Source organism: Halomonas eurihalina (assembly GCF_008274785.1).
In the GTDB taxonomy this organism is placed as follows: domain Bacteria; phylum Pseudomonadota; class Gammaproteobacteria; order Pseudomonadales; family Halomonadaceae; genus Halomonas; species Halomonas eurihalina.
Genome location: NZ_VTPU01000020.1, coordinates 1 through 50,289, shown reverse-complemented (window position 1 = coordinate 50,289; position 50,289 = coordinate 1). Strand labels below are relative to the sequence as shown.

46 protein-coding genes are annotated in these 50,289 nt (G+C 64.9%); 18 read left to right on the top strand and 28 right to left on the bottom strand.

Going from position 1 to position 50,289, the window contains the following annotated elements:
- Nucleotides 1-115: 115 nt before the first annotated feature.
- The 3 genes from trxB to FZZ93_RS16240 all read right to left on the bottom strand — a co-directional run bounded on the left by trxB (nucleotide 116) and on the right by FZZ93_RS16240 (nucleotide 2,174).
- A complete protein-coding gene (gene trxB, locus FZZ93_RS16250; RefSeq protein WP_149323347.1) occupies nucleotides 116-1,066 on the bottom strand; it encodes a thioredoxin-disulfide reductase in 951 nt (316 codons plus the stop codon).
- Between the two features lie 139 nt (nucleotides 1,067-1,205).
- Complete coding sequence (locus FZZ93_RS16245) at nucleotides 1,206-1,808, bottom strand: peroxiredoxin (RefSeq protein ID WP_149323346.1); 603 nt, start codon at nucleotides 1,806-1,808, stop codon at nucleotides 1,206-1,208.
- Nucleotides 1,809-1,964: 156 nt separating this feature from the next.
- The gene (locus tag FZZ93_RS16240; RefSeq protein ID WP_149323350.1) at nucleotides 1,965-2,174 is read right to left on the bottom strand and encodes a zinc ribbon domain-containing protein; all 210 of its coding nucleotides are present in this window, start codon (nucleotides 2,172-2,174) and stop codon (nucleotides 1,965-1,967) included.
- A gap of 159 nt (nucleotides 2,175-2,333) precedes the next feature.
- Here FZZ93_RS16240 and acnA point away from each other — a divergent pair, with 159 nt between their 5' ends.
- Complete coding sequence (gene acnA, locus FZZ93_RS16235; RefSeq protein ID WP_149323345.1) at nucleotides 2,334-5,078, top strand: aconitate hydratase AcnA; 2,745 nt, start codon at nucleotides 2,334-2,336, stop codon at nucleotides 5,076-5,078.
- Nucleotides 5,079-5,328: 250 nt separating this feature from the next.
- Here acnA and FZZ93_RS16230 read toward each other — a convergent pair whose 3' ends face one another.
- The 10 genes from FZZ93_RS16230 to radC form a co-directional block, all read right to left on the bottom strand.
- On the bottom strand, nucleotides 5,329-7,008 hold the full coding sequence (locus tag FZZ93_RS16230; RefSeq protein WP_149323344.1) for an NAD-dependent malic enzyme: 1,680 nt from the start codon (nucleotides 7,006-7,008) through the stop codon (nucleotides 5,329-5,331).
- 123 nt (nucleotides 7,009-7,131) lie between these two features.
- Nucleotides 7,132-8,157: a tryptophan--tRNA ligase gene (locus tag FZZ93_RS16225; protein WP_149323343.1), complete on the bottom strand. Its 1,026-nt coding sequence runs from the start codon at nucleotides 8,155-8,157 to the stop codon at nucleotides 7,132-7,134.
- Nucleotides 8,158-8,418: 261 nt separating this feature from the next.
- On the bottom strand, nucleotides 8,419-9,534 hold the full coding sequence (gene ald / locus FZZ93_RS16220) for an alanine dehydrogenase (RefSeq protein WP_149323342.1): 1,116 nt from the start codon (nucleotides 9,532-9,534) through the stop codon (nucleotides 8,419-8,421).
- A gap of 175 nt (nucleotides 9,535-9,709) precedes the next feature.
- The gene (locus tag FZZ93_RS16215; protein WP_149323341.1) at nucleotides 9,710-10,144 is read right to left on the bottom strand and encodes an acyl-CoA thioesterase; all 435 of its coding nucleotides are present in this window, start codon (nucleotides 10,142-10,144) and stop codon (nucleotides 9,710-9,712) included.
- Nucleotides 10,145-10,197: 53 nt separating this feature from the next.
- On the bottom strand, nucleotides 10,198-10,515 hold the full coding sequence (locus FZZ93_RS16210) for a putative signal transducing protein (RefSeq protein ID WP_149323340.1): 318 nt from the start codon (nucleotides 10,513-10,515) through the stop codon (nucleotides 10,198-10,200).
- A gap of 115 nt (nucleotides 10,516-10,630) precedes the next feature.
- The gene (locus FZZ93_RS16205) at nucleotides 10,631-11,827 is read right to left on the bottom strand and encodes a class I SAM-dependent rRNA methyltransferase (protein WP_149323339.1); all 1,197 of its coding nucleotides are present in this window, start codon (nucleotides 11,825-11,827) and stop codon (nucleotides 10,631-10,633) included.
- A gap of 52 nt (nucleotides 11,828-11,879) precedes the next feature.
- Nucleotides 11,880-12,704, bottom strand: coding sequence for a bifunctional DNA-formamidopyrimidine glycosylase/DNA-(apurinic or apyrimidinic site) lyase (gene mutM / locus FZZ93_RS16200; RefSeq protein WP_149323338.1), 825 nt, complete (start codon nucleotides 12,702-12,704; stop codon nucleotides 11,880-11,882).
- Nucleotides 12,705-12,872: 168 nt separating this feature from the next.
- Nucleotides 12,873-13,028 (bottom strand): 50S ribosomal protein L33, encoded by a 156-nt coding sequence (gene rpmG, locus FZZ93_RS16195; RefSeq protein WP_013333580.1) that lies wholly within the window; start codon nucleotides 13,026-13,028, stop codon nucleotides 12,873-12,875.
- Nucleotides 13,029-13,064: 36 nt separating this feature from the next.
- Entirely contained in the window at nucleotides 13,065-13,301 is a 237-nt protein-coding gene (gene rpmB / locus FZZ93_RS16190) for a 50S ribosomal protein L28 (RefSeq protein ID WP_013333581.1), read from the bottom strand.
- 149 nt (nucleotides 13,302-13,450) lie between these two features.
- Entirely contained in the window at nucleotides 13,451-14,125 is a 675-nt protein-coding gene (gene radC, locus FZZ93_RS16185; protein ID WP_149323337.1) for a RadC family protein, read from the bottom strand.
- 170 nt (nucleotides 14,126-14,295) lie between these two features.
- On the opposite strand from radC, the gene coaBC reads away from it, so the two are divergent.
- The 5 genes from coaBC to slmA all read left to right on the top strand — a co-directional run bounded on the left by coaBC (nucleotide 14,296) and on the right by slmA (nucleotide 19,075).
- Nucleotides 14,296-15,531 (top strand): bifunctional phosphopantothenoylcysteine decarboxylase/phosphopantothenate--cysteine ligase CoaBC, encoded by a 1,236-nt coding sequence (gene coaBC / locus FZZ93_RS16180; protein WP_149323336.1) that lies wholly within the window; start codon nucleotides 14,296-14,298, stop codon nucleotides 15,529-15,531.
- 24 nt (nucleotides 15,532-15,555) lie between these two features.
- A complete protein-coding gene (dut, locus tag FZZ93_RS16175; RefSeq protein ID WP_149323335.1) occupies nucleotides 15,556-16,023 on the top strand; it encodes a dUTP diphosphatase in 468 nt (155 codons plus the stop codon).
- A gap of 62 nt (nucleotides 16,024-16,085) precedes the next feature.
- On the top strand, nucleotides 16,086-17,483 hold the full coding sequence (locus FZZ93_RS16170) for a phosphomannomutase/phosphoglucomutase (protein WP_149323334.1): 1,398 nt from the start codon (nucleotides 16,086-16,088) through the stop codon (nucleotides 17,481-17,483).
- A gap of 28 nt (nucleotides 17,484-17,511) precedes the next feature.
- Entirely contained in the window at nucleotides 17,512-18,429 is a 918-nt protein-coding gene (gene argB / locus FZZ93_RS16165; RefSeq protein ID WP_149323333.1) for an acetylglutamate kinase, read from the top strand.
- A gap of 34 nt (nucleotides 18,430-18,463) precedes the next feature.
- Nucleotides 18,464-19,075: a nucleoid occlusion factor SlmA gene (slmA, locus tag FZZ93_RS16160; protein WP_149323332.1), complete on the top strand. Its 612-nt coding sequence runs from the start codon at nucleotides 18,464-18,466 to the stop codon at nucleotides 19,073-19,075.
- 104 nt (nucleotides 19,076-19,179) lie between these two features.
- Here slmA and rpoH read toward each other — a convergent pair whose 3' ends face one another.
- From rpoH to ftsY, 4 genes are all read right to left on the bottom strand, one after another.
- Nucleotides 19,180-20,046 (bottom strand): RNA polymerase sigma factor RpoH, encoded by an 867-nt coding sequence (gene rpoH, locus FZZ93_RS16155; protein ID WP_149323331.1) that lies wholly within the window; start codon nucleotides 20,044-20,046, stop codon nucleotides 19,180-19,182.
- 145 nt (nucleotides 20,047-20,191) lie between these two features.
- A complete protein-coding gene (ftsX, locus tag FZZ93_RS16150; protein ID WP_149323330.1) occupies nucleotides 20,192-21,169 on the bottom strand; it encodes a permease-like cell division protein FtsX in 978 nt (325 codons plus the stop codon).
- The gene (gene ftsE / locus FZZ93_RS16145) at nucleotides 21,166-21,834 is read right to left on the bottom strand and encodes a cell division ATP-binding protein FtsE (protein ID WP_149323329.1); all 669 of its coding nucleotides are present in this window, start codon (nucleotides 21,832-21,834) and stop codon (nucleotides 21,166-21,168) included. Before ftsE ends, ftsX begins: the two co-directional genes overlap by 4 nt.
- Nucleotides 21,831-23,189 carry a signal recognition particle-docking protein FtsY gene (gene ftsY, locus FZZ93_RS16140; protein WP_149323328.1) on the bottom strand — a complete coding sequence of 453 codons (1,359 nt, stop codon included), beginning with the start codon at nucleotides 23,187-23,189 and terminating at the stop codon, nucleotides 21,831-21,833. The genes ftsE and ftsY overlap by 4 nt, the downstream gene beginning before the upstream one ends.
- A 91-nt stretch (nucleotides 23,190-23,280) precedes the next feature.
- Between ftsY and rsmD the strand changes: the two genes are divergently transcribed.
- Complete coding sequence (gene rsmD / locus FZZ93_RS16135; protein ID WP_149323327.1) at nucleotides 23,281-23,937, top strand: 16S rRNA (guanine(966)-N(2))-methyltransferase RsmD; 657 nt, start codon at nucleotides 23,281-23,283, stop codon at nucleotides 23,935-23,937.
- Between the two features lie 86 nt (nucleotides 23,938-24,023).
- On the top strand, nucleotides 24,024-24,254 hold the full coding sequence (locus FZZ93_RS16130) for a cell division protein ZapB (protein ID WP_149323326.1): 231 nt from the start codon (nucleotides 24,024-24,026) through the stop codon (nucleotides 24,252-24,254).
- An 8-nt stretch (nucleotides 24,255-24,262) separates the two neighbouring features.
- Here the strand turns inward: FZZ93_RS16130 and rimI are convergent, their stop codons facing one another.
- The 7 genes from rimI to prfB all read right to left on the bottom strand — a co-directional run bounded on the left by rimI (nucleotide 24,263) and on the right by prfB (nucleotide 31,036).
- Entirely contained in the window at nucleotides 24,263-24,727 is a 465-nt protein-coding gene (rimI, locus tag FZZ93_RS16125; RefSeq protein WP_149323325.1) for a ribosomal protein S18-alanine N-acetyltransferase, read from the bottom strand.
- Nucleotides 24,720-25,559: a hypothetical protein gene (locus tag FZZ93_RS16120; RefSeq protein WP_149323324.1), complete on the bottom strand. Its 840-nt coding sequence runs from the start codon at nucleotides 25,557-25,559 to the stop codon at nucleotides 24,720-24,722. Before FZZ93_RS16120 ends, rimI begins: the two co-directional genes overlap by 8 nt.
- Complete coding sequence (locus FZZ93_RS16115) at nucleotides 25,556-25,867, bottom strand: BolA family protein (RefSeq protein WP_149323323.1); 312 nt, start codon at nucleotides 25,865-25,867, stop codon at nucleotides 25,556-25,558. Before FZZ93_RS16115 ends, FZZ93_RS16120 begins: the two co-directional genes overlap by 4 nt.
- Nucleotides 25,868-25,895: 28 nt before the next feature.
- Nucleotides 25,896-27,308 (bottom strand): MFS transporter, encoded by a 1,413-nt coding sequence (locus FZZ93_RS16110; protein ID WP_149323322.1) that lies wholly within the window; start codon nucleotides 27,306-27,308, stop codon nucleotides 25,896-25,898.
- 402 nt (nucleotides 27,309-27,710) lie between these two features.
- Nucleotides 27,711-28,097, bottom strand: a complete 387-nt coding sequence (locus FZZ93_RS16105; protein WP_149323321.1) for a hypothetical protein — start codon at nucleotides 28,095-28,097, stop codon at nucleotides 27,711-27,713.
- Between the two features lie 156 nt (nucleotides 28,098-28,253).
- Nucleotides 28,254-29,807, bottom strand: a complete 1,554-nt coding sequence (gene lysS / locus FZZ93_RS16100; protein ID WP_149323320.1) for a lysine--tRNA ligase — start codon at nucleotides 29,805-29,807, stop codon at nucleotides 28,254-28,256.
- 130 nt (nucleotides 29,808-29,937) lie between these two features.
- Nucleotides 29,938-31,036, bottom strand: a protein-coding gene (gene prfB / locus FZZ93_RS16095) for a peptide chain release factor 2 (RefSeq protein WP_149323319.1) whose coding sequence is annotated in 2 segments (ribosomal slippage) — nucleotides 29,938-30,960 and nucleotides 30,962-31,036 — 1,098 coding nt in all. Because the reading frame shifts where the segments join, the coding sequence is not laid out codon by codon here.
- Between the two features lie 267 nt (nucleotides 31,037-31,303).
- On the opposite strand from prfB, the gene FZZ93_RS16090 reads away from it, so the two are divergent.
- The 6 genes from FZZ93_RS16090 to FZZ93_RS16065 all read left to right on the top strand — a co-directional run bounded on the left by FZZ93_RS16090 (nucleotide 31,304) and on the right by FZZ93_RS16065 (nucleotide 39,470).
- A complete protein-coding gene (locus FZZ93_RS16090; RefSeq protein ID WP_149323318.1) occupies nucleotides 31,304-32,887 on the top strand; it encodes a peptide ABC transporter substrate-binding protein in 1,584 nt (527 codons plus the stop codon).
- Nucleotides 32,888-32,966: 79 nt separating this feature from the next.
- Nucleotides 32,967-34,550, top strand: a complete 1,584-nt coding sequence (locus tag FZZ93_RS16085; RefSeq protein WP_149323317.1) for a peptide ABC transporter substrate-binding protein — start codon at nucleotides 32,967-32,969, stop codon at nucleotides 34,548-34,550.
- A gap of 54 nt (nucleotides 34,551-34,604) precedes the next feature.
- Nucleotides 34,605-35,531 carry an oligopeptide ABC transporter permease OppB gene (gene oppB, locus FZZ93_RS16080; protein ID WP_149323316.1) on the top strand — a complete coding sequence of 309 codons (927 nt, stop codon included), beginning with the start codon at nucleotides 34,605-34,607 and terminating at the stop codon, nucleotides 35,529-35,531.
- A gap of 20 nt (nucleotides 35,532-35,551) precedes the next feature.
- Nucleotides 35,552-36,478: an ABC transporter permease gene (locus tag FZZ93_RS16075; protein WP_149323315.1), complete on the top strand. Its 927-nt coding sequence runs from the start codon at nucleotides 35,552-35,554 to the stop codon at nucleotides 36,476-36,478.
- A 9-nt stretch (nucleotides 36,479-36,487) separates the two neighbouring features.
- Nucleotides 36,488-38,086, top strand: coding sequence for an ABC transporter ATP-binding protein (locus FZZ93_RS16070; RefSeq protein WP_149323314.1), 1,599 nt, complete (start codon nucleotides 36,488-36,490; stop codon nucleotides 38,084-38,086).
- 259 nt (nucleotides 38,087-38,345) lie between these two features.
- Nucleotides 38,346-39,470, top strand: coding sequence for a porin (locus tag FZZ93_RS16065; protein ID WP_149323313.1), 1,125 nt, complete (start codon nucleotides 38,346-38,348; stop codon nucleotides 39,468-39,470).
- Between the two features lie 144 nt (nucleotides 39,471-39,614).
- Here the strand turns inward: FZZ93_RS16065 and FZZ93_RS16060 are convergent, their stop codons facing one another.
- Entirely contained in the window at nucleotides 39,615-40,952 is a 1,338-nt protein-coding gene (locus tag FZZ93_RS16060) for an OmpP1/FadL family transporter (RefSeq protein ID WP_149323312.1), read from the bottom strand.
- Between the two features lie 285 nt (nucleotides 40,953-41,237).
- Between FZZ93_RS16060 and FZZ93_RS16055 the strand changes: the two genes are divergently transcribed.
- The 3 genes from FZZ93_RS16055 to FZZ93_RS16045 all read left to right on the top strand — a co-directional run bounded on the left by FZZ93_RS16055 (nucleotide 41,238) and on the right by FZZ93_RS16045 (nucleotide 44,749).
- Nucleotides 41,238-41,693, top strand: coding sequence for a MerR family transcriptional regulator (locus tag FZZ93_RS16055; RefSeq protein ID WP_149323311.1), 456 nt, complete (start codon nucleotides 41,238-41,240; stop codon nucleotides 41,691-41,693).
- The gene (locus tag FZZ93_RS16050) at nucleotides 41,690-44,209 is read left to right on the top strand and encodes a heavy metal translocating P-type ATPase (RefSeq protein WP_149323310.1); all 2,520 of its coding nucleotides are present in this window, start codon (nucleotides 41,690-41,692) and stop codon (nucleotides 44,207-44,209) included. The genes FZZ93_RS16055 and FZZ93_RS16050 overlap by 4 nt, the downstream gene beginning before the upstream one ends.
- 120 nt (nucleotides 44,210-44,329) lie before the next feature.
- Entirely contained in the window at nucleotides 44,330-44,749 is a 420-nt protein-coding gene (locus FZZ93_RS16045; protein WP_013333610.1) for a VOC family protein, read from the top strand.
- A 428-nt stretch (nucleotides 44,750-45,177) separates the two neighbouring features.
- Here FZZ93_RS16045 and FZZ93_RS16040 read toward each other — a convergent pair whose 3' ends face one another.
- Nucleotides 45,178-45,594, bottom strand: coding sequence for a tautomerase family protein (locus FZZ93_RS16040; RefSeq protein ID WP_149323309.1), 417 nt, complete (start codon nucleotides 45,592-45,594; stop codon nucleotides 45,178-45,180).
- 106 nt (nucleotides 45,595-45,700) lie between these two features.
- Between FZZ93_RS16040 and FZZ93_RS16035 the strand changes: the two genes are divergently transcribed.
- The gene (locus tag FZZ93_RS16035) at nucleotides 45,701-46,561 is read left to right on the top strand and encodes a LysR family transcriptional regulator (protein WP_149323308.1); all 861 of its coding nucleotides are present in this window, start codon (nucleotides 45,701-45,703) and stop codon (nucleotides 46,559-46,561) included.
- A 154-nt stretch (nucleotides 46,562-46,715) separates the two neighbouring features.
- On the opposite strand, the gene FZZ93_RS16030 is transcribed toward FZZ93_RS16035, so the two are convergent.
- Together FZZ93_RS16030 and thrC are read right to left on the bottom strand one after the other, a co-directional pair.
- Nucleotides 46,716-48,515 carry a single-stranded-DNA-specific exonuclease RecJ gene (locus FZZ93_RS16030; RefSeq protein WP_149323307.1) on the bottom strand — a complete coding sequence of 600 codons (1,800 nt, stop codon included), beginning with the start codon at nucleotides 48,513-48,515 and terminating at the stop codon, nucleotides 46,716-46,718.
- A gap of 222 nt (nucleotides 48,516-48,737) precedes the next feature.
- Nucleotides 48,738-50,126: a threonine synthase gene (gene thrC / locus FZZ93_RS16025; RefSeq protein ID WP_149323349.1), complete on the bottom strand. Its 1,389-nt coding sequence runs from the start codon at nucleotides 50,124-50,126 to the stop codon at nucleotides 48,738-48,740.
- Nucleotides 50,127-50,289: the final 163 nt, after the last annotated feature.

The window sequence follows — 50,289 nt, the reverse complement described above, 5'->3', positions numbered from 1 at the left end:
TACGAGCTACGAGCTACGAGCTACGAGCTACGAGCTACGAGCTACGAGCTACGAGCTACGAGCTACGAGCTACGAGCCAGCAGTATAAGTCGGGGTTCGCATCTCGCATCTCGAGTCAAAGCTCGTCTAGATACCGCTCGGCATCCAAGGCCGCCATGCAGCCGCTGCCCGCGGAGGTCACGGCCTGGCGATAGACGTGGTCCATGACGTCACCGGCGGCAAAGACACCGGGCACGCTGGTGGCGGTGGCGTTGCCCTCGAGCCCCGACTGAACCTTGATATAGCCGCCGGCCATGTCCAGCTGGCCTTCGAAGATGCCGGTGTTGGGGCTATGACCGATGGCGATGAACACGCCCGGTGCATCGAGCTCGCGGGTACTGCCATCCTCGGTGGACTTGAGCCGGGCCCCGGTCACGCCGGTATTGTCGCCCAGCACCTCATCGAGAGTGTGATTCCAGATCACTTCGATGTTGCCGTTCTCGACCTTGTCGAACAGCTTGTCCTGGAGAATCTTCTCGGCGCGCAGGCTGTCACGGCGATGCACCAGCGTCACCTTGGACGCGATGTTGGAAAGGTACAGCGCTTCCTCGACGGCGGTATTGCCGCCACCAACCACCACGACATCCTGGTTGCGATAGAAGAAACCATCGCAGGTAGCGCAGGCCGAAACGCCCTGCCCCATGAAGCGGGTCTCGGATTCCAGGCCCAGATAGCGGGCACTGGCACCCGTGGCAATGATCAGCGCATCGCAGGTGTAGGTGCCGTTGTCGCCCTTGAGCGTGAAGGGACGCTCACGCAACTCGACCTCCTGGACATGATCGAACAGTACCTCGGTCTCGAAGCGCTCGGCATGCCGCTTCATGCGCTCCATCAACTCCGGGCCCTGGACCCCGATGTCGTCGCCGGGCCAGTTGTCCACATCGGTGGTGGTGGTCAACTGACCGCCGGCCTGGATGCCGGTGATCAACAACGGCTTGAGATTGGCCCGGGCCGCATAGACGGCCGCCGTGTAACCGGCCGGCCCGGAACCAAGGATAATCAGGCGTTCGTGGCGCGCTTCGCTCATGGGATACCTCGCAACTCTGGCAATGGGTAACGCAACGGACTAGGCGATGCCGATGCCCCATCGGCATGACGCAGGCCACTGCGGGGCGGGCCGGTACAGGGGTGGCCCTCAGGCCACCCCCGGACTCGCCCGGAAGCGCTTAGAGCGCTTCGGCGTGGGTGCCCAGATACTTGGCGACACCCTCGGCGGTGTCCTTCATGCCTTCCTGGCCTTCATCCCAGCCAGCCGGGCAGACGTCGCCATGCTGCTGGTGGAACTTGAGAGCCTTGACCATGCGCAGCATCTCGTCGACGTTGCGGCCCAGCGGCAGGTTGTTGACGACCTGGTGCTGGACGATGCCGTCTTCGTCGATCAGGAAAGAGGCGCGCATGGCCACGCCGGCATCCGGATGCTCGATGCCGAAGGCGTTGGTGACCTCATGCTTGACGTCAGCCACGATCGGGAAGCCGACCTCGCCAATGCCGCCCTTCTCCGGGGACGTCTTGCGCCAGGCATGGTGGGTGAACTGGGAGTCGATGGATACGCCGATCACCTCGACGCCGAGCTCCTTGAACTGCGCCAGACGGTTGTCGTGGGCGATGATCTCGGAGGGGCAGACGAAGGTGAAGTCCAGCGGCCAGAAGAACAGCACGCGCAACTTGCCGTTGCTGTCGGAAAGCTTGAAGTTCTCGACGATCTCGCCATTGCCGAGGACGGCAGCGGCTTCGAATTCAGGCGCTTGACGTCCAACCAGTACGCTCATGGTGTCTCCTTGCAGTCGTTGAAATGTCATCGATGATGAAAAAATGGGATACCACACTAGGCCAGCCACCACCGTCGAACCATTCGCTCGACACTATGGCGCAAATAGCCGCGACCTATTGTGCCGTGCACAACAGGGTTGCACCAGATGGCCACCCTACAATACGTCGTCATCCCGCCCCAGGGTCACCGACTCCAGTTCACCACTGATCGGGGATACCTCGATGCGTAGCTGGATGGGGGCGCAGCAGCGCGGGCAATCCTCCCAGGTCGCGTGACTTCCCTGGGAGGCATCGACCTGTAGCGCGAAGGGCGTGTCGCAATAGGGACAACGGACCGATCGACTCTCCAATGCGTCCTCGTGCACGGCTTCTCCAGGCATGATGTCGCCTACTGCATGTGGGGACGACACGCCTCGTTATCAAGCCCAATCCCAGAGCGCAGTGGTTGAAAAGCGCTTCTATCATGACCATGTAAGAACATGAACCCAGGATGGTTCGACACTCCCCGTGACAGGAGGATAGCAATGAGCACCGAGTCCACACCGGATACCTTGCAGACCTTCGAGGCCGCCGGCACCACCTACCACTATTACAGCCTGCCGAAAGCCGCCGAAGCCCTTGGCGACATCGACCGCCTGCCGATGACGCTCAAGATCCTGCTCGAGAACCAATTGCGCTTCGCCGACAACCCCAGCGTCGCCCGCGAGGACATGCAATCACTGGTCGACTGGCAGCAGGATGCCTCGTCCGATCACGAAATCGGCTACCGCCCGGCCAGGGTCCTGATGCAAGACTTCACCGGTGTGCCCGGTGTGGTCGACCTCGCCTCCATGCGTGCCGCCGTCGAGAGTCTCGGCGAGGATCCCTCGCGCATCAATCCGCTATCGCCCGTCGACCTGGTCATCGACCACTCGGTGATGGTCGACAAGTTCGGCAACCCCACCGCGTTCCGCGACAACGTGGCCATCGAGATGGAACGCAACCGCGAGCGCTACGAGTTCCTGCGCTGGGGTCAGCAGGCCTTCGACAACTTCCGGGTGGTACCGCCGGGCACCGGCATCTGTCACCAGGTCAATCTCGAATACCTAGGCAAGACGGTGTGGACCAAGGAGGAAGACGGCAAGACCTTCGCCTACCCCGACACCCTGGTCGGCACCGACTCCCACACCACCATGATCAACGGCCTGGGCGTGCTCGGCTGGGGCGTAGGCGGCATCGAGGCCGAGGCTGCCATGCTCGGCCAGCCGGTGTCGATGCTGATTCCCGAGGTCGTCGGCTTCAAGCTCACCGGCAAGCTCCGCGAGGGCATCACCGCCACCGACCTGGTGCTGACGGTGACCCAGATGCTGCGCGAGCGCGGCGTGGTCGGCAAGTTCGTCGAGTTCTACGGCGATGGCCTCGCCGACCTGCCACTGGCCGACCGCGCCACCATCGCCAACATGGCCCCCGAGTATGGTGCCACCTGCGGTTTCTTCCCGGTCGATGACGAGACGCTCAACTATCTCCGGCTAACCGGCCGCGAAGACGCCCAGGTCGAGCTGGTCGAAGCCTACTGCAAGGCCCAGGGCCTGTGGCGCGAACCCGGCCACGAGCCGATCTTCAGCGACACCCTGCACCTCGACATGGACGAAGTGGAGTCCAGCCTGGCTGGCCCCAAGCGTCCCCAGGACCGCGTCGCCCTCAAGGACATGCCAACGGCCTTCGCCAAGGTGATGGAAGACGACGGCAAACCATTGTCGGCCACCGAGAAAGGCCGCCTGTTCTCCGAAGGTGGCCAGACCGCCGTGGGCGTCGAGGAAAGCTACGAGCATCACGACAGCCAGGAGGTCGACATGGAAGGCGAGGCCTTCCGGCTCGATCCCGGCGCCGTGGTGATCGCTGCCATCACCTCCTGCACCAACACCTCCAACCCCAGCGTGATGATGGCTGCCGGCCTGCTGGCGCGTAACGCCCTGGCCCGCGGCCTCAAGACCAAGCCCTGGGTCAAGACCTCGCTGGCTCCCGGCTCCAAGGTGGTGACCGACTACCTCGCCGCCGGCGGCGTACAGAATGACCTGAACGAGCTGGGCTTCAACCTGGTGGGTTACGGTTGCACCACCTGCATCGGCAACTCCGGGCCACTCCCTGAAGCCATCGAGAAGGCCGTCGAAGAGGGTGACCTGACCGTGGCCTCGGTGCTCTCGGGCAACCGCAACTTCGAGGGCCGGGTACATCCGCTGGTCAAGACCAACTGGCTGGCCTCTCCTCCCCTGGTAGTGGCCTATGCCCTGGCTGGCAACGTGCGCAAGGACATCGCCAACGATCCGCTTGGCACCGGCGACGATGGCCAACCGGTGTATCTCAAGGACATCTGGCCCAGCCAGGCGGAGATCGCCGAGGCGGTGGAGAAGGTCAAGACCGAGATGTTCCGCAAGGAATACGCCGAGGTCTTCGACGGCGACGACGTCTGGAAAGCCATCGATGTGCCCGAGAGTCAGGTCTACCAGTGGTCCGATGACTCGACCTACATCCAGCATCCGCCCTTCTTCGAGGGCATGGGGCGCGAACCCGCCGCCACTGAGGATGTCGAGGGTGCCCACATCCTGGCCCTGCTCGGCGACTCGGTGACCACCGACCACATCTCGCCGGCCGGCGCCATCAAGCCCGACAGCCCCGCCGGTCGTTACCTCCAGGAACGCGGCGTCAAGCCGGTGGACTTCAACTCCTACGGCTCACGCCGCGGTAACCACGAGATCATGATGCGCGGCACCTTCGCCAACGTGCGCATCAGAAACGAGATGCTCGACGGCGTGGTCGGCGGCGAGACCCGCCACGTGCCATCCGGCGAACAGATGTCCATCTACGACGCGGCCATGAAGTACCAGCAGGAAGGCACCCCGCTGGTGGTGATCGCCGGCAAGGAGTACGGTACCGGCTCCTCGCGCGACTGGGCCGCCAAAGGCACCCGATTGCTCGGCGTGCGCGCCGTGCTGGCCGAGTCCTTCGAGCGCATCCACCGCTCCAACCTGATCGGCATGGGCGTGGTACCGCTGCAGTTCACCGAAGGCGACACCCGCGAGACCCTGGGGCTGATCGGCGATGAACGGATCTCGATCTCCGGACTCTCGGAGCTGACCCCGGGTGGCAAGGTCGAGGTGACCATTGCCAGTCCCAAGGGCGAGAAGCGCATTGAAGCTCTGTGCCGCATCGATACCGCCAACGAGCTGGAGTACTACCTCCACGGCGGCATCCTGCACTACGTACTGCGCAAGATGATCGGCGCGGCCTGATCGCCGTCACTCGCCCCGCATGACGCAAAAGCCCCCGCCGGTGAGGAACCGGCGGGGGCTTCTTGTCGGCGGGCTACGAGTTACGAGCTACGAGCTACGAGCTACGAGCTACGAGCTACGAGCTACGAGCTACGAGCTACGAGATACGAGATACGAGATACGAGATACGAGATACGAGATACGAGCGAAAGCCTATTCCCGGCCCTGGCACTTTCAAGCTCGCTGCTCGCATCTCGAAACTCGTGGCTCGTCAGAACGAACGGCGCCGATAATCCCGATACTCCGGATACCAGAAATGACGCTCGATGGAGTCACGGATCGCCTGCTCGTCACTCTTCAGCGCGACGTCCTCACGCTGCGCCTCCAGCGCCACTTCGAAAGCGATCGCCTTGGACAGCTCACGGATATCCGACAGCGCGGGCAACACCGCACCTTCACCGGTCTTGGCCACCGGCGCCTCGACTGCTAGCGCGCGGGAAGCCGCCATCAGCATGCCGTCAGTGACCCGGCTAGCACCCGCCGCCACCACGCCGAGTCCGATACCCGGGAAGATGTAGGCATTGTTGCACTGCGCGATGGGATACTGGCGACCCTGATGCTCCACCGGCGCGAAGGGGCTACCGGTAGCCACCATGGCCTCGCCGTCGGTCCAGCGGATCACATCCTCCGGCAGCGCTTCGGCGCGTGAGGTCGGATTGGAGAGCGGCATCACCAGAGGCGAGGCGCAGCCGGCGTGCATGGTGCGGATCACCTCCTCGGTGAACAGGCCCTTCTGGCCACACACACCGAGCAACACCGTAGGGCGCACCTGCTTGACCACCTCGAGCAGCGACTGACCATCCCAGTCGTCGACCAGCGAGGGCTCCTGGGCCAGTCGACGCTGGAAGTCGCGCAGCCATCCCTGGTCAGCGGTGACAAGACCTTCACGGTCGACCATGAAGATACGCTCCCGAGCCTGTTGCTCCGAAAGCCCCTCTTCTTGCATGGCGACCACGACCTGCTCGGCGATGCCGCAACCGGCGGAGCCCGCGCCGACAAACACCACGCGCTGATCGGCCACGCCCTCGCCTCTGGCCTTGCAGGCCGCCAGCAAGGTGCCCACGCAAACCGCAGCGGTACCCTGAACATCGTCGTTGAAGCAGCAAAGCTCATTGCGGTAGCGCTCGAGCAGCGGCATGGCATTGGCCTGGGCGAAGTCCTCGAACTGTAGCAGCACCTGAGGCCAACGGCGCTTCACCGCGGCAATGAACTCCGCCATGAAGGCATCGTACTCTTCCTGGGAGACACGCGGATGCCGCCAGCCCATGTACATCGGGTCATCGAGCAGCGCCTGGTTGTTGGTCCCCACGTCGAGCGTGATCGGCAGCGTATTCGCCGGACTGATACCACCGCAGGCGGTGTACAGGGACAACTTGCCGATGGGAATACCCATACCGCCGATGCCCTGGTCACCCAGCCCCAGGATACGCTCGCCGTCGGTGACCACGATCACCTTGACCCGGTCCTTGGTGGCGCTGCGCAGGATGTCGTCCATGCGATCCCGATCGGGATAGGAAATGAACAGGCCGCGGTGGTTGCGATAGATATTCGAGAACTCTTCGCAGGCCTGCCCCACCGTAGGGGTGTAGATGATCGGCAGCATCTCCTCGAGATGTTCGGAAACCAGGCGGAAGTAGAGCGTCTCGTTGTCATCCTGGATGGCACGCAGATAGATGTGCCGGTCCAGGTCGTTCTGGCACTGGCGATACTGACGATAGGCCCGCTCCACCTGCTCTTCGATGGTCTCGACGTTCTGTGGCAACAGGCCGATCAGGTTGAACTCGAGGCGTTCCTCGCGGGTAAAGGCACTCCCCTTGTTGAGCAACGGCATTTCGAGCAAGGGGGGCCCGGCGTAGGGGATATAGAGGGGGCGCTTGGCTTCTCTGGTCATCGGTTCGTCTCTGCTGTCTCTGGAATCCGGGCCGTGACGCTCTGTGGCGACTTGGGCGCTACTCTACCACGTCGACGCGCCGACCATGGAGGCCGGCACATCATGCAGGGTGCACGTGACGAATCAGACGAAGCGCCCCAGCCCCACCGCCTGACGCAATTGATCCATGAAAGGCGCGGCCTCGGCACGGGCGCGATCGGCCCCTTGGCGCAGCACCTCCTCGATGTGGGCGGGATCTTCCAGCAATGCCTGATAACGCTCCCTCGGCTCGCTCAACTGCGCGTTGAGGTATTCGAAGACCCGGTTCTTGGCCTCGCCCCAGCCGATCCCGTTCTCATACTCGGTGCGCATCTCGGCCGTCTCTTCCTGAGTGGCGAAGGCCGAGTAGATCTGGAACAGCGTGCAGCTATCCGGGTCCTTGGGCTCGCCGGGCTCCAGCGAGTTGGTCTTGATCTTGCGCACCAGCTTGAGCAGTTTCTTCTCGGAGACGAACAGCGGGATGGTGTTGTCGTAGCTCTTGGACATCTTGCGTCCATCAAGCCCGCCCAGGACCTCGACCCGCTCGTCGACCACCGCATCGGGCAAGGTAAAGTACTGGCCCTTGAAGAGGTGATTGAAGCGGCCGGCCATGTCGCGCGCCATCTCGATGTGCTGGATCTGGTCGCGCCCCACCGGCACGCGTTGGGCGTTGAACATCAGGATGTCGGCGGCCATCAGCACCGGGTAGCCGAACAGTCCCATGGTCACGCCCTTGTCCGGGTCCGGATGGCCGGCCGTCTCGTTATCGGCCACGGCCGCCTTGTAGGCATGGGCACGATTCATCAGGCCCTTGGCGCAGACGCAGGACAGCATCCAGGTCAGTTCGGGAATCTCGGGAATGTCCGACTGCCGGTAGAAGATGGCGTTGTCGGTATCCAGCCCCAGGGCCAGCCAGGTGGCGGCGATCTCCAGGCGCGACTGCTGGACCCGCTTGGGATCATGGCTCTTGATCAGGGCATGCAGATCGGCGAGGAAATAGTAGGACTGGACACTCGGGTCCTGGCTCGCCGCGATGGCCGGCTTGATGGCGCCGACATAGTTGCCCAGGTGGGGAGTACCGGTGGTGGTGATGCCCGTGAGCACACGGGTCTTGTCGGATGCTGCAGTCATGAAAGCGGGACTCTGCTGACTCTGGAATGCCCGCCATGGTAACGCGAGGCCCCGGTCAAGGCGACCTGCCGGGAACAAGTCGCAGGGCTAGCGCAGAGAGTAGTATCTACCCGGGGCTGATCCGTCGACAAGCCGGCGCCCCTCGTCAGGATCACCCTGACGAGGCATCGCAGTCATCGCCAGAGAGAGACCAACCTCAGATCGAGAAAAGGCCAGGACTCCACGCGGTAGCCCTGGCCTTTCGTCGACGAGTCGGCCCCCTCAGCCAATCAGGGTAGCGGCTTCCACATACTCCAGCCCGAAGGCTTCGGCCACGGCACGGTAGGTGAGCTTGCCGTCGTGGACATTGAGCCCCGCGGCGAAGTGGTCGTCGTCGGCCAGCGCCTTCTGCCAGCCCTTGTCGGCAAGCGACAGCACGAACGGCAGAGTGGCGTTGGTCAGTGCCTGGGTGGAGGTCCGGGCCACCGCGCCGGGCATGTTGGCCACGCAGTAGTGCACCACGCCATCCACCACATAGGTCGGTTCGGCATGGGTGGTGGGCCTGCTGGTCTCGAAGCAGCCGCCCTGGTCGATGGCCACGTCCACCAGCACGCTGCCGGGCTTCATGTCGGACAGCATCTCCCGCGTGATCAGCTTGGGCGCGGCGGCTCCCGGCACCAGCACGGCGCCGATGATCAGGTCCGACTCGCGGACCGCCTCTTCGAGCGCATCGGCCGTGGAGAAAACCGTCTTCATGCGGCCCTGATAACGATCATCCAGGGTCTCGAGGCGCGGAATGGACTTGTCCAGCACCGTCACCTCGGCGCCCAGCCCCAGGGCCATGCGGGCGGCATTCTCGCCAACCACGCCACCGCCGATGACCGTGACTCTGGCCGGCGCCACGCCCGGCACCCCCGGCAGCAGGATACCCGCACCGCCCTGGGCCTTCTCGAGGCTGTGTGCGCCGGCCTGGACGGCCATGCGACCCGCCACGGTGCTCATCGGCGCCAGTAGTGGCAGGCCACCCTCGGCGGCGGTGATAGTCTCGTAGGCGATACAGGTGGCACCGCTATCGAGCAGCCCCTTGGTCAGCGTTTGCTCGGCCGCCAGGTGCAGATAGGTGAACAGCGTCTGCCCGGCAGACAGCCTGGCAACTTCCTCGGCCTGGGGCTCCTTGACCTTGAGGATCAGTTCGGCGTCGCCCCACAGCTTGGCCACATCGGCTTCCAGGCGAGCGCCGGCCGCTTCGAAGTCGGCGTCGCTGAAGCCCGCGCCCTCGCCGGCGGCGGTCTGGACGATGACATCATGACCACGCCCGACCAGCTCACGAGCCCCACTGGGGGTCAGGGCAACGCGATACTCATGGTTCTTGATTTCCTTCGGCACGGCGATCTTCATGAGATTCCTCCGATGCATGAACTGTGGATGACGGCGGATTTACTTCATTACAGCACAACAGTGCATACACGCAGAGATCACGCAAGAAAAACAAAAAATATTCGGAAAACAAGCCATCGACATCGAAAATACGACTGCCAAAAGAAAAGCAAACAGAAAGACTTCCGCTCGTCGATCACTCGCTGATCAAGGCCGCCCCGTAGCAACGCCGGAATTCGTCCGGGAGGCGCCGAGGGCGGCCACTGGAAAGCTCGATGCAGGCGAAGCGCGTGCGCGCGCGCAACAACGTCGGGCCGCCCTCGCACTGCCTGAGCTGGAAGCGGCGCGTGAGCGTCAGACGCTCGTCGCAATCGACGATCCAGGTGGCCAGTTGCAACCTGTCGCCTTCGAAGGCCGGCGCCAGGTAATCGAGTTCATGACGATGAACGGCCATGGCGCGATCCAGCTCGCGGTAACGCGCCAGGCTGAGCCCCAGGTGCTCCGAATGGCGCCAACTGATGCGTTCCACCCAGCGCAGGTACTCGGCGTTGTTGGCGTGGCCATAATCGTCGATGCTCGACGGCTCGACTTCGAGGTCGATGATGAAGGGCTCGGGCAGATCCCAGGACATGACGGCATGCTCCCTGTCGCTTGGCGGATTCGAGGTCCAGGCTGGCGGCGACATTATGACCGATCGCGACCACAGTTCCAGCAGCGGTCGAAGACGCCTTCGAGCGCTTCGCCACAGCCGGGGCAGACCCAGCCGGGACGCGCCTCGTCCTTCTCGGTCTCGCGAATCAGTGCCTCGGCCCGGGCACGATTATGCGGCGCCACCCACACCTCGGGCTCACACTCCACAGGCGGCAGCTCCCCCGAGGCACCGCTCAGCGTCATGTTGCGACGCTCCACCGGGATGCCGACCGACTCGAGCAGGTTGGCCACATGGCTGACCAGCAGTGGATTCGTATGTGCGAAGACGCAAACGAAGTCGAAATCCTTCACGACGCGACCTTCCTCATGATGAGCACTCCTCGGCACCATCGACGAGTCCAGGCACTTTTCACAGGCCCCAAGCACTGTCTGAAAAGTCGACGAGCGAAGGTACCTTTTACCGGGGCTAGTCGCGGAAAACCCGCACCCCCAGCGCCTTCAGATAAGACGTCTCGGGAATCGCGGGATGCACTGGATGGTCCGGCCCCTGATGCCCCTGGAAGATCACCTGGCCATGGCGATCCTGGTGACGGGCTGCGCCGCGTACCACGTCCGTGAGCCGGTCCATGCCCAGGTGCATGGAGCAGGAGGCCGAGACCAGCAGGCCATCACGCCCCAGCAGGCGCATCGCTTCCCGATTGAGTCGGCCATAGGCGCGCTCTCCGGCGGCCGTGTCCTTGCGTTTCTTGATGAAGGCCGGCGGGTCGAGGATCACCACGTCGAAGCGCTCGTCGTCGGCCTTGAGGGCGGCCAGCGCCTCGAAGGCATCTCCCTCACCCACCGCGACGCGCTCCTGGAGCCCGTTCAGTTCGGCGTTCTCGGCCACGCCCTGCAGCGCCCGCTCGCTGGCATCGACACACAGCACCTCGCTGGCGCCGTGTGCAGCCGCCTGCACGCCCCAGCCGCCGACATAGCTGAACAGGTCCAGCACCCGCTTGCCGGCCACCAGTCCGTTGAGCCAGGCCCGGTTGGCACGATGATCGAAGAACCAGCCGGTTTTCTGACCGTCCAGCACCGGCGCGACGAAACGCACGCCGTTCTCTTCCAGTTCGACGCTCTCGGGCGGTTCGCCACCGAGCACCTCGACGCCCCCCTCGAGTCCTTCCATGCGGCGTCCGCTGGTGTCATGACGCAGCACCACCGCCCGCGGCGACAGCACCTTGTCCAGGGCATCGAGCAACGGCTCGCGTACCGCTTCCATACCGGCGGTATTGAGCTGTACCACCAGGACATCGTCGAAACGGTCGATCACCAGCCCCGGCAGCAGATCGCCTTCGCCATGCACCAGGCGATAGAACGGCTTGGCGAACAGGCGCTGGCGCAGGGACAACGCCTGGTTGAGGCGATGCACCAGCAGCGAACGGTCGAGGACGGTCCCGGCATCGCGGGACACCAGACGCGCGCAGATCAGCGAATGGGCGTTGACATAGGCCACACCCATGGCCTTGCCGTTCGCCGCTTCCACCACCGCCTGCTCGCCCGGCGCGAAGTCCTTGAGCGGCGTAGCAGCGATATCGATCTCGTTGGAATACAGCCAGAGATGACCGGCTTTCAGTCGACGGTCGGCGTTCTTCTTGAGGCGCAGGGAGCGTAGGGCGGTCATCGGAAATCTCGTGATTGGAAATAGGAATTGGGCGAAGCGGACACCATCCGAGTCAACGTTGGCACTCGGCACAGAAGACACTGGCGCGCTGCCCCAGGGTCACCAGGCGCAGTTCGGCGCCGCAGCGCCGACAGGGTTCGCCGTCGCGGCCATAGACATTGAGCCGCTGGGCGAAATACCCCGGCTCGCCGGTGCCACTGACGAAGTCGCGCAGCGTCGTGCCTCCCTGGGTGATGGCCGCAGCCAGCACCTCGCGGATGGCATCGGCCAGGCGCGTATAGCGCTCTCGCGAGATGCGCCCCGCCTCGCGGCGCGGATCGATGCCGGCCAGGAACAGGGCCTCGGCGGCGTAGATGTTGCCGACGCCAACCACCACGGCGTTGTCCATCAGGAAAGGCTTGACCGCCAGCCGTCGCTTCCGGGACATCGCATAAAGCCGCTCGCCATCGAAGGCCTCCGAGAGCGGCTCCGGCCCCAGCTTCGCCAACCGACGGTCCTGCTCGACATCGCCGTCCAGCCAATCGATGAAGCCGAAGCGACGCGGATCGTGATAGCGCAGGATAGCCCCATCGTCGAGCACCAGGTCGACATGATCGTGCTTCTTGGGCAACTCGCCCAGCCGTGCGATGCGCAGGCTGCCGGACATGCCCAAGTGGCACAGCAGGGTTCCGCCCCGCTCGCCGACCACCGGCATCAGCAGATACTTGGCGCGACGATCCAGCCGACCCAGGCGCGCGCCCACCAGACGGTCGGCGAGATCCTCGGGCACTGGGTGGCGCAGGCGCGACTGGCGCACGATCACCTCGCGGATCTCGCGCGCCTCGACATGCGGGGCAATGCCGCGTCGGGTGGTTTCGACCTCGGGAAGCTCGGGCATGGCGGGATATCCAGCAGCGGGACGACATACGCAAGAACCCGACCATCGGGCCGGGTTCGGGCGGACAGGCTCTAACCTGCGGAAGGAAGCCATCGAGCGACCCGGCGCGCTTTCGCGGGCGGGGCCGACGGCCAGGATGCCGAGCGCGTCAGCGCACCGGCATCGCGATCACTTGATCTTGGCTTCCTTGTAGATGACGCGCTTGCGGGCCACCGGATCGAACTTCTTCATTTCGAGCTTGTCCGGAGTGTTCCGCTTGTTCTTGTCGGTGGTGTAGAAGTGGCCGGTACCGGCGCTGGACACCATTCTGATCTTGTCACGCATGACTCTTCTCCCTCATGGATCGGGCGCTGGAGTGTCTTAAACAGTCTCGCCGCGCTTACGGATATCGCTGAGCACCGCGTCGATACCCTTCTTGTCGATGATGCGCATACCCTTGGTGGAAACGCGCAGCTTGACGAAGCGCTTCTCGGCTTCCACCCAGAAGCGATGGGTGTGCAGGTTCGGCACAAAACGACGCGGGGTCTTGCGCTGAGAGTGAGATACGTTGTGACCAGTCACCGGGCGCTTGCCGGTAACCTGACATACTTTGGACATGAGAGCCTCCAACCGCTTGGCCAGGGTATTAACCTGAGTGTTCAAAACCTGTCGGGCAAACCGGGACGACCCGTGTCATTTGACCCAAGGGAATTCAAAGGCTGCACTTTATACCAGAGTTGGCCGGGCCAGACAAGCGAGAGACGAGATTATAGCAGGCCACGCTCGGCAAATGACACCACTTCTCCATCTCCCACCACGAAGTGATCCAGCACCCGGACCTCGAACAGCTCAAGCGCCTGCCTGAGCCGCTCGGTGATGCGCCGGTCGGCGTCACTCGGCTCGGCCACCCCGGAAGGATGGTTGTGCGCGAAGATCAGTGCCCCCGCCCCCAGTTCCAGGGCGCGACGCGCCACTTCGCGGGGATAAACCGAGGCGCTGTCCAGCGTTCCCCGGAACAGCGACTCGTAGCGAATCACCCGGTGCTGGCTGTCGAGGAACAGCGCGGCGAACTCCTCATGCCCGAGGTGGCGCAGACGCGACGTCAGGTAGTCGCGGACCAGCCCCGGCGAGGTCAAGGCCGCCTCGCGGTCTAGCCGACTGGCCAAGTGGCGTCGCGCCAGTTCCAGCACCGCCTGCAACTGCACGTACTTGGCCTGCCCCAGCCCGTGCCCGGCGCAAAAGGCCCGTTCATCGGCCTCCAGCAGGGGACGCAGACCACCGAAGACCGACAGCGTGTCCCGCGCCAGATCCACGGCGGAGCGTCCCGGCACCCCGACGCGCAGAAAGATCGCCAACAACTCGGCATCGGAAAGCGCCTCCGAGCCCAGCGCCAAGAGTTTTTCCCGAGGGCGCTCGCCCTCCGGCCAATCGCGAATCGACATCCTTGCCTCCCATGCATGTCCAGCGCTCTGGCCATGCACGCCGCCCCTGCCCCTTCACGGCATCCCTTCGCCACCCAGTGTAGTCGCCACGAGGCGTCCACGCAGGCCGGCTACGCAAGCCACACCGCGAGTGGTAAGGTAGACGACCGGATTCACGCTTGGACACCGCCATGTCTGCATTGCCCGGAACATTGCCCGGAAAACGCATCCTGCTCGGGATCGGCGCCGGTATCGCCGCCTACAAGAGCGCGCACCTGGCGCGCCTGCTCAAGCAGGCGGGCTTCGAGGTTCGCGTGGTCATGACCGAAGGCGCCCAGGCCTTCATCGCGCCCTTGACGCTCCAGGCCCTGACCGGCGAAGCAGTGCGTACCTCGCTGCTCGATCCAGAAGCCGAGGCCGGCATGGGCCACATCGAACTGGCCCGCTGGGCCGATCGCATCCTGATCGCGCCCGCCACGGCCGACCTGATGGCACGCCTGGCCCATGGTCACGCGGACGACCTGCTCACCACCCTGTGCCTGGCCAGCCACGCCGAAAAGTTCATGGCGCCGGCCATGAACCAGGCCATGTGGAGTCACCCCGCCACCGCGCGCAACGCCCACCGGCTCGCCGAAGACGGCTGGCAGCTGCTCGGCCCCGACAGCGGCGACCAGGCCTGCGGCGACGTGGGACCTGGCCGCATGCTCGAACCGGAGGACATCATGGCCGGCCTGTCCGGAGCGGTGGAGCGCCCCGCCGAGGGGCTGAAGGTAGTGATCACCGCCGGGCCGACCCGCGAGGCCCTCGACCCGGTTCGCTATCTCTCCAACCACAGCTCCGGCAAGATGGGCTACGCGCTGGCCACTGCCGCCGCGGCCCTGGGCGCCGAGGTACACCTGATCAGCGGCCCGGTGGCACTGGCCACGCCGCACGGCGTGACCCGGCACGACGTGGAAAGCGCCGACGACATGCTGGCGGCCGCCGAACGTCTCGCCTACGATTGCGATCTCTTCATCGGCTGCGCCGCCGTGGCCGACTACCGCGCCGAAGCCCCGGCCGAGCACAAGCTCAAGAAGCGTGACGACGAAGACGCCATGACCCTGCGTCTGGTCAAGAATCCCGATATCATTGCCCGCATCGCCGCCCGGGACGACCGCCCCTTCGTCATCGGCTTCGCCGCCGAGACGCGCGACCTCGAGCGTTACGGCCGCGACAAGCTGACGCGCAAGCAACTCGACATGGTGGTGGCCAACGACGTTTCCCAGGCCGGGCTCGGCTTCGGCGCCGACGACAACGCCGCCGTGCTGCTCTGGAAAGACGGCAACGCCATCGACCGCGACGCCCAGCCCCCGCAACCCAAGTCACGACTGGCCGAGGCCGTCCTGAAGCGGGCACTGAGCCGCCTGAACACCACTCACCACGCCTGACACCCCGATTCCGGAAGACACCCGATGCCGACTTTTCCCGACCGTCCCCGCCTCGCCGTCAAGCTGCTCGACGAGCGCATGCGCGACTATCTGCCCCATTACGCCACCGCCGGCTCGGCGGGCATGGACCTGCGAGCCCTGCTCGACGCCCCCCTGCCCCTCGAGCCCGGCGACTGCGAACTGGTGCGCACCGGACTCGCCATCCACATTGCCGACCCGGGCCTGGCCGGTATGGTCCTGCCCCGATCGGGGCTCGGCCACAAGCACGGCATCGTGCTCGGCAACCTGGTGGGGCTGATCGACTCCGACTACCAGGGAGAGTTGATGGTCTCGGTGTGGAACCGGGGCGACACCGCTTTCACCCTGGAGCCCTTCGAGCGCCTGGCCCAGTATGTTCTGGTACCCGTGGTGCAGGCCGACCTCGAGGTCGTCGACGACTTCGACGCCAGCGCCCGGGGCATGGGCGGCTTCGGCAGCTCCGGCCGTCACTGACCCGACCAACACCACTGACCCGACAGCGCCATTGACTTCACGCACGATCAAGGACTGATGACATGACGACAGACAAGGCCCATATCGCCCCCGCCTCCATCTTTCGCGCCTACGACATTCGCGGCGTGGTCGACAACACCCTCACCGAACCCGGTGTCGAAGGTATCGGCCGGGCCATCGGCAGCGCTGCCAGGGCGAAGGGCGAAACCCGCGTGATCGTCGCCCGCGACGGCCGCCTCTCCGGCCCTCGCATGCTCGCGGCGCTGACCCGCGGCCTGACTGCCTCGGGCTGCGACGTGATCGATATTGGCATGGTGCCGACGCCGGTGCTCTACTTCGCCACCCACGTGGTAGAAGGCACCGCCTCCGGCGTGATGGTCACCGGCAGCCACAACCCGCCCGACTACAACGGCTTCAAGATCGTGCTCGGTGGCGAGACGCTGTCCGGCGAGACCATCACCGACCTGCACCGCCGCCTGGAAGAAGACGACCTGACCGAAGGCCAGGGCCAGGTGAGCGAGCAGGACCTGCGCGAGGCTTATCTGGAACGCATCCTCGGCGATGTCGTCCTGACACGACCGATCAAGGCCGTGGTGGACTGCGGCAACGGCGTGGCCGGCGAGCTTGGCCCGAAGCTCGTCGAGCGTCTCGGTGCCGAGACCATCCCGCTCTATGCCGAGATCGACGGCACCTTCCCCAACCACCACCCGGATCCCGGCAAGCCGGAAAACCTCAAGGACCTGATCGCCGAGGTCCAGGCTCGCGGCGCCGACATCGGCCTGGCCTTCGACGGCGACGGCGACCGGCTGGGCGTGGTCACCCCCTCGGGCAAGCTGATCTACCCCGATCACCTGATGATGGCCTTCTCCGAGGACATGCTGGAGCGCAACCCCGGCGCCCGGGTGATCTTCGACGTCAAGTGCACCGGCAACCTGGCCCGGGTGATCGAAGAGGCCGGCGGCACGCCGGAGATGTGGCGTACCGGCCATTCGCTGATCAAGGCACGCATGAAAGAGACCGGCGCTCAGCTTGCCGGCGAGATGAGCGGCCACATCTTCTTCAAGGAACGCTGGTTCGGCTTCGACGACGGCCTCTACGCCGCCGCCCGCCTGCTGGAAGTGCTGTCGCGCCAGTCCCTCGATACCGACGCCTTCTTCGCGCGCTATCCTCAGGATATCGGCACCCCCGAGATCAACGTCACGGTCACCGACGAGACCAAGTTCGACCTGGTCGAGCGCCTGGCCCGGGAAGGCGATTTCGGCGACGACGGCGTCAAGACTACCCTGGATGGCATTCGCGTCGACTACCCCGACGGCTGGGGACTGTGCCGCGCCTCCAACACCACGCCAGTGCTGGTGCTGCGCTTCGAAGGCAAGAGCGAGGCAGCGCTGCAGCGCATTCGCAACCGTTTCGCCGAGGCCCTCGAGCAGGTCGACCCGACGCTCGAGATCACGCTCTGACGCTTCCCCGACACGACACGGACCCGACATGACCGAACAGACTCGCGACCCGCGCCAGGTAGTGGAAGTCCTCTCCGAGGCACTTCCCTACATCCAGCGCTTCTCCGGCAAGACCGTGGTGGTCAAGTACGGCGGCAACGCCATGACCGAAGACCCGCTGATCGACTCCTTCGCCCGCGACATGGTCCTGATGAAGGAAGTCGGCATCAATCCGGTGGTCGTTCACGGCGGCGGCCCGCAGATCGGCGAGCTGCTCGAGAAGCTCAACATCGAGTCGCGCTTCGTCAACGGCATGCGCGTCACCGACGCCGAGACCATGGACGTCGTCGAGATGGTGCTCGGCGGGCTGGTCAACAAGGGCATCGTCAACCTGATCAACCAGTGCGGCGGCAAGGCCATCGGCCTGACCGGCAAGGACGGCGCCCAGATTCGCGCCCGCCAGTTGAAGGTAGAGCACCAGAGCCCGGAAATGACCGCTCCGGAGATCATCGACATCGGCCACGTGGGCGAGGTGGAGCACATCTCCACCGATCTCATCGAGATGCTCGCCAGCCGCGACTTCATTCCGGTGATCGCCCCGATCGGCGTCGATGCCGAGGGCCGCAGCTTCAACATCAACGCCGACCTGGTGGCCGGCAAGGTGGCCGAGGCGCTGGACGCCGAGAAGCTGATGCTGCTGACCAACGTGGCCGGACTGATGAATGCCGACGGAGAGGTGCTGACCGGCCTCAGCACCGCCCAGGTCGATGCCATGATCGCCGACGGCACTATTCATGGCGGCATGCTGCCGAAGATTCGCTGCGCCCTGGAAGCCGTGAAGGGCGGCGTAGCCAGCGCCCATATCATCGATGGCAGGGTGCCCCACGCCACCCTGCTCGAGATCTTCACCAATGCCGGTGTCGGCACCTTGATCACCAACGCCGGAGACGAGCCCCACGACGACTGACCCTTTCCCCATCGAGCGACAAGAAAAGCACACCATGACGCAGGAAGCTTCCCCCTCCAGCCGTCGCGACCAGATTCTGCAAGGACTGGCGCTGATGCTGGAGGAAGACAGTGGCAAACGCATCACCATCGCCGCCCTGGCCCGCCAGATCGGCGTCTCGGAAGCGGCTCTCTACCGCCACTTCCCCAGCAAGGCACGCATGTTCGAGGGACTCATCGAGTTCATCGAACAGACCCTGTTCGAACGCATCGGCCGCATTCTCGAGGAAGTGCCCGAAGCAGTGCCGCGCTGTGGCCAGATCCTCACCCTGCTGCTGGGCTTCGCCGAGAAGAATCCTGGTCTGTCGCGTCTGCTAGGCGGCGACGCCCTGACCGGCGAGACCGCCCGGCTGCGACAGCGCATCCACCAGCTGTTCGAACGTCTGGAAACCCAGCTCAAGCAGGTACTGCGCGAGGCCGAGCTACGCGAGGGACGGCGCCCGGCGATGCCGATTCCAGCCGCTGCCAATATGCTGCTGGCCCAGGTCGAGGGACGCATCTCCCAGTATGTGCGCAGCGACTTCAAGCGCCGCCCCACCGAACACTGGGAAGACCAGTGGCAGCCACTCTCCGCCTGCCTGCTCCGCGAGGCACCCCAGCCCGCCTGACACCTCACGAGAGCCTGTAACACAAACGCCCCGGCCAATGGCCAGGGCGTTTTCCATGCCGCCTGCGACGGCGAGGCAGCGACTGTCAGGAAATCAGCGCACTATCATGCGGCCAAGGTATCGCCGATACTCTGCCGAATCTTCTTCATCGCGTTCTTCTCGAGCTGGCGAATGCGCTCGGCAGACACGCCGTAGACATCGGCCAGGTCGTGGAGCGTCGACTTACTGTCGCTCAACCAGCGCCGCTGGAGGATATCGCGGGAGCGCTCGTCCAGTTCGGACAGGGCCGCCTGCAGGCGCTGAGTGGAGTCTTCCTCCCAGTCGCTGTCCTCGAGCTGCGTGGCCGGATCCTGGGAAGCGTCGTCCAGGTAGTGGACCGGCGCCTGATAGGCGGACTCCTCGTCCTCGCCGGGCGCGGCATCGAAACCGGCATCGTAGGCCGATAGACGCCCTTCCATCTCGCGCACCACTTCGGGCTTGACGTCGAGATCCTTGGCGATGGCCTCGACCTCGTTGCTGTTCAACCAGGCCAGGCGCTTCTTGGCGCCGCGCAGGTTGAAGAACAGCTTACGCTGCGCCTTGGTGGTGGCGACCTTGACGATCCGCCAGTTGCGCAGCACGAATTCGTGAATCTCGGCCTTGATCCAATGCACGGCGAAGGATACCAGGCGCACGCCCTGATTGGGGTCGAAGCGCTTGACCGCCTTCATCAGGCCGACGTTACCTTCCTGGATAAGGTCCGCCTGGGCCAGGCCATAGCCGGAATAGCTCCGTGCGATGTGCACGACGAAACGCAGGTGAGACATCACCAAACGGCGCGCCGCCTCGAGGTCGCCCTCGTCGTGCAGGCGGAAGGCCAGCTCACGCTCCTCGTCCACGGTGAGCATGGGAATCCCATTCACCGCCTGGATATAACCATTGAGGTCGTGACCCGGTGAAAGATGGCCCACCGGTAGAAGACTGGTGCTCATTTGCAGGTTGTCTCCCTCGAAACCCATGAGTGGAATCGGCAATCGCTGCCTTTGACGGCAAGGGACCGATTTGGTTCCGGCTCGCAATGAATTTGCCATGACGCTTTCGTGACGGCAGTTCTCCGTGACAGCTTTCCTCATGGCATCAGCGGGGGCGGATCTGCGCCAGATGACGACTGACCGCGATCCAGGCACCCAGCCAGCCAAGTAGTGTACTACAGGCCAGAAGCGTTGCCGAGCCCCCGACTCCCAGGGTCGGCAGCACGAAACTCGCACCGTAGCTGGCCGCCAGCGCCGAGACCGGCCCCGACAGCCAGTCTCCGCCGAGCGTCAACAGCCCCCAGGCCAGGATGCCGCCCCCCAAGCCGTACCAGGCACCGCTGTACAGGAAGGGACGCCGCACGAACGGATGGGTGGCGCCGATCAACGTCACCACCTCAATCTCCTGGCGACGGTTCTCCACGGCCAGCCGGATGGTATTGCCCACCACCAGCAGCACGCCCATACCAAACAGCACGACCAGCGCCAGAGTGACCCGCTGGCCGAGTTCCGCCAGATGACGCAGGCGTTCCAGCCAGGCGAGATCGAGCCGCACCTCCTCGACGCCATTCAAGGCCCCAAGTTCGTCGGCCAGCCGGCGCACGGCCTCCGGCGAAGGATCGACAGGCGAGACCACCACACTGGCCGGTAGCGGGTTGCCAGGCAGGCGCGCCAGGGCATCCTCGAGCCCCAGCGACTGCTGAAACTCGGCCATGCCCTCGGCGGCGGTGATCAAGCGGGTATCCGCCACGCCTTGCTGGGCCGCCAGTGCTTCCTCGATACGCCCCGCCTCGCCGTCATCGACCCGCTCGGCGAGATAGGCCGTCAGGGTGGCACTCTCGTCGAGCTCGGCGTCGAGCAGCCGGGCACCGTCCAGGGCCAGCCACAGGCCGGCTGGCAGCACCAGGGCAATCGCGATGGCCAGCATGGTCAGCAGGCTGCTCAGCGGATGGCGCAACAGACGCAGTGCGCTGTCCCGGGCCATGGCGCGATGGTGACGCCCCCAACTACGCCAGCGCCCACCGGCGCCGGCCCGATGGGTTCGGGCACCACGTCGGGGCTGCTCTTGTCCTTGACGGCTCATAGAGCCTCCTCGTCGGCCACCAGGCGTCCGTCGTGCAGGCGCAGAGTGCGATGCCGCAGCCGGGCGATCAGCGCCAGATCGTGGCTGGCCACCATCACCGTGGTGCCGATCCGATTGAAGTCCTCGAACAACGACATGATATCGGCCGACAGTTGAGGGTCGAGGTTGCCCGTCGGCTCGTCGGCCAGCAGCAGGGCCGGCTTGTTGACCACCGCCCGGGCGATGCCCACCCGCTGCTGCTCACCGCCCGACAGCTCGATGGGCAGGGCCCGCTCGCGATGCAGCAACCCGACCTTGTCGAGCGCCGCCCGGACACGGCGCGAGGTCTCCCGGAGCTCCATGCCCTGAATTTCCAGAGGCAGGGCCACGTTGTGGTAGATCGAGCGATCGAAAAGCAACTGGTGGTCCTGAAAGACCACACCGATCTGGCGCCGATAGAAGGGCACCTGGGTATGATGCAGCCGATCGATGTCATGGCCCGCCACCAGGATGCGTCCCCGACTAGGCCGCTCGAGGCGGATGATCAGGCGCAGCAGAGAGCTCTTGCCGGCCCCGGAGTGACCAGTGAGAAAGACCATCTCGCCACGCCCGACCCGGAAGTTGAGATGGGCCAGCGCCTCGAAGCGCCCTCCATAGCGCTTGCCGACGTGTTCGAAGGCAATCATGCCGCGGCATCGTCCCTGTCGAAGAGCGCATCGACGAATTCGCGGGCCGCGAACGGACGCAGGTCATCCAGCGTTTCGCCCACGCCGATGAAGCGAATCGGTGTACCGAGCTGCTGGGCCAGCGCGAAGATGATGCCACCCTTGGCGGTGCCATCGAGCTTGGTCAGGGTAATCCCGGTGACCGGCACCGCCTCGTTGAAGGTCGAGGCCTGGGAAAGGGCGTTCTGGCCGGTGCCGGCATCGAGCACCAGCATCACCTCGTGAGGTGCGTCGGCATCGAGCTTGCCCATCACCCGCCGCACCTTCTTAAGCTCTTCCATCAAGTGCGACTTGTTGTGCAGGCGCCCGGCGGTGTCGGCGATCAGCACGTCGACGCCGCGCGCCCGGGCCGCCGCCAGGGCGTCGTAGACCACCGAGGCGCTGTCGGCGCCGGTATGCTGGGCCACCACCGGCACGTCGTTGCGCTCCCCCCACACCTTGAGCTGCTCCACGGCAGCGGCGCGGAAGGTGTCACCGGCAGCCAGCATCACACTGCGTCCCTCGCGCTGGAAGCGCTGGGTCAGCTTGCCGATGGTGGTGGTCTTGCCCACGCCATTGACGCCGACCACCAGGATGACGAAGGGACCCTCGCCCTTGGGCGGCAGCTCCAGGGGCTGGGTGACGCCCTCGAGCAGCCCCGCCAGTTCTTCCTGAAGCGCCTTGAACAGTGCCTCCGGGTCCTTGAGCTCCTTGCGGGAAACCCGCTCGGTGAGTCGATCGATGATCTCGGTAGTCGCCTCGATCCCCACATCGGCCATCAGCAACTGGGTCTCGAGTTCTTCCATCAGATCGTCGTCGATCTGCTTGCGACCGAGAAACAGCCCGGCCAGGCCATCGGCTAGATTGGCCCGCGTCTTGCCGAGCCCATTCTTGATCCGCGCGAACCACCCCTTCTTCTCGCCACGGGGCTTTTCCCGGAGCGCCGCAGCGGCCGGCTCGGGCTCCACCTCTGGCGCTGGTTCGGGCTCGACCTCGGGAACGGGTTCCGGCTCCACCTCGGGCACCGGCTCGGGCTCGACCTCGGGTTCCGGCTCCACTTCGGGCGTCGGCTCGGGCTCGACCTCGGGAACGGGGTCCGGCTCCACCTCGGGCGTTGGCTCGGGCTCGACCTCGGAAGCGGGTTCCGGCTCCACTTCGGGCGCTGGTTCGGGCTCGACCTCGGAAGCGGGCTCCGGCTCCACCTCGGATGCCGGCCCGACGTCGGATGACGCCACTTCCTCTTCGGCGAGCGCCGCTTCGTCGCGCTCGACCTCCTGCTCAGGCGTCTGGGACGCCTCTTCCTGCTGCTTCTTCTTGCGCTTGAAAAAACCGAACATGAGGGGATTCAGCCTCGCGGGTGAACGAATCGTCACATCCTACCATCGCGCACCATGACTGTGGACAAGACGCCCGCTACAATCGCCCCCCATGACTCGACGCCGCTCCTCCTCCCGCCCATCGCGCCACTCCCGCGCCGCCTCCCATCGCCGAGACGCTGGTCGTGGCCGAGGCCAGTTGCGCATCATCGGCGGCGAATATCGCCGCCGCCTGCTCCCCGTGATTGACCTGCCGGGACTGCGCCCCACGCCGGACCGTGTCCGGGAGACGCTGTTCAACTGGCTGGGGGCCGGCCTCGCCGGCACTCGGGTCCTGGACCTCTTCGCCGGCACCGGCGCCCTTGGCCTGGAGGCCCTGTCACGCGGCGCCCGTGATGCCACCCTGGTCGAGCTCGACGGCCGAGCGAGCCGCGCCCTGGAAGACAACCTGGCCACGCTGGGCGTTACCCGGGCCCGGGTGATCAATGCCGATGTCATGCGCTTTCTTGACGCCGAACCGACGCCTCATTCGCTCGTCTTCCTCGACCCGCCCTTCCGCCAGGACCTGGCGGCCGCCTGCTGTGCGGCGCTGGAGCGTGGCTGGCTGAGCGACGACGCCAGCATCTACCTGGAAACCGAGTCGACCCTCGACCCGGAAGTACCGGCCAACTGGATCCTGCATCGGGAGGTTCGCGCGGGCGACAGTACCGGACGGCTGTATCAGCGCCGCCCCACGGACAAGGACTCACCTGTCGAAGACGCTTGCTGAGCCCCCTCGGTGGCGTTACGCTGCCGATGGCAGGACGCTTTCGCCGGGCCGGGCCCGACTCAGCAGGACATCATCAGGAGAAACGGATGAGCATCGAACTCTTCAACCAGCTCGAACAGAAAGTCTCCAGCGCCGTCGAGGCCCTGGAGTTGATGAAGATGGAAGCCGAGGAGCTGCGCGAGGAAAACGCCCGCCTCAAGCAGGAACGCGAGGAATGGGAGCGTCGCTTGTCGGCGCTGCTGGGCAAGTTCGACGATATCGAGACCGAGCAGTCATCCCAGCAAGAACAACCGGCGCCCCAGCAGCAGCACGGCTGAGCCCCGGTTCACGCCCCGTCCAGACGGCGTGACATCAACAAGGCGTCCTCCCGCCCGGCGCCGTCCAGCGACGGGTAATAGTCGCGACGGCGCCCATCCTCGGCAAACCCCATGCGCCGGTAAAGCGTGATCGCCGGCGCATTGGCTTCTCTGACTTCCAGCAACAGCCGTTCGCTCTTCCAGGCTTTCGCCTGAGCGATCACCGCCTCCATCAGCGCCACCGCCAGACCACGACGACGCGCCTGACGTGCCACCAGGATCGACTGCAGTTCAGCATCGAAAGGCAGACGCGAGAGGATGGCATAGCCGAGCAACTCGCCGTCTTCCTCGAGCCCGAACACCACATCGGTCCTATCCGTCAGTGCTGCCCCCAGCCGGGCCGTCGACAAGGGATAGGTCTGGGATACGCGTTCCAGCTCGACCAGGGCCGCCAGAGCCGAGCGCCCCAGGGGGATCGGGGCAGGCTCAGGCATCGCTGCGAGGCTCCTCATCACCGCCCCGCCAATCGCGCTTCCAGTCCTGCATGCGGGGCCACAGCGCGCGCTTGGCCTCGGCGCCATGCGCCAGTTCCTTCAGATCGGGGCCCTGCCAAACAGGCATCGACAACAGGCCACTGTGCCCCTCAGTAAGCACCAGCAGGTCACTCAGGACAGCGTCGCCACCAAACACCAGCAGCCGCTCCGGCACCCAGCCACGCTGTCGGCGCCCGTTTAGAAAGGCCCGCAGCCCTTCCTGCGCTTCTTCCAGAGGCGCCTCGACCGATAGCCCTTCAAGCTGAGGCCAGCGGAAGGTCTCGAAGCTCGGCGGCCGAGAAGGCACCACACCGGCCGCCCGCAACAGATTGCCGAGCAGGCGATATTCCGTGTCGCTGGGACCGGCATCGCGGGGCAACACCAGCAGCCAGCGCCCATCCAGGCAGGTCACCTGCCAGGTGAAGCGCAACGCCTCGGCGGGTGGCTCGGCCGGCGAGGAAACCGGTGGGGTCGGAGACGGCACGCTGGTAGTCGAAGCGGGGGCGGCTTCCCCCGGCACCAGATCCCCCAGCAGGGCACGTGCCCTGCCCTGTCCTGCCGGCGGGCGCGCCGTCGACTCGCTCGATTCGGGTGACGTCGAAGGCGCCTCGGCGGCGTCCTCCAACAGGGCGTGCAGGCGCTCGCCGGGAGCGCGGGAGCCGCCCTTCTCGGCCGGTTCCGGCTCCCACTCGCAGGCCTCGGTCGGCTGGGCATTGGGCAGGCGATAGCGCGCCACCCAGGCCGTCAGGCCCATGGCTTCCAGATATTGCAGCCGATGCGGCTCGGTGGTCACGAGGCGCCGCCGCCCCGGCAGTTCGGCGAATCCGGACGCGCCTCACCCCGCGACTGCCATTCTTCCGGGGTATAGGGATGCAGCGCCAGGGCGTGCACGGGACCGGCCAGCTCATCGGCCAGCAGGGCGTAAATCTGCTGGTGCCGCTTCACCGGCATCATGCCCTCGAAACGCGACGAGACCAGGGTCACCTTGAAGTGGGTCTCGGCGTTCGGCGGCACATTGTGCATATGGCTCTCGTTCTCCACCGTCAGCAAGGTGGGCTCGAGGGCCTGGAGCTTTTCCTCGATGGTCGACTGGGTGCTCATGTCGGCTCCCCGATGGTGAATGTCGCTCTCATTGTACGCGTTCGCTGGCGGCGCGACGACGTGTTCGCGCTGCCTCACCAGCCAACGAAACCCGGCCGAAGCTCGCCAGCAACGCCAGCCCCCCGGCCACCGCGCCACCCCAGAGCGCCGTCTGGACCGGCGCCCCCACCGACAGGCAAGCACCGACCAGGGCCACGCCCAGAGCTTGTCCCACGGTGCGGGTGGTACTCATCACGCCGGAGGCATTGGCGCTGCGCTCGGCCGGCACGCTGGCCATCAGCTCGCGATTGTTGGGCGGCTGGAAAATGCCGAAGCCCAGTCCGCACAGCGCCGTGCGCCACAGGCAGTCGACCACGCTGGCCTCGGCCTCGAGGTCGGCCAGCGCGATCATCCCGACGATCAGCACCACCAGCCCCAGGCAGGACAACAGGCTGGGATTGACCCTGTCGGCGAGTCGGCCCGCCAGCGGCCCGGCCACCATGATCGCCAGCGGCCAAGGAGTGAACAGCCAGGCCGTCTTCAGGGGCGAAAAGCCCATGCTCTGCTGATAGAGGAACGACAGGGCTACGAAGGCCAACCCCTGACCGACGAAGGCGAGCCCCGAGGCCGACACCGCCCAGCTGAAGCGACGCTGGCGAAACAGCGTCAACGGCAACAGTGGATGGGGAGCGCGCCGCTGGCACCACACGAAGAGTCCAGCAACAACCAGGCTCAACAGCAGCCAGCTCAGGGACTGCCAAGCGGGCGTCTGATGGCCCACGCCATCCATGGCCAGGAAGAGGGCACCGAGAGCGAGGATCGAGCAGCCGGCTCCCGCCGCATCGAAGCCCCCGCGCCGGCCCGGCTCACGGGGCAAGGCCCGCCAGGCCAGGATCACGGCGACGATACCGATTGGCACCGGCAGGGCGAACAGCCAGGGCCAGTCGGCCACAGACAGCACCAGGCCGCCGATCGCCGGCCCCGCGGTATAACCGGTGGCCACTACCAGGGAACTCAGCCCCAGGGCGCTGCCCAGCAGCCGCGATGGAAAGATAGTGCGATACAGCGACGGCCCGATTGAAAGAGTCGCCGCGGCCCCCAACCCTTGCAGGGCGCGAAACACCAGCAAGGTATCCAGGTCACGGGACAACGCGCTGCCCGCCGCCGCCACCGAGAACAGCGCCAGCCCCGCGACATAGAGACGACGACGCCCGACCAACTCGCTCAGCCCGGAGAACACCAGCAGGAAGGCGGCGCAGGTCACCTGGAAGATATTGGTGACCCAGACAGCGCTGGCCGACGCCACCTCGAGATCCGCGGCGATGGAGGGTAACGCCAGGTTGATCATGGTGGCGTCCACCACTGCCATGGTGGTGCCGAAGATCAACGCCAGCACGGCCAGCCGGCGTTCGGGGCCAGGCAGGCCATCATCACCCTCTCGGGTCGCGAAGAGTCGACTCATGAACCAGGATCCATTCCACGGAAAAACCGGCGCGGGGACAGGACTAACGCAGGAAGCGATACGCCCGGGCCTGCCCGGGGCAAGCCCCTCATCAGACTCGACGGCCGGGGCCGGCCTTTGCATACCGCCCGTCAGTGTTCGAAAAGTCGGCGAGAGCAGACGCTTTTCGTCACGAGTTCAGAGGGTCTTGCAAAGGACGCTTTCTTCCCAGGGAGAGCGCAGGATACATCACCTGGGGAAACACGTTGCATACCGCCCATCGGTCTTGAACGAAAAGTTGGCGAACGAAGGTGAGGCAAGGCGAAAGCGGTCAAAAAAGCGCAGTTTACAAAGAGTAAATGAGCATTTTGAGGCCGCTTTCAACGCCGTCATCACCGAGTGCAGACACTTTTCGTCAAGAGCTCAGTCTTGGTCGGTCTCCAGCAGCATCGAATCATCCACCTCAGCAATCTCCAGGGCTGCCTCATCGTCGAGGTCGATAGCCAGATAGCTGTGCTCGATGCACAGGAAGCGCTGGAAGAGCGCCCAGTCCAGCGCTTCGGGCCACTGGCGCTCGTCTTCTTCCCAGGCGCGTAGCTCGGTCTCGAGTATCTCGAGATAACGCTCGCGCACGAAGGCCTCGAGATTTTCGGGAGTATCCATCTCTGGAATCAGGTAGACGGTACTTTCCCGTTCGACGTCCTCCAGGGCCAAGTCGTCATCGCCAACGGTGGGCTCCAGGGCATTGATCCAGTCGACGAAATGCTGGGTCGGCCTGACACTCAGGGCGGAGCGGTTGAGCAGTTTCATCGTGGTCTCCTCGACGTCGAAACGCTGACCATTATGGGCGCCAGGGGCGCCCCTTACCAACATTTCCCGACCGATCACCCGCATGAGGGCCAAAGCGGCCGCCTACGAAGCAAACGGAAGGCGGCGAGCCAGGTCCAGGCCAGGTGCGCAGCGCCTTCAGTCGGCAGAAGGCCGCATGGCCGGGAACAACAACACATCACGGATCGAGGCGCTGTCGGTGAGCAGCATCACCAGGCGGTCGATGCCGATGCCCTCGCCCGCCGTGGGCGGCAGGCCGTACTCCAGGGCACGCACGTAGTCGGCATCGTAGTACATGGCCTCCTGGTCGCCGGCGTCCTTCTCGGCGGCCTGGGCGGCGAAGCGCTCGGCCTGGTCCTCGGCATCGTTGAGCTCGGAGAAACCATTGGCCAGCTCGCGACCGCCGACAAAGAACTCGAAACGCTCGGTGACGAAGGGATCGGCATCCTTGCGGCGTGCCAGCGGGCTGACCTCGGTGGGGTAGTCGATGATGAAGGTCGGCTGCTGGAGACGATGCTCGACGGTCTTCTCGAAGATCTCGATCTGCACCTTGCCGAGCCCCCAGCCATCCTTGACGCCGATATCCAGGCGCTCGGCGATCTGCCGCGCCGCGGCTTCATCGGCCAGCGCCTCGGCGGTGATGTCCGGGTTGTGGGCCAGGATGGCATCGAACACGCTGAGCCGCTCGAACGGCTGACCGAAGTCGTACTCGAAGGTTTCGAGCACTTCGCCCTCGGCGTCACGCACAGTGCTGAGCACGCGGGTATCGCCCAGCACTTCACGGGTCACGGTACGCAGCATGGCCTCGGTGAAGTCCATGAGATCCTGATAATCCGCGTAGGCCTGATAGTACTCGACCATGGTGAACTCGGGGTTGTGACGCGTGGACAGCCCCTCGTTGCGGAAATTGCGGTTGATCTCGAAGACCTTCTCGAAGCCTCCCACCACCAGGCGCTTGAGATAGAGCTCCGGGGCGATGCGCAGGTACATGTCGATGTCCAGCGCATTGTGATGGGTAATGAAGGGCCGGGCCGTCGCGCCGCCGGGAATCGGCTGCAGCATCGGCGTCTCGACCTCCATGAAGCCGTGATCCTCGAAGAAGCGGCGCATGGCACTGATCACGCCGGCGCGCGTCTCGAAGACCCGACGCGAGTCGGGGTTCATGATCAGATCGACATAGCGCTGACGATAGCGGGCTTCCATGTCGGTCAGGCCATGGAACTTGTCGGGCAGCGGCCGCAGGCTCTTGGTCAGCAGGCGCGCCTCTTCCATCATCACGTAGAGATCGCCCTTGCCCGACTTGTGCACCGGACCGCGGCCGGCCACAATGTCGCCAATGTCCCAGCCCTTGATGTCCTCGAGGGTCTCGGCGGGCAGCCCCTTCTTGTCGACGTAGAGCTGGATCTGGCCGGAGGCGTCCTGGATGACGATGAAGGGCCCGCGCTTGCGCAGGATCCGCCCCGCCACGGCGGCCGACCGCCCCAGCGACTCAAGCTCAGCCTTGTCCTTGTCGCCCAATTCGGCGGCCAGCTCGGCGGCGAGGCTGTCGCGACGGAAGTCATTGGGGAAGGCACTGCCACCGCTGGCGGCGGCATGCTCGCGACGCGCGGCCAGCTTGGACCGACGCTCCGCGATCAGGTGATTCTCGTCCTGGGTCCCCGCAGGGGCTTGCGAATTGTCCTGGTGGGCCATATTGCTACCTGTAAGAATGGGCTTCGGGCTTCGGGTTGCGAGCTACGAGCTGCGGGTTACGAGCTGGGTTTTCGGGTTTCGCATCTCGTTTCTCGCGACTCGTAGCTCGCCTTCCAGGGCTCGCGGCGCTTCAGAGCCCCTGTTTCAAGCTGGCTTCGATGAACTGGTCCAGATCCCCGTCCAGCACCTTCTCGCAACTACTCGACTGAACGCCGGTGCGCAGATCCTTGATGCGCTGGTCGTCCAGCACATAGGAACGGATCTGGCTGCCCCAGCCGATGTCTGCCTTGGAGTCTTCGGCAGCCTGCTTGGCGGCGTTGCGCTTGTCCATCTCATGTTCCCACAGCTTCGCCCGGAGTTGTTTCATGGCGAAGTCGCGGTTGGCGTGCTGGCTGCGCTGGCTCTGGCAGGCCACCACGATGCCGGTCGGCTCGTGGGTGATCCGTACCGCCGAGTCGGTGGTGTTGACGTGCTGGCCGCCGGCGCCGCTGGAACGATAGGTATCGACGCGCAGATCCGACGGGTTGATCTCGACCTCGAAGCTGTCGTCGACTTCCGGCGACAGGAAGACCGAGGCAAAGGAAGTATGCCGTCGCCCACCGGAGTCGAAGGGGCTCTTGCGCACCAGCCGGTGCACGCCGGTCTCGGTGCGCAGCCAGCCGAAGGCGTATTCGCCCTGAATATGCACCGTGGCCGACTTGATCCCCGCCACCTCACCGGCGGACAGCTCGATGAGATCGGCCTTGAAGCCATGGTGCTCGGCCCAGCGCAGATACATGCGCAGCAGCATGTTGGCCCAGTCCTGGGCCTCGGTGCCGCCCGAGCCCGCCTGGATGTCCAGATAGGCGTTATTGGGGTCCATCTCGCCGGCAAACATGCGCCGGAACTCGAGCTTCTCGAGATTGGCCCGGAGGCTTTCCAGCTCGCGGCTCACCTCGTCGACGGTATCCGCGTCCTCCTCCATCTCAGCCAGTTCGAGCAGGTCGCGGTTGTCGTTCAGTCCGCGCTCCAGGGTATCGATGGTGTCGACCACCATCTCCAGGGTCGCCCGTTCCTTGCCCAGCTTCTGGGCATAGTCCGGGTCATTCCAGACCTCCGGATCCTCGAGCTCGCGTGAGACTTCCTCTAGCCGTTCTTTCTTCTCGGCATAGTCAAAGATACCCCCTCAGGACATCTGTCCGCTCAGACAGGTCCTTGATGAGGTGGTTGATGGGATTGACTTCCTGCATGGCGTTCGCCTGCTGATTGCGCAAAGAAATGTCCGCCGGACGAAACCCGGCGGCAGGGAAAGAGGAGCATTGTAGCCAAATGCCCTCACAGCGTCATCCCGTCCCGGTCAAACGCCCGTACGAACGGCGTCACTGCGGGGCCATGCAAGATTCGTAACACGCTATGTGAAATTTCACATGGACTTATTGCCGGGCGCGTCCGAAGGTCGAAGAGAGCGGCACCGACATCCTGTGCCGACCACAACAACAACGTCAGGGAAGAAATCCATGACCCAGATTCGTACCCCTCTGGCGGGCGCCATCGCGCTCGCTTCAGCCCTGTTGGTGTCGCCCGTGGCGGCACAGACTCTCAACCTGGGCGTCACCGGCGAACTCGCTTCCTTCGATACCTCCCAAGTGTCCGGTGGTATCTGGGAATCCCAGATCCTGATGGACGTCTACGAAGGCCTGGTCAAGAAGGCTCCGGACGGCGAGGTGCTGCCCGGCATGGCAACCTCCTGGGAGGTCTCCGACGACGGCAAGACCTATACCTTCCACATCCGCGAGGATGCCGCCTGGTCCGATGGCGAACCGGTCACCGCCGAGGATTTCGTGTTCGGCTGGCAACATATGCTCGACCCGAAGAACGCCTCCAAATACGCCTACATGCTCTATCCGGTCGTCAACGCCGAAGCGGTCAACACCGGCGAGAAGCCCCAGGACGCTCTGGGCGTGGCCTCCCTCGACGGTGGTCGCACCTTCCAGGTCGAACTCACCGCGCCCACGCCCTACTTCATCCAGTTGCTGACCCACTACACCGCCTACCCGGCGCCCAAGCACGCCGTCGAGGAATACGGGAGAAAGTGGGTCAAGCTCGACAACATCGTCACCAACGGCGCCTTCACCCCCGAGGAATGGGTCTCGCAGTCGCGCATCAGCGTGAGCCGCAACCCCGAGTACTACGACGCCGACGAGGTCGCCCTGGACGGGGTCAACTACTACACGGTCGAGGACCGCAACGCTGGCGTCTCGCGCTTCCGCTCGGGCGAGCTGGACATCATGCGCGAATATTCCTCCAGCATGTACGGCATGCTGCAGGAGGAACTGCCCGAGGCTACCCACATGGCGCCCTACCTGGGCAGCTACTACTACGTCTTCAACCACCGCGAGGGCCACCCGACCGCCGATCCGAAGGTGCGCGAGGCGCTCAGCCTCGTGGTGCGCCGCAAGGTACTCTCCGAGCAGATCATGGGTGGCACCTTCCTGCCTTCGCGCTCCTTCGTGCCCGAGGGCGTCCACCACTATGACGTCCAGCAGATGCCGCAGGAAGGCAGCATGGACGAGCGCATGGCACGCGCCCGCCAGCTTCTCGAGGAGGCCGGCTACGGCCCCGACAACCCGCTGCAGCTGCGCCTGCGCTACAACACCAACGACGAGCACAAGAAGATCGCCGTTGCCCTGGCCGCCATGTGGCGCCCGCTGGGCGTCGAAGTCGAGATGATCAACTCGGAAGCCACGGTGCACTACCAGACCATCGCCGAGGGTGACTTCGACATCGCCCGGGCCGGCTGGATCGCCGACTACAACGACGCCGAGAACTTCCTCAGCCTGCTGCACAGCGGCGTCGGCAACAACTACGGCGCCTACTCCAATGCCGAGTTCGACGACCTGACGGACCAGGCTGCCAGCACCCTGGATGCCGACGAACGCGAAGCCCTTCTCGAGCAGGCCGAACAGGCGGCACTGAACGACTACGCGATCCTGCCGCTGCTCTATTACGTGTCGCGCAACCTGGTCAACCCGGCCATCAACGGCTGGGAAGACAACGTCGAGGATGACCATCCCTCGCGCTGGATCTCGTTCGATCAGTGATCCTCGAACCGTGAGCGGCGCGCTCCCCCCCCGGTAGAGCGCGCCATACCGTCGATGTTCTCTCGCGAAGGAATGCCCCATGTTGTCTCACCGTTTCACGCGTGCGGCGCTGCTGGCCACCCTGGTGGCTAGCGCGGCGCAGAGTGCCCCTGCCGCCGTCCTGCAGGTCGGCAATGGCGCCGAACCCGGTACGCTCGATCCCCAGAAGACCAACGGTGTCTGGGAGACCCGTATCACCCGCGCCCTCTTCGAGCGCCTGGTCACCTATGCCGCCGATGGCAGCCTGATTCCCGGCCTCGCCGAGTCCTGGACCATCAGCGACGACGGCACCACCTACACCTTCCACTTGCGCCAGGCCGAGTGGTCCGACGGCACGCCGATCACCGCCGACGACGCCGTCTTCGCCCTGCGGCGCCTGCTGAAACCGGCCATCGCCAGCCACAACGCCAATCTCTATTACCCGATAAAAAACGCCCGGGCAGTCAATACCGGCCAGGTCGAGCCGAGCGAGCTTGGCGTTTCGGCACCGGACGAACACACCCTGGTCATCCAGCTCGACGAGCCCACCGCCTACTTCCTGCAGGCGCTGGCCATGGGCGAGGCCGCACCACTGCCCCGCCATCTCGTCGAGAAAGCCGGAGATGAATGGACCCGCCCCGGCACCATGGTGTCGAGCGGCGCCTTCACCCTGCAGGAATGGCGCCCCCAGGCACGCATCGACCTCGAGCGGAACCCGCACTTCCACGACGCCGACACGGTCTCCCTGGACGGCGTGACCTTCTATCCCATCGACGACATCGGTTCCGCCCTCAACCGCTTTCGCGCCGGAGACCTGGACATCTCCTACTCCGGCGTGCCCGCCTCGCGTTTCGACTGGGTGAAGGACAATCTCGGCGAGTCCCTCCGCGTGGGGCCGCTGGTCGCCGAATACTTCTACATGTTCAACCTGCGTGACGGCCAGCCACTGGCCGACGAACGCGTGCGCGAGGCGCTCAGCCTCGCCGTGCGGCGCGAGGTGATCACCGATCGCATCCTCGGCATGGGGCAACGTGCCTCGTACTGGTATGTGCCGCGCGCCACCGAGGGCGGCACCCACGGCTCGCTGGCGCTCGCCGAGCAGCCGATGGAGCAACGACTGGCGCGGGCCAAGCGCCTGATGCAAGAGGCCGGCTACGGCCCCGACAACCCGCTGCGCGTGACGCTGCGCTACAACACCCTCGAGGACCACAAGAAGATCGCCGTGGCCGTGGCCGCCATGTGGAAGCCGCTGGGCGTCGAGGTGGAGCTGATCAACGCCGAGGCAGCCGTGCACTTCGCGACGGTCAACGAGGGCGACTTCGAGATCGCCCGCTACGGCATGGCCGCCACCATCAACGACCCCTACGACTTTCTCAACGCCTATGCCGAGGGCGGCTCCGCACAGCGCAGCTCCGGCTATCGCAACGAGGACTACGACGCCCTGGTCGAGCGCAGCACCCGAGAGCTGGACACCGAGCGCCGCGCCGAGCTGATGACTCGAGCCGAGCAGATGCTGCTCGACGACCACGCCCTGCTGCCGCTCTACGACTATGTCAGCGCTCACCTGGTCGCCCCCGAGGTCAAGGGCTGGCAGACCACCGCCATCGACGTTCACCCACTGCGCTACATCCAGCTCGAGGACTAGCCCCGTGATGTTCCCTACCGCCCCACATCATCGCCCCATGCCCCGGAGGCCGTCATGCTGAGCTATACGCTGAAACGGCTGCTGCAGGCCATTCCCACGATGCTGATCGTGATCACCATCTCGTTCTTTCTGATGCGCATCGCCCCCGGCGGCCCCTTCGACGGCGAACGGGCCCTGCCGCCGGAGATCGAGGCCAACCTGATGGCCGCCTATCATCTGGACGAGCCCTTGCCGATGCAGTACCTGCGCTACATGGGCAACCTGTTGCAGGGCGACTTCGGCCCCTCCTTCAAGTACAAGGACTTCTCGGTCACCGAGCTGATCATGCAGGGCTTCCCGGTCAGCCTGGAGATCGGCGGGCTGGCGATCCTGCTGGCCCTGTTGCTGGGCCTGCCGCTGGGCGTGATCGCCGCGCTCAAGCGCAACTCGACCATCGACTACCTGGTGATGGGCACGGCACTGGCCGGCATCGCGATTCCCAACTTCGTCATCGCGCCGATCCTGGCGCTGGTGTTTGGCGTGCTGCTGGCCTGGCTGCCGGCCGGCGGCTGGAACGGCGGCGCCCTGCCCAATCTGGTGCTGCCGGTCATCGCCCTGTCGATCCAGCAGATCGCCTACATCGCGCGGATGATGCGCGCCAGCATGATCGAGGTGCTGGGCAGCCACTACATCCGCACCGCCCGGGCCAAGGGGCTGGCTGAGTCCCAGGTCATCTGGCGTCACGCGCTGCGCCCGGCGTTGCTGCCGGTGACGTCCTACCTCGGGCCGGCCGTCGCCGGGATCATCACCGGCTCGGTGGTGATCGAGCAGATCTTCGGCATCCCCGGCATCGGTCGCTACTTCGTGCAGGGCGCGCTCAATCGTGATTACACCCTGGTGATGGGCACGGTGGTGTTCTACGGCGCGCTGATCGTGCTGATGAACCTGATCGTCGACCTGCTCTATTCCGCGCTGGATCCGCAGATCCGCCATGACGACTGACCCGCAGGGAGCGGATAGCCATGACCACTGAACCCCTTACCCACGACGGCGACCGTCATGCCCCGGGCGATGATCTCGCTCCGGGTGCAGCGCCGGCAGCCGGCGAGAGCCTGACGCGCGATGCCTGGCGGCGACTCAAGCAGAACCGCGCGGCCATGGTCAGCCTGGTGATGCTGATCGTGATCACCCTGATCTGCCTGTTCGGCCCCTATGTCCTGCCCTGGGGGCTGGCGGAGGTCGACTGGAATGCCTTCAATGCTCCGCCGAGCCTGGAGGGCGGGCACTTCCTCGGCACCGACGCCAACGGCCGCGACCTGCTCACCCGCACCTTGTACGGCGGCCGGGTCTCGCTGTCGGTGGCCCTGGTGGCGAGCCTCGTCAGCCTGGTGATCGGCGTGCTCTACGGCGCCATCTCCGGCTATCTCGGCGGCCGGGTGGACAACATCATGATGCGCTTCGTCGACATCATGTACTCGCTGCCCTTCATGTTCCTGGTGATCCTGCTGATGGTGGTGTTCGGCCGCAACATCCTGCTGATCTACGCCGCCATCGGCGCCGTGGAGTGGCTGGACATGGCACGCATCGTGCGCGGCCAGACCCTGGCGCTCAAGCAGCGCGAGTTCGTCGAGGCGGCCCACGCCCTGGGCGTGCGCGACTCCCGGATCGTCACCCGCCACCTGATACCCAATGCCATCGGCCCGGTGATCGTCTACGTCACCCTGACCGTGCCCAAGGTCATCCTGCTCGAGAGTTTCCTGTCGTTTCTCGGCCTCGGCGTGCAGGAGCCACTGACCAGCTGGGGCGTGCTGATTTCCGAAGGCACCGACATGATGCAGAGCTCCCCCTGGATGCTGCTGGTGCCCTCGGTGTTCCTGGCGATGACGCTGTTCTGTCTCAACTTCCTGGGCGATGGCTTGCGCGACGCCCTGGACCCCAAGACCCGCTAGGAGGACGCCATGAGCGACACCCTGCTCGAGATCGACAACCTGAGCGTCGACTTCCAGCTTCCCGATGGCACCGTCCCGGCGGTCAAGGACGTGAGCTTCGACATCCGTGCCGGTGAGACGGTGGCGCTGGTCGGCGAATCCGGCTCCGGCAAATCGGTCTCCTCCACCGCCGCCATGCGCCTGCTGCCCGAGCTGGCCCAGGCCCGCGGCGCGATCCGCTTTCGCGGCGAGGATCTACTTGCCGCCACACCGCGCCGCATGCGACGCATCCGCGGCAATGCCATCTCGATGATCTTCCAGGAGCCGATGACCTCGCTCAATCCGCTGCACCGCATCGGCGCCCAGATCATCGAGGTCCTGACCCGACACAACAAGGCCAAGGGTCGAGCAGCCCGCACCCGGGCCATCGAGCTGCTGGAACAGGTCGGCATTCCCGAGCCTGAGCGGCGCATCGGCAGCTATCCCCACGAACTCTCCGGCGGCCAGCGCCAGCGGGTGATGATCGCCATGGCACTGGCCTGCGAGCCGGAACTGCTGATCGCCGACGAACCCACCACGGCCCTGGATGTCACCGTCCAGGCGCAGATCCTGCAACTGCTCAAGTCGCTGCAGGCCCGCTATGGCATGGCGATCCTGTTCATCACCCATGACCTGGGCATCGTGCGGCATTTCGCCGACCGGGTCTGCGTGATGCAGCGCGGAGAGATGGTCGAACGCGGCAACACCGCCGAGGTCTTCGCCAATCCCCGCCACGACTACACGCGCATGCTGATCGACGCCGAACCGCGCGGCGGCAAGTCGCCTGTCGAGGCCAGCGCACCGGTCCTGCTGGAGGCGCGGAACCTGCGCGTCCGCTTCGCTCTCAAGAAGCGCCTGTTCCGGCCCAGCTCGTACTTCGAGGCGGTACGCGGCATCGACCTGACCATCCAGCGCGGCCAGACCGTCGGCGTGGTCGGCGAATCCGGCTCCGGCAAGTCGACGCTCGGCCGCGCCCTGCTGCGCCTGCTCAAGAGCAGCGGCGACATCCGCTTTGACGACAGCGACCTCACCGCCCTGGATGGCGCCGGCATGCGCCCGCTGCGTTCGCGCCTGCAGGTTGTCTTCCAGGATCCCTTCGGCTCGCTCTCTCCGCGCCTGACCGTCGGCGAGGTCATCAGCGAAGGGCTGCGCGTCCATCACCCGGAACTCGACCGGCGCCAGCGCGAACGCCGGGTCATCGAGGCCCTGGAGGAAGTGGCGCTCGACCCGGCCATGCGCAACCGCTATCCCCACGAGTTCTCCGGCGGCCAGCGCCAGCGCATCGCCATCGCTCGCGCCCTGGTGCTCAAGCCGGAGTTCCTGCTGCTCGACGAACCGACCTCGGCGCTCGACCGTTCCGTACAGGTCACGGTGATCGAGCTGTTGCGCAACCTCCAGGCGAAATACGGCCTGACCTATCTGTTCATCAGCCACGACCTCGCGGTGGTACGCGCCCTGGCCGACACCGTGGTGGTGATGAAATCGGGCCAGGTCGTCGAACAGGGACCGACCGAGGCGATCTTCGCCAACCCGCGCGACGCCTATACCCGGGAACTGATGCGGGCGGCCTTCGTCGACGACGCCGCCTGACGAGCGACGGATTCCGACTCTCCCATCCGGCCGCGGGCGCCCTCAGGCGCCCGCCAGAGGCGACTGCGGCCATACGCCAGGGCTCGGCCCTTCATTCACCCGCAAAGGAGACCGCTCATGCAGGACGGCATGATCACGACTGGCATACCGCCATGACACGCCCGGCAGCATTTCGCTCGCTGCCGGCCGATCCGACCGTCAACGAGCCGCTCCGCCATCCGCGGATTCACAAGAAACACAACAACCCAAAAGGTTTGGCATGTTCCATCACTACAAACTGACCGGGCTGGCCGTCGCCATCGGCGCCACCCTCGCCACCCAGCAGGCACTGGCCTTCACGGCCTACGAAACCGACAAGGACAAGCTCACCATCAGCGGTCGTATCGCGGCCGGCAGCAGCTTCATCGACAACGTCGATGATGACCACGACCCGACCAATGCCGGCTCGCGCATTCGCCTGATCCACGAGCATGAGTTCGAGCACGGCTGGTCATCCGTGGCACGCGCCGAATGGGGCTTCGACCCCTTCTTCGAGCACGGCAACGACGGTCATTACAAGCGCATGCTCTACGCCGGCGTGCGCCATGACGACTACGGCACCCTTCTGATCGGCAAGCAATATTCGCTGTGGTACGACATGGTCGCCTACTGGACCGACTGGTTCTGGTACAACGGCGCCACCGCCCAGGGCAGCTTCAACGGCGCCTTCAGCGACGGCGGCTTCGAGGGCAATGGCCGACCCGACAATGCAGTGTCCTACAAGAACACCTGGGGCGACTGGAGCCTCGGGGTGCTCTACCAGACCTCCCGCGACGATGTGCCGACCGGGGCCGGCTATACCGGCAACCTGACCGGCTTCGAGCGCGACTATACCGCTCAGGGAGCCGTTGTCTGGCAGCCGACCGAGGATCTGTCGCTGGGCGCGACCTACACCCACAGCGCCATCGACGCCAAGACCGCCGCTGGCGGCAAGCGCTCGAAGAACGTCGATGCCGGCCTGCTCGCCGCACGCTGGACGCCGGGCAACTGGTATTTCGCGCTGACCGGCGGCCGCTACGACAACCTGATCCGCGAGGGCAACTTCAGCGGCGTCGACACGACCGACGGCATCGTCGACGAGGCCCGGGGCGTCGAAGGGGTGGCGCTGTACAACCTCAAGGGTCAGGTGCCCGGCAAGGTACAGCTCTACACCGGCTTCAACCGCCTGGAAGACAGCGACTCCGAAGCACGCAGCGCCTTCTACCTGGCCGGCGCGGCCTGGCTGACCTTCGACGAAAACCTGATCATCGCCCTGGAGCGCAAGTTCGACGACTCCGTCGATGCCGACGGCGCAAGTGACATCGGCAACGATGAAACGAACCTGCTGGTGCGCTACAACTTCTGAGCACCGCTCTAGCATCACGGCCGGGCACGAGGCCCGGCCCCTGCGCGGCGATTCCTCGGAGACAGAACAGCAAAGGGCAACGAAACGACGGGACCCGGCCTTGGCCGGGTCCCGTCGTGGTCACGCAGCGCGAAGGCCGCGCCGTTAGAAGCGGTAATCCACCGAGAGCGCGAAGACGTTGGCATCGACCTCGTAGGTGCCGGACAGATCGCCGCGAGTGGCATTCTCGGCCTTGGCGCCGGACTGGTTGATGTCGCCATCATCGCCGAACACGCGCATATAGCCCGCCGACACGCCGAGGTTTCGCGTCGGCATCCAGGTCGCGCCGAGCGTCGCCCACTGGCGGTCGGCATCCGGCACGCGCGGCGTACGGTGCTCGCTATCCGGCACTGGCGACTCGTCGACCCCCAGGCCAGCGCGCAGGATCCACTCCCGGTTAAGCTGGTAGTTGGCACCCACCGAGAAGGCCCAGGTATCGTCCCAGTTCTCGGTCGTAGTGCTCAGGTCCTGGCCACCGGACTCGACAACCAGCTCATCGAAGCTGCTCCACTCGGTCCATTCGGCGTTGGCCATCAGGGCGATACGGTCGGTCAACTGATGGTAGACGCCGAGGTTCATGTTGGCCGGCGTAGTCAGATCCGCCGTGCCCCCGGCATCCCGCAACTGCCCCATGGCCTGGGCGCCTGCCAGAATCTGCTGGCCGGCAGCATTGCGGGCACTGTAGTTGACATCGCCCTCCAGCGTCAGGTCGACCTCGGAGCGATAGCTGATCCCCAAACGGGTGCGCTCGGTGGCCTGGAACAGCGCCCCCAGGGTGTAGCCATAGCCCCAGTCGTCGCCGGTGACCTCGGCCTTGCCATCGGCATTGCCGACCAAGGCCGGGCTGCCGGACATTCCGCCGAGATCGATCGCATTGGAAAGCGTTGCATCGGCATACTGGGCCCTCAGCCCCACGGCGAGGTTGAGACGATCGGTAGCGCGATAGTTCAGCGTCGGCTGGATATCGATAGTCTGCAGGTCGGTCTCGATGGCGTGATAGCGGCCAATCCAGCCCTTGTCGTACTCCGTCGAGAGGCCGTACGGCGCCGATACCGACAGACCGAAGTCGAACTGGTCATCAAGCTGCGTCTTGAAGGCGAAGCTGGGCACCCAGGCTTCCTCCCCCCCTTCGCGAGAGCCACCACGGTCATAGCTCAAAGGCAGCCCGGCGGGGCCCGCCGCGGCGTCGGTCAACTCGAAGTTGGCATCGATATAGGAAATGCCACCGGCCACCTGGGTTCCGTCGACATTACCGATGGCCGCCGGGTTGAAAGTCATGTAGCTGACATCCTCGGCACCGGCTGCCGCCCCGGCCATGGCGTTGCCCAGCGCCTTGGCGCTCTGTTCACGAACCTGGAAACCCGACGCGGCGACCTGGCTGGACGCCAGCACGGCAGACGCCAAGGCCACGGCGACAGTAAGCTTGTTGAGCTGGTTTTGCATGAGCAGACATCCCTAGTCGTGATGGGTGATTGTTATCTCGCTAGCCACGGGGGCAGTCACGTGGCTTCAGTGTTTGCGAAACCCATCCCGACGATCAAGTCCAAACGTTCGTTTTAACGCAAAACATGCTCATACTTTAGTCACACACCCGTTTGACCGCTTTCTTTTCAATCGGTTACGCGAAGGCCCCAAACCGCGAGATTGGCTTTCGTGCCGCCCTCTTGACCCTTGTGTTACACAAAGGTTTTAAACTGCCGGCAACGCCATCACTTAGACGAGGACGGCATGAAAGTCAGCGAACTGGCACGCCACGCCGGCGTCACCGCCGAAACCGTACGCCATTACACTCGCGAGGGACTGCTTGCTCCCGAGCGCGATCCCGACAACGGCTATCAGCGCTACGACGGTACCGACCTGGAGCGCCTGCGCTTCATCCAGCGCTCCAGGACGCTTGGTTTCAGCGTGGCCGAGATCCGCCAGATCCTCGAACATGCCGACCATGGCGACTCGCCCTGCCCGCTGGTCCGCGACCTGATGGCCGAGCGCCTTCCGGAAATCCGCGCCCGAATTCGTGAACTCGAGGCACTGGCATCGCGCATGGAACAAGCGCTGGAAGCTTGGTCCGACATGCCCGATGGCACACCGGACGGCCATAGCCTGTGCCGGCTGATCGAGAGTTTTCCCGAATCACTGGCGGCCGAAGACGACACCACGACACCTCGTCAGGAGGCTTCTTCATGAGCACCCGATATGAGCGCCAGATTCCCGGCATGAGCTGCCAGGGCTGCGTCGGCCGCATGCGGCGCGCCATCCAGGCCCGTGACGGCGAGGCCGAGGTGGTCGGCGAACCCGTCGACAAGCGCCTGACGGTCATCACCTCGCTGGACGACGATGTGCTGGACGAGACCCTGAGCGAGGCCGGCTATCCGCCCGGCCCTGCCGCCGCCGACGATACCTCGGCGCCCGACTACCCGGCGCCGGCCTCGGCGTCGCACGAAGCTCAATCGGACACCGGCGACATCCGGCGACTTTCGATTTCCGGCATGACCTGCGCCAGTTGCGTGCGTACCGTCCAGGGGGCACTGGAAAATGTGCCGGGCATCACCGAGGCCAGTGTCAACTTCGGCACCCATACGGCCCAGGTACAAGGCAACGCCGACTTCGATGCGCTGGTCGGCGCCGTGGAGGGCGTCGGCTATGGTGCCGAGCCAGTGCTCGACATGCGCGAGGCGGAGCATACCCGTGCCAAGCGGGAAGGCGTCGAATATCGCCGCCTGATGCGTGGCGCGGCCTGGTCCCTGGCGCTGGCCGTGCCGCTGATGGCCAGCATGTTCGTCTTCCACCCCCAGCCGATCGGCGCCGGTCGCCTCTACTGGCTGGTGGTGGGCGTGCTGACGCTGGCCGTGATGGTCTTCCCCGGGCGCCACTTCTTCCTCAATGCCTGGAAAAACCTGCGCCATCGCCAGGCCAACATGGATACCCTGATCGCCATGGGTACCGGCACCGCCTGGCTGTATTCCATGGCGGTGGTGGCCTTTGCCAGCGCCCTGCCGGAGGCCGCGCGCGGCATCTATTTCGAAGCCTCGGCGATGGTCATCGGCCTGGTGCTGCTGGGCAATGCCCTGGAGCTGCGCGCTCGCGGTCGCACCAGCGAGGCATTGCGACGCCTGCTCGATCTACAGAGCCGCACCGCGCGAGTAATTCGCGACGGCGAAGAGCGCGAGGTCGAGATCGCGGCAGTACGCGAGGGCGATCACCTGCGCGTGCGCCCCGGCGAGCGACTGCCGGTGGATGGCGAGGTAAGCGAGGGGGCCAGCCATATCGACGAGTCCATGCTCACCGGCGAACCGCTGCCGGTGGCCAAGGCAGTCGGTGACGAAGTCAGCGCCGGCACCGTCAACGGCAAGGGCGGCCTGGTCTATCGCGCCACCCGGGTCGGCGCCGATACCCGACTCGGTCGCATCACCGAGCAGGTGGCCAGCGCCCAGAACTCGCGACCGCCCATCGGCCAGCTCGCCGATCGCATCTCCAGCATCTTCGTTCCCGCAGTGATGATCATTGCCGTGATCACCGCCCTGGTCTGGTTCAACCTCGGCGCCGAGCCTCGAGTCATCCACATGCTGGTCACCGCCACCACGGTGCTGATCATCGCCTGCCCCTGTGCCCTGGGGCTGGCCACGCCGATCTCCACCATGGTCGGCGTGGGCAAGGCCGCCGAACACGGCGTGCTGGTCAGAACCGGCGAGGCGCTGCAGACCGCCAGTCGCCTGACCACGCTGGTGGTCGACAAGACCGGCACCCTGACCGAAGGCAAGCCCAGGGTCACCGAAGCCGAGATCCTCGACGGCGACCGCGATCAGGTGCTTGCCCTGGTGGCCGCCCTGGAGCGTGGCTCCGAACATCCGCTGGCCAATGCCCTTCTCGCCTACGCCGAGGAAGCGGGAGTGGAAGCCGCAACCATCCATGACTTCCAGTCGGTGACCGGTGGCGGTGTCACGGCCCGCACCGAGCAAGGCACCGCGCTGCTGCTGGGCAATGCCCGCCTGTTGCGGGACCAGGACGTCGCGCTCGACGCCGGCCAGGACATTGCCGAACGCTTGCAGCGCCAGGCCCGCAGCGTCGTCCACCTGGCCGTCGATGGCCGGCTCGCCGCCATCTTCGGCATCAGCGACCCATTGCGCGACGACAGCGTGGCAGCCATCCAGCGCCTGCAGGCCGACGGCCTCAAGGTGGTCATGCTCACCGGCGACAACGCCCACACCGCCGAGGCCATCGCCCGCGAGGTCGGCATCGACGACTTCCGCGCCGATCTGCTGCCCGAGGACAAGCACGCCGAGATCGAACGCCGGCAAAGCGAAGGCGAGGTGGTGGGCATGGTCGGCGACGGCATCAATGACGCACCGGCCTTGGCGCTGGCCGATGTCGGCTTCGCCATCGGCCAGGGTACCGACGTGGCCATCGAGAGCGCCGGCATCACCCTGATACGCGACTCGCTGCACGGCGTGGTCGCCGCCATCGAGATCAGCCGCGCCACCCTGCGCAACATCCGCCAGAACCTGATGGGCGCCTTCGGCTACAACCTGCTCGGCATCCCCATCGCCGCCGGCGTGCTCTACCCGCTCACCGGCACCCTGCTGTCGCCGATGATCGCCGGCGCCGCCATGTCACTGTCATCGATCACCGTGGTCGGCAACGCCAGCCGGCTGCGCCTGTTCACGCCGCGCGATGCGACCGACACTCGGGAGACGACATCATGAGCTGGATCATCAACCTCATCGGACTCGGCCTGATCGCCCTGATCGTCTGGTGGTTCTGGCTGGGTTGAGCCCAGGGACTGCTAGGCTGATAGGCAGGCAAGAACGAACGGAGGCGATACCATGCCCAGACTCGACGGTGTGCTGGAAACGGCCCTGTATGTCACCGACATGGTCCGTGCCCGGGCCTTCTTCGAGGAGGTGATGGGACTCTCGGCCTTCACCGCCGACCAGCGCTTCACCGCCTACGATGCTGGCGGCGGTACCGTCCTGCTGCTGTTTCTCGAAGGCGCGACGCGCGACACCGTGGTCCTGCCCGATGAAATGGGCACCATTCCGCCCCACGACGGCACCGGGCGCACGCACATGGCCTTCGCCATCGGCGCCGAGGCACTGGCGGAATGGGAACGCCGCCTGACGAGTCATGGCATCGAGATCGAGGGGCGCACGCACTGGCCCCGGGGCGGCGAGAGTCTCTACTTCCGCGACCCGGACGGCCACCTGCTGGAGCTGGCAACCCCGGGCGTCTGGCCGACCTATTGACCTGCCCAAACCACTCGGGCCCGTTCCACCGGGCCCGAGTACTTCCCACTCCCATCGAGCCGCCGAACACAATGATCAATGGGCGCCCGGTTTCGAATCACCTAGGACAAGTAACCCCACCTTCATGACTCTTACTTTGGCCAGTCGGTTGATCGACTCCGTGAATGCATAGATGATCGGGCCAGGTCTCGAACGCACCTCTGTCCTCCATCCGCTGACGATAGTGATAGTGATGAGACACTTTCAGATCTCTTCTACCCCGGTAGGATAGCCCCCACCTAAACGACCAGAATCTTTCAGCGTCACTCCAATTGGTGCAACCTCGACCGTCCCTTTTTGCTCACAAACAGCCAAGAGTTGCAGGCAGGCCCCCATGATGAGGCGTACTCCTTGCTGTGTACGCGCCCCAGTGTCTGGATTTTGGCGAGTTAGCTGTCCCCTTCATTCAAGTGACGGGGATGTTGATAGCGGTATTCTTGGGTTACACCACCATACCCATAAGCATCACCCCGGCAATCGAGGACATGGATGTTGGAATGGGGATGAACATTACCGATCAAATCCGCAAGCAATTCGAAGGCTTGGCGATGATAGTCGGCTTTTTCCTGCCGAGTATTGGTGCCCTCAGTAAGGGTCACTTCCAGGCAGAAACCGTTGCGTCCCCAGTCAGTCAAGGGTTGGCCAGCGATAAACCAGCGCTCCTTAGGGAAGTAGTCGATCATCACCAGGGTGGCATCAAGGGCTTTGCCAAGCACAGAACCAGTCAGTCGGGCTAGTTCTGAAGCGGCCTTCCGGGTTAGACCGTCATCCGGCTGGCCTGCAATGGTCAGGGTGATACGAGGCATAAGATCTTCTCCAACGAGTGTGTGAGAAAATCATGGTGTCACCTTCCAATTCATCGAAAAAACGGGAATATTAGATACTATCCACCACGAAATCGAATGGATAGACATGCGCCGCTTCGATCTAGACCTGCTCCACGCCCTAGTCACAGTCGCTGATTGTGGCAGCTTCACCGCAGCCGCCAGCCGACTGTGCCGTTCCCAATCGGCAGTCAGTGAGCAGGTACGAAAACTAGAAGCTTTCTGCGAACAGCCTCTGTTTAGCCGTGGCAAGCGGGGTGCAACCCTCACTCCAGCTGGAAAGCGCTTGTTGGCTGAGGCCCACCGGCTGCTGGCCCTCAATGACTCCATCTATCAAGAGGTATTGGGCAAGGACTTGGAAGGCACTCTACGCTTGGCGATCACCGACTACTTCCGCCCCAACGACATCGCCCAGGTGCTACGACGCCTGCGCGATCGTTACCCACGCCTAACATTGCATGTCGATGTGCAACCCAGTGCCTCGATCGACCGGATCGTCAAGGATGGTGGCTGTGACTTGGGCGTGACACTGAGCCCCCTTACCGACAATGAAGACATAGAACTCGACAGTGGCATAGAGTTGTATCGTGAACCCTTGCACTGGGTGGCGGAAGAGATATCTCTTCTTGGAACTACGCCACTACCGCTGGTGATGATGCCGGAACATTGCGCGCTTAATCGCCTTGCCAAGCAACAGTTGAACGACGTTTCGCACCCTTATGAGACTGCCCATTCTGCAACCGGCGTAGCCGGGCTACAAATAGCACTGAGCGCCGGATTGGGAGTCGGCTGTTTAAATGCTTCATCGGTCCCCGAAACCTTGGTCCGCCTAGACAACAACCTTCCAGCGCTGCCCGAAGTAGCATTCACTCTTCAGACCACCCCATCAGCTACGCCTTTTATTCTTGAAGCCCGCGATATATTGACGGATGTCTTACGGCAAGCCTAATGATGATCGACCGAACCATCACTGGAAAAATTGAATCATAAAATAACAACATAAAGAGAACGGAGTGAATTGCTCTCACGATGAGCTGTAAAAACTCTTCTCTGTTGGTGACAACAAGAGGACGTACAGCTCATTTTATCATATGGAAATCTTCCTAGTTCTGGACCGGCTCCGCATGCTCGATGATCAGTTGCAACGACTCCCGCCCCCGCCATCGGTTGCGGTTGAGCTTGTAGGCGCAGCGCAGCAGGTCGCCGGCATCGAAGGCCGGCATCTCGCCGGGCGTCAGGGCACGGAACCAGATCGCCCTGACGCTGGTGGCGCCGCTGGATAACTCGAGCATCAGGTGGCTGCCGTCGGCACCCACGGTACGCAGGCTCTCCGCCCGCAGCACGCCTTCGAAAAGCGGCGCGTCGAACTCACGGCCAAAGGGACCGAGCGCTTCCAGTTCGTCCAGCGTTTCCAGGGCCAGTTGATCGGCCTCGAGTTCTCCGTCGGTGAAGACTCGCGGCCCCAGCTCCGTTTCTCCCAATTGCTCGCTGACCGCCTGAAGCAGCGCCTGACGAAAGTCGTCGAAGGCTTCCCGGGGCACGCCGACACCGGCCGCGCCCCGATGCCCGCCGAAGCGCGGCAGCGATGCCGGTGCCAGCTCGTAAGCCCGTTGCAGTGCATCGCGCAGGTGCAACGCCTCGATGGAGCGCCCGGAGCCGGTGAGCATGCCGGGTTGCACGGCCGGCGTCAGCACCAGGGCGGGCCGCCCGAAGGCCTGGACCAGCCGCGAGGCGACGATGCCCTGCACGCCTGGATGCCCATCCTCGAGCAGCACCACCAGCAGCGGTGCCCCGGCCTCCAGCTCGCCCATGGCCAGGCCGCGGGCGCGTTCGGTCATTTCCGCCTCGATGGCCTTGCGCGACTGATTGTCCTGATCCAGCGTTTCCAGGTGACGCGCCGCCGTGGCGTCGTCCGCCGCCAGCATGAAGTGCAGCGCGGCATAGGGATCGTCGAGCCGCGAGCGGGCGTTGATCCTCGGGCCCATCTGGAAGGCCAGGGTCTCGGCGTCGAAGGGCAGGCTGTCATCCCCCAGCCGCTGGGCCATGGTTCGCCAGCAGGCCGCCTCCATGCGATTGATCAGCGTCAGGCCATGGGCGACCACGGCTCGATTGGCCGCACTGCCGCCCAGTGAGACACAGTCCGCCACCGTACCCAGCGCCACATAGGAGAGCCAGGGCGACAGCTTGGGCGTGGCCGGCTCGAGCACGCCCCATTCGATCAGCACACTGCGGGTCAGCGACATGACCAGCCAGGCGACCATGCAGCCGGCGATGGTCGGGTCAGGGTAGGTGCAGTCGTCGCGGGTGGGATTCACGGTGGCGAAGGCCGAGGCCGGCGGCCCTTCCGTCGGCAGGGCATGGTGATCGCTGACCACTACGTCGATGCCGGCCTCACGCAACCTGGCGATGCGCGGCTCGTCGCTGCTGCCGCAGTCGGCGGTGATCACCAGGCTCGGGCGCGGCGAGAGCGACAGGGTGCGCTCCACCAACGGCAGGCTGATGCCGTAGCCATCGTGAATCCGGTGACCGATCAGGCTGTGCAGGCGGTTCTCGGGAATGCCGAACAGCTCGTTGAGCGTCCGCCGAATCACCACATGCGAGGTGATGCCGTCGACGTCATAGTCGGTGAGGATGCCGATGTGCTCGCCCTCGGTCACCGCCCGGGCGATGCGTTCGGCGGCACGACGCCCGTCCTGAAGGCGTTCGGGGTGCGCCAGGTAGCGCAGGCTCGGCGCCACCAGCGGCGCCAGTTCGTCCGTGTAGCCACCCAACCGACCGGCCAGGATCCGCGCTTGCAGCGGCGTCAGCCCCTCGGCCAGGGCGCGCTGTTCCACGGCGGCATCCCGCGGGCGCGGCAGAATACGCGGCTTGAGGGATTCATGCAGATCGACAGGGGCGTTCACGCCTGGCTCCTCTGATTAGGGGAAACACTGGTCTATTGCTACGCTCGTCGCCCCGCAAGGGGGAGGGAAGTATGAAGGCCCGCAGGAACGAGCCTAGCAAGAGGCGCCGGGGACAGGTCGAAGAGGGGGTCTGATGCCATGGATGGCATCGGTAGCGCCCAAGGAAGGGTTCACAGCGCCCCCTCGTAGACCTGTCGACGGATCAGCCTCGAGCGGGCGGGGCTAACGGCGGTTCTCGGCAACGAACGCCTGCACCGCGGAAAGCTCCGCCGGCAGTACCGCATAGCGCTCTTCGCGCTCCAGCAGATCATCCATGTGCGGCGGCAAGGGCACGCCGGGGAAACCGGCCTTGACCACCGCCTCGGCGAACTTGGCCGGATGAGCGGTGGCCAGCGTCACCATCGGTACGGCCTCGTCACCCCGCTCGCGCTCGGCAGCACGATAGCCGGTGGCAGTGTGGGGATCGAGGATCTCCTGAGTACGCTGGTGCGCCTCGCGAATCACTTCCAGGATGGTGGCATCGTCAACGCTGTGGCTGGCGAACACCTCGCGCAGCCGCGCCAGCGGCGCTTCGGCCAATACCGAGGGCTGCTCCTGAAAACGCTCGAGCAGCTCGGCCACGGCCTTGCCATCACGCTGATAGGCCTCGAACAGCAGGCGCTCGAAGTTGGACGACACCACGATGTCCATCGAGGGCGCCAGGGTGGCGACCAGTTCCTGCTTGGAAAAGTCGTTGTCGGCCAGCGTGCGATGCAGGATGTCGTTGGCGTTGGTGGCAATGACAAAGCGTTCCACCGGCAGCCCCATGCGATATGCCATGTAACCGGCGAAGACATTGCCAAAATTAGCCGACGGCACGCAGAAGCTGACCTTGCGATGCGGCGCGCCCAGCGCCACGGCGGAGGCCACGTAGTAGACGATCTGGGCCATGATGCGCGCCCAGTTGATCGAGTTCACCGCCACCAGCCGGGTCCCGTTGAGGAAGGACTGATCGGCGAAGCTCGCCTTGACCATCGCCTGGGCATCATCGAAGTTACCCTCGATGGCGATGTTGAAGACGTTATCGGCCAGCACCGAGGTCATCTGGCGTCGTTGCACCTCGGAAACCCGCTCATGCGGATGCAGGATGAAGATGTCCAGGTTGTCGCAATGACGGCACCCCTCGATGGCCGCCGAGCCAGTATCGCCGGAAGTCGCGCCCATGATCACCGCCCGCTCGCTGCGTTTGGCAAGGAAGTGATCCAGCAACCGCCCGAGCAGTTGCAGGGCCACGTCCTTGAACGCCAGTGTCGGGCCATGGAACAGCTCGAGCAGAAAATGGTTGGCATCGAGCTGGTTGAGCGGCACCACAGCGTCATGACTGAAGGTGCTGTACGCATCACGGACGATCCCGCGGAAGGTCTCGTCGTCGATCTCACCGCCCACATAGGGCTTCATCACCCGAAAGGCGATCTCGGCGTAGGAACACCCGGCCATGTCGGCCAGTTCCTCATGGCTGAGCTGAGGCACGGTCTCGGGCACATAGAGCCCGCCGTCGCTGGCCATGCCGGTGAGCACGACCTCCTCGAAGGAAAGCGCGGGCGCCTGCCCGCGGGTACTGATATAACGCATCATTCCACTCCGTGGGTCTCGAGCCGCGAGCCTCGAGTCGCGAGCGCTTCATTGCTCGCGGCTCGTCACCTGCCACTCGAAGTCTAAAGCTCGAAGCTCGAAGCTCGAAGCTCGAAGCTCGAAGCTCGAAGCTCGAAGCTCGAAGCTCGAAGCTCGAAGCTCG

Bases quoted from the DNA above. Each gene is read 5' to 3' on its own strand.
- ftsE (WP_149323329.1), bottom strand. From the start codon at position 21,834: ATGATTGCCTTCGAACACGTCGGCAAGCGCTATGGAGGGCGCTTCGAG.
- FZZ93_RS16050 (WP_149323310.1), top strand. From the start codon at position 41,690: ATGAGCACCCGATATGAGCGCCAGATTCCCGGCATGAGCTGCCAGGGC.
- rpoH (WP_149323331.1), bottom strand. From the start codon at position 20,046: ATGAGCACCAGTCTTCTACCGGTGGGCCATCTTTCACCGGGTCACGAC.
- FZZ93_RS16070 (WP_149323314.1), top strand. From the start codon at position 36,488: ATGAGCGACACCCTGCTCGAGATCGACAACCTGAGCGTCGACTTCCAG.
- FZZ93_RS16035 (WP_149323308.1), top strand. From the start codon at position 45,701: ATGCGCCGCTTCGATCTAGACCTGCTCCACGCCCTAGTCACAGTCGCT.
- slmA (WP_149323332.1), top strand. From the start codon at position 18,464: ATGACGCAGGAAGCTTCCCCCTCCAGCCGTCGCGACCAGATTCTGCAA.
- thrC (WP_149323349.1), bottom strand. From the start codon at position 50,126: ATGCGTTATATCAGTACCCGCGGGCAGGCGCCCGCGCTTTCCTTCGAG.
- ftsY (WP_149323328.1), bottom strand. From the start codon at position 23,189: ATGTTCGGTTTTTTCAAGCGCAAGAAGAAGCAGCAGGAAGAGGCGTCC.
- mutM (WP_149323338.1), bottom strand. From the start codon at position 12,704: ATGCCCGAGCTTCCCGAGGTCGAAACCACCCGACGCGGCATTGCCCCG.
- rsmD (WP_149323327.1), top strand. From the start codon at position 23,281: ATGACTCGACGCCGCTCCTCCTCCCGCCCATCGCGCCACTCCCGCGCC.
- FZZ93_RS16060 (WP_149323312.1), bottom strand. From the start codon at position 40,952: ATGCAAAACCAGCTCAACAAGCTTACTGTCGCCGTGGCCTTGGCGTCT.
- rpmG (WP_013333580.1), bottom strand. From the start codon at position 13,028: ATGCGTGACAAGATCAGAATGGTGTCCAGCGCCGGTACCGGCCACTTC.
- ald (WP_149323342.1), bottom strand. From the start codon at position 9,534: ATGAAGATCGCCGTGCCGAAGGAAATCAAGAACCATGAGTATCGCGTT.
- coaBC (WP_149323336.1), top strand. From the start codon at position 14,296: ATGTCTGCATTGCCCGGAACATTGCCCGGAAAACGCATCCTGCTCGGG.
- rimI (WP_149323325.1), bottom strand. From the start codon at position 24,727: ATGCCTGAGCCTGCCCCGATCCCCCTGGGGCGCTCGGCTCTGGCGGCC.
- FZZ93_RS16245 (WP_149323346.1), bottom strand. From the start codon at position 1,808: ATGAGCGTACTGGTTGGACGTCAAGCGCCTGAATTCGAAGCCGCTGCC.
- FZZ93_RS16040 (WP_149323309.1), bottom strand. From the start codon at position 45,594: ATGCCTCGTATCACCCTGACCATTGCAGGCCAGCCGGATGACGGTCTA.
- FZZ93_RS16090 (WP_149323318.1), top strand. From the start codon at position 31,304: ATGACCCAGATTCGTACCCCTCTGGCGGGCGCCATCGCGCTCGCTTCA.
- ftsX (WP_149323330.1), bottom strand. From the start codon at position 21,169: ATGAGCCGTCAAGGACAAGAGCAGCCCCGACGTGGTGCCCGAACCCAT.
- FZZ93_RS16075 (WP_149323315.1), top strand. From the start codon at position 35,552: ATGACCACTGAACCCCTTACCCACGACGGCGACCGTCATGCCCCGGGC.
- FZZ93_RS16215 (WP_149323341.1), bottom strand. From the start codon at position 10,144: ATGTCCTGGGATCTGCCCGAGCCCTTCATCATCGACCTCGAAGTCGAG.
- argB (WP_149323333.1), top strand. From the start codon at position 17,512: ATGACCGAACAGACTCGCGACCCGCGCCAGGTAGTGGAAGTCCTCTCC.
- FZZ93_RS16205 (WP_149323339.1), bottom strand. From the start codon at position 11,827: ATGACCGCCCTACGCTCCCTGCGCCTCAAGAAGAACGCCGACCGTCGA.
- rpmB (WP_013333581.1), bottom strand. From the start codon at position 13,301: ATGTCCAAAGTATGTCAGGTTACCGGCAAGCGCCCGGTGACTGGTCAC.
- radC (WP_149323337.1), bottom strand. From the start codon at position 14,125: ATGTCGATTCGCGATTGGCCGGAGGGCGAGCGCCCTCGGGAAAAACTC.
- lysS (WP_149323320.1), bottom strand. From the start codon at position 29,807: ATGGCCCACCAGGACAATTCGCAAGCCCCTGCGGGGACCCAGGACGAG.
- FZZ93_RS16065 (WP_149323313.1), top strand. From the start codon at position 38,346: ATGTTCCATCACTACAAACTGACCGGGCTGGCCGTCGCCATCGGCGCC.
- FZZ93_RS16055 (WP_149323311.1), top strand. From the start codon at position 41,238: ATGAAAGTCAGCGAACTGGCACGCCACGCCGGCGTCACCGCCGAAACC.
- FZZ93_RS16170 (WP_149323334.1), top strand. From the start codon at position 16,086: ATGACGACAGACAAGGCCCATATCGCCCCCGCCTCCATCTTTCGCGCC.
- acnA (WP_149323345.1), top strand. From the start codon at position 2,334: ATGAGCACCGAGTCCACACCGGATACCTTGCAGACCTTCGAGGCCGCC.
- FZZ93_RS16085 (WP_149323317.1), top strand. From the start codon at position 32,967: ATGTTGTCTCACCGTTTCACGCGTGCGGCGCTGCTGGCCACCCTGGTG.
- FZZ93_RS16105 (WP_149323321.1), bottom strand. From the start codon at position 28,097: ATGAAACTGCTCAACCGCTCCGCCCTGAGTGTCAGGCCGACCCAGCAT.
- FZZ93_RS16045 (WP_013333610.1), top strand. From the start codon at position 44,330: ATGCCCAGACTCGACGGTGTGCTGGAAACGGCCCTGTATGTCACCGAC.
- oppB (WP_149323316.1), top strand. From the start codon at position 34,605: ATGCTGAGCTATACGCTGAAACGGCTGCTGCAGGCCATTCCCACGATG.
- FZZ93_RS16115 (WP_149323323.1), bottom strand. From the start codon at position 25,867: ATGAGCACCCAGTCGACCATCGAGGAAAAGCTCCAGGCCCTCGAGCCC.
- FZZ93_RS16230 (WP_149323344.1), bottom strand. From the start codon at position 7,008: ATGACCAGAGAAGCCAAGCGCCCCCTCTATATCCCCTACGCCGGGCCC.
- dut (WP_149323335.1), top strand. From the start codon at position 15,556: ATGCCGACTTTTCCCGACCGTCCCCGCCTCGCCGTCAAGCTGCTCGAC.
- trxB (WP_149323347.1), bottom strand. From the start codon at position 1,066: ATGAGCGAAGCGCGCCACGAACGCCTGATTATCCTTGGTTCCGGGCCG.
- FZZ93_RS16130 (WP_149323326.1), top strand. From the start codon at position 24,024: ATGAGCATCGAACTCTTCAACCAGCTCGAACAGAAAGTCTCCAGCGCC.
- FZZ93_RS16110 (WP_149323322.1), bottom strand. From the start codon at position 27,308: ATGAGTCGACTCTTCGCGACCCGAGAGGGTGATGATGGCCTGCCTGGC.
- FZZ93_RS16225 (WP_149323343.1), bottom strand. From the start codon at position 8,157: ATGACTGCAGCATCCGACAAGACCCGTGTGCTCACGGGCATCACCACC.